Origin of the sequence: Lederbergia wuyishanensis (assembly GCF_022900255.1) — a bacterium.
In the GTDB taxonomy this organism is placed as follows: domain Bacteria; phylum Bacillota; class Bacilli; order Bacillales; family Bacillaceae_C; genus Lederbergia; species Lederbergia wuyishanensis.
In genome coordinates, this window is sequence record NZ_JALIRM010000019.1 from 1 (window position 1) to 57,671 (window position 57,671).

At 36.6% G+C, this 57,671-nt stretch carries 50 protein-coding genes (1 of these 50 running past the window's edge); 38 read left to right on the top strand and 12 right to left on the bottom strand.

Going from position 1 to position 57,671, the window contains the following annotated elements:
- Positions 1-151 precede the first annotated feature (151 nt).
- The 4 genes from MT489_RS20915 to MT489_RS20930 all read right to left on the bottom strand — a co-directional run bounded on the left by MT489_RS20915 (position 152) and on the right by MT489_RS20930 (position 3,308).
- The gene (locus MT489_RS20915) at positions 152-874 is read right to left on the bottom strand and encodes an amino acid ABC transporter ATP-binding protein (protein ID WP_244683503.1); all 723 of its coding nucleotides are present in this window, start codon (positions 872-874) and stop codon (positions 152-154) included.
- A gap of 1 nt (position 875) precedes the next feature.
- Complete coding sequence (locus MT489_RS20920; protein WP_244683504.1) at positions 876-1,538, bottom strand: amino acid ABC transporter permease; 663 nt, start codon at positions 1,536-1,538, stop codon at positions 876-878.
- 34 nt (positions 1,539-1,572) lie between these two features.
- Complete coding sequence (locus tag MT489_RS20925) at positions 1,573-2,358, bottom strand: transporter substrate-binding domain-containing protein (RefSeq protein WP_244683505.1); 786 nt, start codon at positions 2,356-2,358, stop codon at positions 1,573-1,575.
- Positions 2,359-2,561: 203 nt separating this feature from the next.
- The gene (locus MT489_RS20930; RefSeq protein WP_244683506.1) at positions 2,562-3,308 is read right to left on the bottom strand and encodes a GntR family transcriptional regulator; all 747 of its coding nucleotides are present in this window, start codon (positions 3,306-3,308) and stop codon (positions 2,562-2,564) included.
- 270 nt (positions 3,309-3,578) lie between these two features.
- On the opposite strand from MT489_RS20930, the gene MT489_RS20935 reads away from it, so the two are divergent.
- The 12 genes from MT489_RS20935 (at position 3,579) to MT489_RS20990 (ending at position 18,232) form a co-directional block, all read left to right on the top strand.
- Positions 3,579-4,565 (top strand): N-acetylglucosamine kinase, encoded by a 987-nt coding sequence (locus tag MT489_RS20935; protein ID WP_244683507.1) that lies wholly within the window; start codon positions 3,579-3,581, stop codon positions 4,563-4,565.
- On the top strand, positions 4,562-5,875 hold the full coding sequence (locus tag MT489_RS20940; protein ID WP_244683508.1) for a 6-phospho-beta-glucosidase: 1,314 nt from the start codon (positions 4,562-4,564) through the stop codon (positions 5,873-5,875). Before MT489_RS20935 ends, MT489_RS20940 begins: the two co-directional genes overlap by 4 nt.
- Before the next feature lie 417 nt (positions 5,876-6,292).
- Entirely contained in the window at positions 6,293-7,627 is a 1,335-nt protein-coding gene (locus tag MT489_RS20945) for an extracellular solute-binding protein (protein WP_244683509.1), read from the top strand.
- Positions 7,628-8,247: 620 nt separating this feature from the next.
- Positions 8,248-9,576: an ABC transporter substrate-binding protein gene (locus tag MT489_RS20950; protein ID WP_244683510.1), complete on the top strand. Its 1,329-nt coding sequence runs from the start codon at positions 8,248-8,250 to the stop codon at positions 9,574-9,576.
- 396 nt (positions 9,577-9,972) lie between these two features.
- Positions 9,973-11,052 (top strand): Gfo/Idh/MocA family protein, encoded by a 1,080-nt coding sequence (locus MT489_RS20955; RefSeq protein ID WP_244683511.1) that lies wholly within the window; start codon positions 9,973-9,975, stop codon positions 11,050-11,052.
- Between the two features lie 12 nt (positions 11,053-11,064).
- Positions 11,065-12,006 (top strand): ROK family protein, encoded by a 942-nt coding sequence (locus MT489_RS20960; RefSeq protein WP_244683512.1) that lies wholly within the window; start codon positions 11,065-11,067, stop codon positions 12,004-12,006.
- Positions 12,007-12,023: 17 nt separating this feature from the next.
- Positions 12,024-13,202: an N-acetylglucosamine-6-phosphate deacetylase gene (gene nagA / locus MT489_RS20965; protein ID WP_244683513.1), complete on the top strand. Its 1,179-nt coding sequence runs from the start codon at positions 12,024-12,026 to the stop codon at positions 13,200-13,202.
- A complete protein-coding gene (locus MT489_RS20970) occupies positions 13,196-14,158 on the top strand; it encodes a Gfo/Idh/MocA family protein (RefSeq protein WP_244683514.1) in 963 nt (320 codons plus the stop codon). Before nagA ends, MT489_RS20970 begins: the two co-directional genes overlap by 7 nt.
- Positions 14,155-15,138, top strand: a complete 984-nt coding sequence (locus tag MT489_RS20975) for a Gfo/Idh/MocA family protein (RefSeq protein ID WP_244683515.1) — start codon at positions 14,155-14,157, stop codon at positions 15,136-15,138. Before MT489_RS20970 ends, MT489_RS20975 begins: the two co-directional genes overlap by 4 nt.
- A 326-nt stretch (positions 15,139-15,464) precedes the next feature.
- The gene (locus MT489_RS20980) at positions 15,465-16,364 is read left to right on the top strand and encodes a nucleoside hydrolase (RefSeq protein ID WP_244683516.1); all 900 of its coding nucleotides are present in this window, start codon (positions 15,465-15,467) and stop codon (positions 16,362-16,364) included.
- 15 nt (positions 16,365-16,379) lie between these two features.
- On the top strand, positions 16,380-17,219 hold the full coding sequence (locus tag MT489_RS20985; RefSeq protein WP_244683517.1) for a sugar phosphate isomerase/epimerase family protein: 840 nt from the start codon (positions 16,380-16,382) through the stop codon (positions 17,217-17,219).
- Between the two features lie 2 nt (positions 17,220-17,221).
- Positions 17,222-18,232 carry a Gfo/Idh/MocA family protein gene (locus MT489_RS20990; protein ID WP_244683518.1) on the top strand — a complete coding sequence of 337 codons (1,011 nt, stop codon included), beginning with the start codon at positions 17,222-17,224 and terminating at the stop codon, positions 18,230-18,232.
- Positions 18,233-18,597: 365 nt separating this feature from the next.
- On the opposite strand, the gene MT489_RS20995 is transcribed toward MT489_RS20990, so the two are convergent.
- Both MT489_RS20995 and MT489_RS21000 read right to left on the bottom strand, forming a co-directional pair.
- Positions 18,598-19,092, bottom strand: coding sequence for a metalloprotease family protein (locus tag MT489_RS20995; RefSeq protein WP_244683558.1), 495 nt, complete (start codon positions 19,090-19,092; stop codon positions 18,598-18,600).
- Positions 19,093-19,460: 368 nt separating this feature from the next.
- Entirely contained in the window at positions 19,461-21,506 is a 2,046-nt protein-coding gene (locus tag MT489_RS21000; RefSeq protein ID WP_244683519.1) for an alpha-amylase family glycosyl hydrolase, read from the bottom strand.
- A gap of 212 nt (positions 21,507-21,718) precedes the next feature.
- Here MT489_RS21000 and MT489_RS21005 point away from each other — a divergent pair, with 212 nt between their 5' ends.
- The 13 genes from MT489_RS21005 (at position 21,719) to MT489_RS22505 (ending at position 39,049) form a co-directional block, all read left to right on the top strand.
- Entirely contained in the window at positions 21,719-22,732 is a 1,014-nt protein-coding gene (locus tag MT489_RS21005) for a LacI family DNA-binding transcriptional regulator (protein WP_244683520.1), read from the top strand.
- 221 nt (positions 22,733-22,953) lie between these two features.
- Positions 22,954-24,054, top strand: a complete 1,101-nt coding sequence (locus MT489_RS21010) for a Gfo/Idh/MocA family protein (protein ID WP_244683521.1) — start codon at positions 22,954-22,956, stop codon at positions 24,052-24,054.
- A 210-nt stretch (positions 24,055-24,264) separates the two neighbouring features.
- A complete protein-coding gene (locus MT489_RS21015; RefSeq protein WP_244683522.1) occupies positions 24,265-25,203 on the top strand; it encodes an MDR/zinc-dependent alcohol dehydrogenase-like family protein in 939 nt (312 codons plus the stop codon).
- A gap of 431 nt (positions 25,204-25,634) precedes the next feature.
- Positions 25,635-26,969, top strand: a complete 1,335-nt coding sequence (locus MT489_RS21020) for an ABC transporter substrate-binding protein (RefSeq protein ID WP_244683523.1) — start codon at positions 25,635-25,637, stop codon at positions 26,967-26,969.
- 160 nt (positions 26,970-27,129) lie between these two features.
- Complete coding sequence (locus MT489_RS21025; RefSeq protein ID WP_244683524.1) at positions 27,130-30,033, top strand: extracellular solute-binding protein; 2,904 nt, start codon at positions 27,130-27,132, stop codon at positions 30,031-30,033.
- Between the two features lie 66 nt (positions 30,034-30,099).
- On the top strand, positions 30,100-31,026 hold the full coding sequence (locus tag MT489_RS21030) for a carbohydrate ABC transporter permease (protein WP_244683559.1): 927 nt from the start codon (positions 30,100-30,102) through the stop codon (positions 31,024-31,026).
- A gap of 3 nt (positions 31,027-31,029) precedes the next feature.
- The gene (locus MT489_RS21035) at positions 31,030-31,899 is read left to right on the top strand and encodes a carbohydrate ABC transporter permease (protein WP_244683525.1); all 870 of its coding nucleotides are present in this window, start codon (positions 31,030-31,032) and stop codon (positions 31,897-31,899) included.
- A gap of 15 nt (positions 31,900-31,914) precedes the next feature.
- A complete protein-coding gene (locus MT489_RS21040; protein WP_244683526.1) occupies positions 31,915-33,375 on the top strand; it encodes an NHL repeat-containing protein in 1,461 nt (486 codons plus the stop codon).
- Entirely contained in the window at positions 33,359-33,985 is a 627-nt protein-coding gene (locus MT489_RS21045) for a YIP1 family protein (RefSeq protein WP_244683527.1), read from the top strand. The genes MT489_RS21040 and MT489_RS21045 overlap by 17 nt, the downstream gene beginning before the upstream one ends.
- Positions 33,986-34,001: 16 nt before the next feature.
- On the top strand, positions 34,002-36,584 hold the full coding sequence (locus MT489_RS21050; protein ID WP_244683528.1) for a DUF5696 domain-containing protein: 2,583 nt from the start codon (positions 34,002-34,004) through the stop codon (positions 36,582-36,584).
- 3 nt (positions 36,585-36,587) lie between these two features.
- Positions 36,588-37,493, top strand: coding sequence for a carbohydrate ABC transporter permease (locus tag MT489_RS21055; protein WP_244683529.1), 906 nt, complete (start codon positions 36,588-36,590; stop codon positions 37,491-37,493).
- Between the two features lie 16 nt (positions 37,494-37,509).
- A complete protein-coding gene (locus MT489_RS21060; protein WP_244683530.1) occupies positions 37,510-38,520 on the top strand; it encodes a carbohydrate ABC transporter permease in 1,011 nt (336 codons plus the stop codon).
- A gap of 268 nt (positions 38,521-38,788) precedes the next feature.
- Complete coding sequence (locus MT489_RS22505; RefSeq protein ID WP_370876430.1) at positions 38,789-39,049, top strand: cellulase N-terminal Ig-like domain-containing protein; 261 nt, start codon at positions 38,789-38,791, stop codon at positions 39,047-39,049.
- Positions 39,050-39,065: 16 nt separating this feature from the next.
- Here the strand turns inward: MT489_RS22505 and MT489_RS21065 are convergent, their stop codons facing one another.
- Complete coding sequence (locus MT489_RS21065; RefSeq protein ID WP_244683531.1) at positions 39,066-39,665, bottom strand: YesL family protein; 600 nt, start codon at positions 39,663-39,665, stop codon at positions 39,066-39,068.
- Positions 39,666-39,686: 21 nt separating this feature from the next.
- Positions 39,687-40,532, bottom strand: coding sequence for an AraC family transcriptional regulator (locus tag MT489_RS21070; protein ID WP_244683532.1), 846 nt, complete (start codon positions 40,530-40,532; stop codon positions 39,687-39,689).
- A gap of 206 nt (positions 40,533-40,738) precedes the next feature.
- Here MT489_RS21070 and MT489_RS21075 point away from each other — a divergent pair, with 206 nt between their 5' ends.
- From MT489_RS21075 to MT489_RS21110, 8 genes are all read left to right on the top strand, one after another.
- The gene (locus MT489_RS21075; RefSeq protein ID WP_244683533.1) at positions 40,739-41,683 is read left to right on the top strand and encodes an aldo/keto reductase family protein; all 945 of its coding nucleotides are present in this window, start codon (positions 40,739-40,741) and stop codon (positions 41,681-41,683) included.
- A gap of 252 nt (positions 41,684-41,935) precedes the next feature.
- Complete coding sequence (locus MT489_RS21080) at positions 41,936-42,691, top strand: sugar phosphate isomerase/epimerase family protein (protein WP_244683534.1); 756 nt, start codon at positions 41,936-41,938, stop codon at positions 42,689-42,691.
- Positions 42,692-42,705: 14 nt separating this feature from the next.
- The gene (locus MT489_RS21085; protein WP_244683535.1) at positions 42,706-43,866 is read left to right on the top strand and encodes a Gfo/Idh/MocA family protein; all 1,161 of its coding nucleotides are present in this window, start codon (positions 42,706-42,708) and stop codon (positions 43,864-43,866) included.
- A 76-nt stretch (positions 43,867-43,942) separates the two neighbouring features.
- On the top strand, positions 43,943-45,304 hold the full coding sequence (locus MT489_RS21090) for an MATE family efflux transporter (protein ID WP_244683536.1): 1,362 nt from the start codon (positions 43,943-43,945) through the stop codon (positions 45,302-45,304).
- Positions 45,305-45,320: 16 nt separating this feature from the next.
- Positions 45,321-45,920, top strand: a complete 600-nt coding sequence (locus tag MT489_RS21095; protein ID WP_244683537.1) for a VanZ family protein — start codon at positions 45,321-45,323, stop codon at positions 45,918-45,920.
- Positions 45,921-46,016: 96 nt separating this feature from the next.
- Positions 46,017-47,243, top strand: coding sequence for a S1C family serine protease (locus tag MT489_RS21100; RefSeq protein WP_244683538.1), 1,227 nt, complete (start codon positions 46,017-46,019; stop codon positions 47,241-47,243).
- Between the two features lie 90 nt (positions 47,244-47,333).
- Complete coding sequence (locus MT489_RS21105) at positions 47,334-48,035, top strand: response regulator transcription factor (protein ID WP_244683539.1); 702 nt, start codon at positions 47,334-47,336, stop codon at positions 48,033-48,035.
- Complete coding sequence (locus tag MT489_RS21110; RefSeq protein ID WP_244683540.1) at positions 48,032-49,441, top strand: sensor histidine kinase; 1,410 nt, start codon at positions 48,032-48,034, stop codon at positions 49,439-49,441. The genes MT489_RS21105 and MT489_RS21110 overlap by 4 nt, the downstream gene beginning before the upstream one ends.
- Before the next feature lie 57 nt (positions 49,442-49,498).
- Here MT489_RS21110 and MT489_RS22535 read toward each other — a convergent pair whose 3' ends face one another.
- The gene (locus tag MT489_RS22535; RefSeq protein WP_483308114.1) at positions 49,499-49,660 is read right to left on the bottom strand and encodes a DUF6199 family natural product biosynthesis protein; all 162 of its coding nucleotides are present in this window, start codon (positions 49,658-49,660) and stop codon (positions 49,499-49,501) included.
- A gap of 310 nt (positions 49,661-49,970) precedes the next feature.
- Here MT489_RS22535 and MT489_RS21115 point away from each other — a divergent pair, with 310 nt between their 5' ends.
- From MT489_RS21115 to MT489_RS21130, 4 genes are all read left to right on the top strand, one after another.
- A complete protein-coding gene (locus MT489_RS21115; RefSeq protein WP_244683541.1) occupies positions 49,971-50,858 on the top strand; it encodes a peptidylprolyl isomerase in 888 nt (295 codons plus the stop codon).
- A 226-nt stretch (positions 50,859-51,084) separates the two neighbouring features.
- Positions 51,085-51,837: a hypothetical protein gene (locus tag MT489_RS21120; protein WP_244683542.1), complete on the top strand. Its 753-nt coding sequence runs from the start codon at positions 51,085-51,087 to the stop codon at positions 51,835-51,837.
- A 280-nt stretch (positions 51,838-52,117) separates the two neighbouring features.
- Positions 52,118-53,734: a spore germination protein gene (locus tag MT489_RS21125; RefSeq protein WP_244683560.1), complete on the top strand. Its 1,617-nt coding sequence runs from the start codon at positions 52,118-52,120 to the stop codon at positions 53,732-53,734.
- Complete coding sequence (locus tag MT489_RS21130; protein WP_244683543.1) at positions 53,724-54,953, top strand: Ger(x)C family spore germination protein; 1,230 nt, start codon at positions 53,724-53,726, stop codon at positions 54,951-54,953. The genes MT489_RS21125 and MT489_RS21130 overlap by 11 nt, the downstream gene beginning before the upstream one ends.
- Positions 54,954-54,984: 31 nt before the next feature.
- Here MT489_RS21130 and MT489_RS21135 read toward each other — a convergent pair whose 3' ends face one another.
- On the bottom strand, positions 54,985-56,067 hold the full coding sequence (locus tag MT489_RS21135) for a GerAB/ArcD/ProY family transporter (protein WP_244683544.1): 1,083 nt from the start codon (positions 56,065-56,067) through the stop codon (positions 54,985-54,987).
- Positions 56,068-56,186: 119 nt separating this feature from the next.
- On the opposite strand from MT489_RS21135, the gene MT489_RS21140 reads away from it, so the two are divergent.
- A complete protein-coding gene (locus MT489_RS21140) occupies positions 56,187-56,420 on the top strand; it encodes a YczF family membrane protein (protein ID WP_244683545.1) in 234 nt (77 codons plus the stop codon).
- A gap of 15 nt (positions 56,421-56,435) precedes the next feature.
- Here the strand turns inward: MT489_RS21140 and MT489_RS21145 are convergent, their stop codons facing one another.
- Positions 56,436-56,885: a hypothetical protein gene (locus MT489_RS21145; RefSeq protein ID WP_244683546.1), complete on the bottom strand. Its 450-nt coding sequence runs from the start codon at positions 56,883-56,885 to the stop codon at positions 56,436-56,438.
- 6 nt (positions 56,886-56,891) lie between these two features.
- Positions 56,892-57,671, bottom strand: the 3' portion of a protein-coding gene (locus MT489_RS21150) for a DUF3231 family protein (protein WP_244683547.1). 225 nt of this gene lie beyond the right edge of the window; the window shows 780 of its 1,005 coding nt (coding positions 226-1,005); its start codon lies off the right edge, out of view; the stop codon is at positions 56,892-56,894.

The window sequence follows — 57,671 nt, forward strand, 5'->3', positions numbered from 1 at the left end:
CCAAGCGTCCCTCTGAGGTATTCATTCACTACCATCGCCTTAAAGTTATCCGCATATTTAACCATAATAAAACACCCCAAAAGTTAGATTTTGACTCTAACTTCTGGGGTGCACTTCACTCTCTATAGAAAAGGCGGTCACTTTATTCATACTACAATATCTTACTTAAAAACTCTTGCGTTCGAGGGTTCTCTGGCCGATCGAAAATTTGCTCGGGATTGCCTTCTTCCATGACGATGCCTTCGTCCATGAAGATGACGCGATCGCCGACTTCGCGAGCGAATCCCATTTCGTGGGTGACGACGACCATGGTCATTCCTTCTTTGGCTAGGTCTTTCATGACTTGGAGGACGTCACCGACGAGTTCTGGGTCGAGTGCGGATGTCGGTTCGTCGAATAACATGACTTTCGGGTTCATGGCGAGTGATCGGGCTATGGCAACCCGTTGTTTTTGACCGCCGGACAAACTTAGTGGAAAATCATTTGCTTTATCGGCCAACCCGACTTTTTCCAATAGAGGCAAGGCTTCGCGCTTTGCTTCTTTGCTGGACATGCCTTTCACCTTCATTGGTCCCAATGTGATATTTTCCAAAACGGTCATATGTGGAAAGAGATTAAAGTGCTGGAACACCATCCCAACTTGAGAACGCAAACGGTTTATGTCAACACCATCACTTGTAAGATTTTCTCCGTCTATGATAATATCGCCTGAAGTGATATCCTCGAGTAAATTCAAGCAACGGAGGAACGTGCTCTTACCTGAACCGGATGGACCGATAACGCACACGACTTCATTGTCTTCAATTTCAGCGTTAATTCCTTTTAATACTTCTAAGTCATCAAAGTATTTATGCAAATTTTTTACTGTGATCATACTATACATCCATCTTCCTTTCTAGTTTTCTTAAAAAATATGAGGTAGGTATCGTAATAATTAAATAAAGGACGCATACCATTGTTAATGTTTGAAAGGGTGTATAGGTTACGTTGTAATATTGCTTACCCATGTATAGAAGTTCACCGACAGCAATAACGGAGAAGAGGGATGTATCTTTTAAACTAATAATAAATTGATTTCCTAATGGGGGAATCATGCGTTTGAAAGCTTGCGGCCATATGATATAGCGCATCGTTTGTTTCTTTGAAAGTCCGATTGATCTTCCAGCTTCATGCTGTCCTTTTTCAATCGAATCAACTGCCCCTCGAACAATTTCGGCAATATAGGCACCTGCATTTATAGATATAGCAATGATTGCCGCTACTACTTTATCTATATTAATCCCAATCACTTGTTCAGTTAACCCTAAGTAAATGAATAAAACTTGGACAAGAATTGGAGTTCCACGAATGACTTCAACATATACGGTACATATCGCTCGGATCCATTTCTTGCTTGAAAGTCTTCCGAGACCAACGAGTGCCCCGATTATAAATCCAAAAATGAGGCCAATCAACGCAATTAGTATAGTCCACACCAATCCTTTTAAGAGTAAAGGCAGACTTTGTATATAATGGCTATTTATGATAGCATCTATCATCCAATCAATCTCTCCCTTGGCAAAAATGAATATCCTACTTCTCTTTTCCTAGCCACTTTTCAGTAGGCTTTTCTCCAAAGTATTTCTCGTAAAGCTTTGCATACGTACCATCATCAATCATACTTTGCAATGCTTTATTAGCATCATCGACAATTTCAGAACCTTTCGAAAAAGCAATTCCGTATGATTCTCCTTGGAGGACTTCTCCTACTGTTTTTAACTTGTTTTCTCCCTCTGTAGCAATATAATGTTTGACATTAGGTAAGTCATAAAGTGCTCCGTCAAGTCGACCTTCCTTTACGTCCATATAGGCAGTTACTATTTCCGGAAAAGCCTCTACCTTAGCTGAAGTGTTATCTTTTAAATACGTTTGACTTGTTGATCCTTGGCGTGAACCAATTTTCTTCCCGTTCACGTCATCAATAGATTGTATATCACTCTTTTCAGGTACCATTAAGATCAATCCGGAATCATAATACGGAATTGAAAAATCAATAGATTCTTTCCGTTTTTCAGTTATAGACATCCCTGCAATTCCGATTGGATAACGACCAGACTGCATTCCTGCAAGCAAACCGTCAAAATCCATTGTTTCAAATTCAACTTCAAATCCAGCTCTTTGTGCAATTTCTTTAATAATATCAATATCAAACCCTTCCAATTCTCCAGTTTTCGGATTCAGATACTCAAAGGGTTTGAAGTTCGAATCAGTAGCGACGGTATACTTTTTTACATCACCACTCGATTTTGTATTGCTTCCGCATGCTGCAAGTAGGACTAACAGCATTGTAAATACTGATAACATAACGATCTTTTTCATAAAAAAGTAGACCCCTCCCATGTTTTTTCTATAGCTAGACACTCTTCTTTACCCTTCATTCGACAAAATAATCGTAAAAAATAGATATTTTGAAATAGGCTTCCTCTGATTTTGCAAAAAAAAAGAGCCCTTCCCTAATAGGGAGGACTAAGTATTGACAACGTTTTCATCTGGTTGTATTGTATACTTTAATTTTAATACCTTTAAATATCCGAAACAGTATAAAATCTTTCGATTGTAAACTTTGAACGATCCCCTCTAAAAACAGAATCTGAAAACTCAATTGGCTTGAGATCATCATTATAAGTAATAGTTTCTAGAGAAAAAACGGGTGAACCTTCTTGGACACCTAAATACTCACTAATTGTTTCATTGGCAAGGATTGGTTCAATTGTTTCGATTGTTTTATGAATTTCAACATTATATTTTTCTTGTAAAAGTTGAAATAAAGAACTTTTGCATCCTTCTTCATCATTAACCAAGCCGGGTGCGAATTTCCACGGTATATATGAAATGGAATAAAAAAGCGGCTCGTCATTAGCATATCGAATACGAGTTAGTCGTGTAATAGGATCATCTTCATTAATTTGCAAATGCATAGCAAGTGTTTGATCTGCAGGAATGACTCGAAGATCAAGAATGTCAGTTTTTGGTTTATACCCTTGTTCGATTAACTGACTGGCAAATCCTTTTTCCGTAGTGGATAAAGATGTCTGAATTTTCGGTTTGGATACAAATGTTCCTTTTCCTTGAATTCTGTGAATTCGTCCTTCTAAGGCAAGTTGCTGTAGGGCGATTCTTACAGTTGTGCGACTGACGCTATATTCTTCACATAATTCCATTTCTGTTGGAAGCTTATCGCCAACTTTGTATTTGCCTGCTTTGATTTGATCAAGAATTTTATTTTTTACGATATTATAAAGTGCTGGCTGCTCTTTAACAGAATCCATGAATACTCCTCCCATCCTCTATCAATTATGGTCATAACAAATAAAATGTTTGTTGTTATTGGATTAAAATCTATTATAAGCATTTATTTTTACAAAAGATATAGAAATAAAGTAATAAGTTTATGATTGACTATTTGTTATAACAAGTGTAAATTAATGATAGTAACAATTTTTGTGTTTTTAAATTCTCGATATCGTTGTTTCCTGCATGCTTTTTCACAATATAGAAAACGCTATCAAAAAACAAAAAACGGTTTGAGGGGGATGGGAATGCCAATCATTATGGGTGTAGACGGTGGAGGCAGTAAAACATTTACCGTCATTTCCGATGAAAATGGAAATCTGCTAGGGAAAGGGGTATCTGGCGGAGGCGGTGGAAATTATCAAACTGTCGGAATCGATAAGGCAGTTGAAAACATTACAGCATCGATTGAAGCCGCGTTGAAATCAGCAGGACTTGACTATAAGGATATTGATTTTGTTCAATATGGTCTTGCAGGTGCTGATAGACCAAAAGATATTGCCATTATTGAATCTGGTTTAAAAAGAATACCGTTTGAAAATTGGGATCTCGTTTGTGACACGATGGAAGGTTTAAGGATTGGTTCTAAAAACTTTACCGGTGTCGTATTAGTATGTGGGACAGGAACAAATGCAGCGGGTCGAAACAATGAAGGGAAACAAGTCCAAATAGGTGGATTTGGTTACTTTTTTGGTGATTATGCGGGCGGAGCTGCAATGGCTCAAGAGACTTTCAGAGCAGCTGTACGTTCTTGGGAACAACGGGAACAGCATTCCGTATTAACTGAAAAAGTATCAAAATACTTCGGATTTAACAATATGGAAGAGGTATTTAACCATTTCCTCGATAATGACATGTACCATGTCCCAAATGATCTTGCTCTTATTCTCCATGAAGCAGCTGACGAGGGTGATCCATTAGCAATTAGTCTTATGGAAAAGATGGGCAAAGAATTAGGTTTAGCGGCTAGTGCAGTGATTAAGAATCTCGGTGATCTTAATCAACCGATTCCGATAGTATTAACAGGAAGTATTGTACAAAAAGGACAAAATAAATATCTACTTGAAGCTCTACGCAAAATAGTAGAAGCAGAACATCAGAAGCAAATTGAGCTAGTTATTCCGGATATGGAGCCGGTTTATGGATCGGTTTTATTAGGAATGGACCATTTAGGTATCAACGCTACAGATGATATATATGAAAAATTTAATTCGTATGGAGGCTATGAGGAATGAAAAAAGCATTAAAAGTGGCTGTTATCGGAGGAGGTTCCTCCTACACACCAGAAATTGTTGAAGGTTTTATTAAAAGATATGATGAAATGCCAGTCAAAGAACTTTATTTAGTTGACATTGAAGAAGGTAGACACAAACTAGAGATTGTTGGCGCACTTGCTAAAAGAATGGTAGAAAAAGCAGGAGTTCCAATCGATGTAAAACTTACTTTTGACCGAAGAGAAGCAATTAAGGATGCAGACTTTGTTACAACTCAGCTTCGTGTTGGTTTGCTTGACGCACGTAAGCGCGATGAGCATATCCCTCTTAAACATAATGTTATTGGTCAAGAAACAACGGGTGCAGGCGGATTTGCTAAGGCGCTTCGTACAATTCCTGTCATTCTTGGTATTTGTAAAGATATTGAAGAGCTAGCTCCAAATGCATATCTATTTAACTTTACAAATCCAGCTGGTATTGTGACAGAAGCAGTAATTAAGCATACAAAAGTAAAATCAATTGGTCTATGTAACTTGCCAATCGGTACAAGAATGCAAATTGCTAGATTATGTGATGTTGAGCTCGACAAAGTATATATTGAAATGATGGGGATTAACCATCTTAACTGGACTACTAGAATTGTAGTTGATGGCAATGATATCACAAATGAAGTGCTATCAAAAGTGTCTGAAGCTAAAGGTGTGACAATGAAAAATATTCCTGACTTTGGATGGGATAAAGAATTCCTTCAATCATTAGGAGCATTGCCATGTGGCTACCATCGCTACTATTATATGAAAGATGAAATGCTTAAAGAGCAATTAGAATCACTAGAAAAGAATGGTACTCGCGCAGATGTTGTAAAAAGAGTCGAAGCTGAATTGTTCGAACTTTACAAAGATCCTGAGCTTGCTATTAAGCCGCCACAATTACAAGAACGAGGTGGAGCTTACTATTCAGAAGCTGCACTGAATCTTATGAGTTCGATTTATCTAAACAAAGGTGATATTCAAACAGTTAACGTCCGTAACAATGGAGCAATCGCCTGCTTGCCAGACGATGCTTCAATAGAAATTAACTGTGTAATTGACTCTCAAGGTGCACATCCGGTTCAATTACAAGCAGAAATGACTCCACAAATTAGAGGATTGCTGCAAGTTGTTAAAGCATACGAAGAATTAACAGTAGAAGCCGGGGTTCATGGTGATTACGCAAAAGCACTTCAAGCGTTAACGATTCATCCGCTAGTTGGTACTGCTGAGTTAGCAAAGACACTATTGGATGAAATTTTGGAAGCAAACAAAGATTATTTACCACAATTTAATAAGTAATGATGATTGTAACAACCCGAGGATACTTTTCCTACGGGTTGTTTTTTTGTGGAAAAAAAGCTTCGTTATATACTTAACATTTTACTTAGCAAATTAAAAAAGTTAATCGACAATAAGTTACATTTTTCTTTGAAGTAAAAAAGCGATAGTAGTCATATATTACTATAAAATTAAAAATATGCTGTTATTTACTAGCAAAATTACATATTAACTAGCAATATTCCATTTACGTATAAGGGAAGTTTGAATAATATTATGAATAATGAAAGGGCTTACCTAATCTGTGAAATTTAATAGTTAATATTAATTTAAGTGTTTGTTAACTTAATAAATTACTTAATAATATTAAAACATTAATTTTACTTAGGCACTAATCATGGCATTCTAACAATCATATTCTAAATTGGAGGGGTCAATTTGAAAGCAAAGAAACTTTCTTTTCTGCTCATGTTAATATTCGTGCTACTTTTATCGGCTTGTAGCGGAGGTCAGCAAACTACTGGAAATGGTAAAGAACCAGTAAAGGAAGACGAGCAGCCTAAAGAGGAAGAACCTGTGGCCGAGGAAGAAGAACAAACGTATGACTTAGGTGGCCGTGTAATTAAAATCGTCAATCACTGGGATATGACGCCACAAGAAGGTACAGAAACGGGCGACATGGCAGTAGCAAGATGGAAAGAAGTTGAAGAAAAATATAATGTTAAAATTGAATGGTCTGTAGTTCCTTGGGAAGAAAAAATTAACCAACTTACTGCTTCTATCTTAGCTGGTGAGCCGATGGGAGATATTATTGGGATTGATAGTAACCAAACTGCACAACTAGTCCAACAAGATTATCTTTTCGCTTTGGATGATTTAATCGATGTTTCAGCAACGAAAATGAATCAAACTATGAAAGATTTAGGTACTTTTAATGGAAAACTTTATTTGTTTAGAAATGAAGTAAATGAAAGTGGCGGTATGTTCTACAATAAAACGATGTTTGAACAAGCAGGTCTTCCGGATCCATACGAATTACAACAAAAAGGAGAATGGACTTGGGATGCTATGCTGGAAGCAGCCAAAAAGCTAACAACGGGTTCTAACTATGGGATGAGTGGTGACCCTAACTTATTGGCAGAATATTTAATAGCTACAAATGATGCGAAAATCCTTGATACAGAGACCGGTGAATTTGTTATGGATTCTCCAAATGCAATGGAAGCTTTAGAATTTATGGTATCGATGATAAATGAGCATAAAGTTGTTAAACCGAACGAAGGAAGTACGTGGGATGATCCTCGCCAATACTTCTCTGAAGGGTTAGTTGGAATGACTCAAGGATGGGTTTGGGAAGCGGAAGGTCGATTAGAAGCTCCGTTTGATTGGGGTTATGTGTTCTGGCCAAAAGGACCTAAAGCATCTGATTATTCAACAATTGTTTCGAATACGGGCGGTATGGTTATTCCTAAAGGTGTTGAAAATCCAGAAGTTATCTATAAAATTTGGGAAGACATGCAATTATGGGAAATCGGTCAAGATGGCATCATTGAATGGTTCGAAAACGTTCTTCCAAATGAGGAGTCTATCGACACAGCCACACAAATGTTAGAAAATATTAATGTAAACTATTGGTCAGCATATGATCTTTCAGATGCATTCTGGGGAACATTCCACAGCATTGCTACAGCTGAAGAATCTCCAGCACAAGCAGTTGCAAAAGTTAAAGGGGAAGCCCAAGCTCGGGTAGATAAGTTTATGGGGAAAGAATAAAATAAATAATTGAAAGGAATCTTGCATAAAATTATACAGTCAGCAAAGAAAAAGCATTTTAGAAGGCGTCATTACATTCAAATTGTGAATCTAATGTCGTCTTTTTTTATACCCTTTGAATAGCTTAAATAAGGTGTTTCAGTCAAGTATATGAAGATATAGAGACAAGAGAAAACTTCAAGTCAAAGGTGGGAAATAGGAATGTAAAATCGCGGTATTGAGACATAATTTACGCTTTTCATATTTGAAAAAGTTCTTAGAAAACTAAATTACTTAGCAAAGTAAAACTATTAAACTGCTTATTTCCCATAAAAATGAAACTAATTTTTCTAATATAATCTGATATTAACTAGCAAAATGACATATGAAATAGCAATATTCCATTTACGTACTAAGGAAGTTTTAATAATATTATGAATAATGAAAGGGCTTACTTTAATCGAAAAAATAATATTGGTTTTAAAGTTAAAATAACTTAACCAATTACTTAGAATAATAGTCTCATAATTATCAAAATATAAAAATACTTATGTTGTAATACCAATTGAAAGGGGGGATGTTGTAACGTTGCCACCAATAATGTCGTCATTACAATATTATTCTTATTAGGAGGGGTCAATTTGAAAGCAAAGAAACTTTCTTTTCTACTCATGTTAATATTTGTATTGCTTCTTTCCGCATGTAGTGGAGGTAAAGAAACTACCGGTAATGCTAAGGATCCTGAAAAAGAAGATCCGCCAGTTAAAGAGGAAGAACCGGCTGAAGAAGAAGTTACGTATGATTTGGGCGGCCGCGTAATTAAAATTGTTAATCACTGGGACATGACACCGCAGGGTGGAACTGAGCTTGGAGATTTAGCTGTTCAAAAGGTTAAGGATGTAGAGGAAAAGTATAATGTGAAAATTGAATATCATGTTGTACCATGGGAAGAGAAAGTTAATCAGTTAACTGCAAGTGTCTTAGCAAATGAGCCAATAGGAGATCTCGTAGGTTTAGATACTAATATGACAGCGGCAATGGTTCAACAAGACTATTTATATGCATTGGATGATATCATTGATATTTCAAATTCAAAAATAAATGATACGTTAAAGAAAATGGGGACTTTTAACGAAAAAGTGTACTTAATGAAGCATGAAACAAATGAAAGTGGCGGTATGTATTATAATAAAACAATGTTTGAACAAGCTGGTCTTACTGATCCTTATGAACTGCAAGAAGCTGGCGAATGGACTTGGGATGCTATGCTTGATGCAGCTAAAAAACTTACAACTGGTTCAAACTATGGATTAAGCGGTGACGCGAACTTATTAGCTGAGTATTCTATTGTCACGAATGGTGGAAAAGTTCTTGATACTACTACAGGCGAAGTATTATTAGATTCTCCTGAGGCTATGGAAGGTTTGGAATTTATGGCCTCCCTGTTCAATGAACATAAAGTAGTAAAACCTAATGAAGGAGATACTTGGAACAACCCACGTCAATACTTCACTGAAGGATTAGTAGGGATGACACAAGGTTGGGTTTGGGAAGCAGATGGTCGTTCGGAAACTCCATTTGAATGGGGGTATGTATTCTGGCCAAAAGGACCTAAAGGCAGCGATTATCAAACAATAGTTTCGAGTGCTGAAGGAATGACGATACCAAAAGGTGTTGAAAGTCCAGAAATTGTATACCAAATATGGGAAGACCTACAATTATGGGAAGCAAATGGAGAGAACGTAATAGAGTGGTTTGAAGATGTAATGCCGAATGAAGAGTCTGTTGATACAGCTACTCAAATGCTAGAAAAAATTAATGCAAATTATTGGCCGGCTTATGATTTATATGATGCGTTCTGGGGAACATACGGCAGCATTTCAAATGGTGATGAATCTCCATCACAAGCCATTGCAAAAGTTAAAGGGGAAGCCCAGGCTCGTGTAGATAAGTTTATGGGTAAAGAATAAAATATAATTTAAAGGAATTTTGCGTAAAATGATACAGTCATCAAGGAATAAAAATATTTGAAAGCGACATTACATTCAAACTATGAATTTAATGTCGTCTTTTTTTAGTTAAGCATAAATATTATTCAGTAGGCATATTTGAACAAAGACTTAATAAGTCCAGCTCTAAGGGTAATCTGCCCAGAACGCGTTCCTTTGCCATTGAACATTTGCTAGTCACTTAAGGTAGCGCATCTTGCGTTTTCTTACGAGATAAAAACAAATGTAGAAAAATTTTAAAAGTTTTTAATATTACTTGACATGGCTCTTCCCTCATAATAATGTAAAAGTGTAAACGTTTACAGTGGATTGTTTTATTTACTATACATAAGTATATATTTTTAAAAGGAGAGATAAGTGATGGCAATGAAAGTAGGAGTAATAGGGGCTGGCTCGATATCGGAGTTTCATTTAAAAGCATACATGAACAATCCCGATGTTGAGTTGTATGCAATATGTGATCTGAATGAAGAAAGAGCTAAGGAAAAAGCAGCAAAGTATGGTATTAAATTTGTCCATACGAACTATGAGGAAATGCTGCAAGACCCAGAGTTGGAAGCGGTTAGTGTTTGTACATGGAATAATACTCATGCTCCGATTAGTATTGCAGCACTAAATGCGGGGAAACATGTTTTATCTGAAAAGCCTTTATGTAAAACGGTTGATGAAGCACTCCGAGTGGAAGAAGCTGTGAAGAAATCTAATAAAGTATTTCAAATTGGTTATGTACGAAGATATGAGCCAAGTACGAATGTTTTAAAGAGTTTTATAGATTCCGGAGATCTCGGAGAAATTTATTACGCTAAAGCCTCTTATATAAGAAGACTTGGAAATCCAGGTGGGTGGTTTGCTGATAAGGAACGTTCTGGTGGAGGGCCATTAATTGACCTTGGTGTACATATTATTGATATTTGCTGGTATTTAATGGGGAAACCTAAAGTTAAATCTGTGAGCGGTAATGTTTATCAAAAGCTAGGAAATCGATCTAATATACAAAACTTATCGTTTTATAAAGCTGCTGACTATGATCCGAATGTGAACACAGTAGAAGATATGGCAAATGCTTTAGTTCGATTTGAAAATGGTGCTTCGATATTCGTTGATGTTAGCTTTACAGCGCACGCCAAGAAGGATGAAATTAGCTTGAAATTATATGGTGATAAAGGTGGGGCAGAAGTAGATCCTAATCTAGTCATTATGTCTGAAAAGCATGACACCATCTTAAATACTGAACCGCAAGTTGACCCGATATCAGCTGATTATGCGGTACCTTTTCAAAATGAAATCAATCATTTTATTGAATGCTGTAAAACGGGAAATCGCCCTATTAGCCCGATTGAAGATGGAGTAGAAATGATGAAAATATTATGCGGGATTTACGAGTCTAGCGAGAAAAAATCTGAAATCCATTTTAACACAGAACCACAACCTGTATAAGGAATGATGCCAATGGAGCAAATAATTATTGGTATTGATGTAGGAGGAACAAATACGGTTATCGGAATGTTTGACACTGAATTGTCTTTAATCAAAAAAACTTCCATCCCATCAATAGAATTATCTATAAAAAAACCAGAGCAATTTATTAAATCACTTGCATTAGAGATTAATAGATTTGCTGAACATCATACTATCACATCCGTTGGGGTTGCAGTTCCAGGAAAGGTAAATGGAGAGCGAGGGATTGTTGAACTTGCAACGAATCTTTCGTGGGAAAATGTATGGTTGGCGAAAGGATTATCGGACATTCTGCAAGTTCCAGTTAGAATCGAACATGATGTTAGAAGCTATACGATCGGGGAAGCAATGAAAGGCGCGGGTGTTGGATACAACAATATTGTCTGTCTCACAATCGGAACAGGAATGGCAGTTGGCACGATTGTAAATGGGCAATTAATTGCGGGCTCGGATTTTCTAGCTGGCGAGTTAGGTCATGATTCAGTTCAAGGTATCACGAATGAATGTGCATGTGGAAAAATAGGCTGCTTGGAAACCGTTGTTTCGGCTCCTGGTATATCTAGACTCGCCGCTAAAATAGTAGCTTCGAACGAAAATACTTTACTTCAGCATATCGAAGGTGACATTACTGCATTTGACGTTTACGAAGCAAGTGTACAAGGTGATATAGTAGCGAAAGAAATTTTTGATTATGTCGGGAAAACCTTGGCACAAAAGTTAGCTACAGTTGTGTACCTTCTTAATCCTGAGGTGATTATTATTGGCGGAGGGGTTGCGGCCGCCGGTGAATTTTTATTGGAGCCAATCCGTAAAACGTTAGAAATCGAATGTCCTTATTATATAGCCGATCTTCATATAAAAATCGGACAACTTGGTGATAGTGCTGGATTAATCGGTGTAGCGCATCTTGCACATAAAAACATAAAGCAATAGGTAAGGGAAGTGAAAAAATGCATACAGAAGGAAAGACGCTTTATGTAAATGGCAAAATTTACACTGGATTGGACATCTATGAGAATGGCCAAATGTTAGTAGCTGACGATGGAAAAATCATAGATGTTTCGAATGAGCAAATCGATAGCTCTGATGCTAATGTAATAGATTTAAAAAGACAGGTCGTTGTTCCTGGATTTGTAGATGTCCATATTCATGGTGGGAATGGATATGAAGTAATGGGAGGAACAGAAAAGGACCTTGATGAAGTCAGTAAATTTCATGCGTCCTTTGGTACAACCTCTTTTCTTGCATCAACCGCTGCTGCATCGAATGAGGATCTTGTTCAAGTCCTACAAAGCTGTTCCGCTTCATTCAAAAAAGGTGTTTCTTGTGCGGAACTTCTTGGAGTTCATTTAGAAGGTCCTTTTATTAATGAAAAAGCAAGAGGTGCAATGGATATTCAACAAATCCGACTACCTGACCTTACTGAAATGGAGCAGCTTATCGAAGTTTCTGGGGATACAATTCGGATTGTTACGTTGGCGCCGGAAGTCGAAGGTGGACTTGAACTTGTTGCTTATCTCCACGATCGTGGAATCACTGTATCAATCGGACACTCCTATGCTAGTTATGAAGAAATGCTCGAATCGCTGGAACATGGTGTTCGTCATACAACCCATCACTTTAATGGGATGAGAGGATTGCACCATCGCGATCCAGGAGTTGCAGGAACTGGGCTTATGTTGAATGAACTTACATTGGAGCTCATTGCTGATGGAATACATGTTCACCCTGCTGTCGTGAAATTTTTATTTCAAACAAAGGGTGCGAATAAAGTATGCGTCATTACTGATGCAGTGAAAAGTACGGGTCTTGCCGACGGAGAATATGACGATGTTCAAGTAAAGGATGGAAAAATATTTTTAAAAGAACATCCAGAGACTCTTGCGGGCAGCTCATTAACGATGATGATCGGTTTACGTAATGTGCTTCGTTATGCAGGCTTGCCTCTAGAAAAGGTGTTGCCTTCTTTTACAATCGTACCAGCGAAAAAAGCAAAAGTGGCAAACAGAAAAGGATCGCTAGAAAGAGGGAAGGATGCAGATTTTTTAATTTTGAACGAAGATATTAACTTAGTATCGACCTTTGTTAAGGGTAAAAAAGTTTTTGAAAAGAGGTGTCAACCTTGTTAAAAGTAGGCATTGTTGGTCTCGGAACAGTTGGAAGTCGTCGGGTCGACCAATATTCACAAATGAATCAAGTTAAGCTCGTTGGTGTAGTTGACAAACAAGTTGAAAAGCCGATGGAATACACACATATTTTTGGTGTAAAACCCTTTTTCAGTTTAGAAGATCTAGTGATTGCAGAAAATCCAGATGTGATTGATGTTTGCCTTCCACCGCACAAGCGAAAAGCAGCAGTTATTGAAGCCGCCTTGCTTGGTAAGCATGTTATATGTCAAAGTCCGTTGGCCAGTTCTGAAGCTGATGCTGAAGAAATGATTAACGCTTGTGAAAAAGCAGGAGTGCAACTTTCCGTATGCAACCCTCTCCATTTTTCACCTGAATATGGAAAGGTGAGAAGTTTAATTAATCATCATTCCGTTGGAGAAGTTGGTACGGTCCGAATTATTAGAGATAAATATGTAGATAGATTTGATTACGAAAAATCTAACGAATTACTGCTCCAATTATTGGTGAATGAAATAGGGTGGCTCCAATCTATTTTTGGAAATGTGGAACGTATATATGCAAAAGGACTGAAGCAACAGGCAGAGTTGGTTAATGTGCTTTACGTTTCCCTCCGTTTTGAAAATGGTCTCATTGCACATGTAAATGTAAATGTGATAGAAGGTTCAAGCAAAGACCGATTATTTTTAGAAGTAGCTGGTGGCAAAGGCGTACTGTCGTATCGCTCCGAAGATGCTGTACCTATCACTGCTACCTATTATGACAAAACACCTTCAAAGGAACATAAAGCTGTGAATGACCCTTATTTAGAGGGGTTAAAAGATATAATAAATAATTTTCATTCAAATCATCAGGATGGACAAACAGCTTTACTTGCTTTGAAATACGGTTTAGCTGCACTGCAATCTAAGAAAAACAATGAGGTCATCACGCTTTTGGGTCGGGGGGCGAAGGTATGAAAGTTGGAATGATTAGTTTTGCACACATGCATGCTTATTCGTATGCACATGCTATACTCCGCAATCAAGATGCGATTCTGGTTGGAATTGCTGATGAAGTAAAAGAACGCGGGGAACAAATGGCAAATGAATTTCAAACGGCATATTATCCCGACTATCGTGATTTGCTTAAAACAGATATTGATGCAGTTATTATTTGTTCTGAAAATGCAAGACATGCAGAGATGGCGATAGCCGCTGCAAAAGCAGGGAAGCATATTTTATGTGAAAAGCCAATTGCGACCAATATTGAGGATGCGAAGGCAATGATTCAAGCTGCAGAGGAAAATGGAGTTCAATTAATGATTGCCTTTCCTTGCCGTTTTCATGCCGTTGCCCAAGAGATAAAAGAAAGAATTGATAGTGGAGAATTTGGTCAAATTCTTGCTATTAACGGAACGAACCGCGGCTCTAATCCAGGTGGTTGGTTTGTAGACCCAAATCAATCTGGCGGTGGGGCAGTGATGGATCATACCGTTCATGTTGTGGATGTTATGCGCTGGTTCATGCCAGGCGCTGAAGTAGATGAAGTGTATGCGGAAGTAGATAAACGTTTTCACGACATACCGAGTGATGACTGTGGTTTGCTCACTTTCGAATTTGATAATGGCGTCATTGCGTCACTTGATCCATCTTGGTCAAGGTCAAAATCCTTCCCTGTATGGGGAGACTTAACAGTTGAAGTAGTGGGAACAAAAGGTATAGCGCGGGTAGATTTATATAAACAAAATATTACATTGCACAGCGATGAAACAATGAAAACTACTTCGGAGTTTTGGGGTTCGGATTCAGACCAAGCCCTCATTGATAGTTTTATAAGATCCTTGAAAGAAAACACTCCAGTACCAGTCACTGGGGAAGAGGGACTAAGAGCAATGGAAGTAGCTCTAGCAGCCTATCAATCTTCTGAAAAATTACAGCCAGTGAAAATACTAAGCTAAATTGTTTAATTGGAAGTGAAGTTGAATAATCCGTTCTGCATAAGAGCGGATTATTTACTACATAGCTTTAAATTAGATACTGCTATTTGCCAAAATGTACCACTGTATATTTGAAGTACAAAACCAACATTTGAGAAAAAAAATAACCTGTAAAAACTTTTTACAAACTAAAAAAATTTAGAATTTTTCGCATTGACAGTTTAAAATCTATAAAGTAATCTTGAACCATGAGAGCGATTACATTCGTTTTCATTTATTTTATGAAAAATAATAAAACCGTTTACATTGCGAGTGATCATTAATTTTATTAGAAAGAGGGGACAATCTTGGAAAGAATTATTATTGACACGGATATTGGTTCAGATGTTGATGATGCAATGGCTCTGGCGCTTGCGATGCGTTCTCCTGAAATAACGATAGAGGGAGTAACTACAGTATATGGAGATGTTGAAGTCCGAGCACAACTAGCTTCCGAATTACTTAACTTAGGTAATCGATCCGATGTAAAAGTATATAAAGGACTTGAACAAACAATTCTACAAAATCGAGAAGTTTGGTGGGCGGGACACGAAGGAGAGGGAGTCCTAGATCCACAAAAAGAATACAAGATTGAAGACATGCATGCAGTTGATTTCATTATCAAAACAATCATGGAAAATCCAGGGGAAATCACTTTAGTTCCTATTGGACCGCTAACGAATATTGCTGCGGCTATCATTAGAAAACCGCAAGTCGCAAAAAACGTTAAGAAAATCATTATGATGGCCGGCGTTACTAGATTAGGAGATAACGCACTTTCATTGCCATACATAGAACATAATATTAAATGTGATCCTGAAGCAGCGTCGGTTGTTTTTGGAAGTGGGGCTCCGATTACAATGGTAGGGCTAGACGTGACGATGAAGGTGCTTATAAATAATGACGAGAAAAATCTGTTAAAAGATTCAGGAGACCCATTGAATGTGGCATTATCAACGTTAATCGAAAAGTGGTTTGATTTTATTAATATGGACCATTCCGCTATGCATGACCCATTGGCCGTTTCGTTATTACTCGATCCAACTCTAGTAAAAACAGAGAAGGCGAAGGTAATCATTGAATACGACCATCGTCCTGTCACTGGTCAGACGATTGCTGTTTTGGATCCTAATGGAAATGTGGATGTTTGTCTAGATGTCGAAAGTGAAAAGTTTAATCAAATATTGTTAGGAAAATTACTTAAATAAATTTGGAGGTGGACAATGAACTGGGCGCTTATGACGGCAAACTATGTCGCTGAAGAATCAGGATATGCCATTTCGCATGGCTGGTTGCAGGGTGGCGACTGGGGGAAATGCCATAATGTTACGGTTGAAAATTATCAAGGGATTAAATTCGCCGATAAGTTTGAGAGATTAATATATAAGATAAAACAAATGGGCTATAACAATATTGAATTGTGGAGTGCTCACTTAGATCCATCTATTGCTAATATCAAAATGATAGACGAAGCATTAAAAATATTAGAAAAGAACGATGTAAACATTATTTCTTATTATGCTGTAGGATTTGATCGTTCAGACTATACCGAAAATGATATTAGGCGTAATTTTGATGTGGCAAAAGAGCTAGGTGTTTCGATGATAACTCAGACTATTATTAATCAAAATGCCCCTATCGTTCATAAGTTAGCAGAAGAATACTCTATGAAGATAGGTTGGGAAAATCATCCGGAGAAAAATTCAGCTGAAATCATTCATAATATTAAATCTTACTCTCCGATTATTCGTTCAGCTCTCGATACAGGTTGGCTAGGTACATATAATTGCGATGCTGCACAAGTGATTCGTGAATTAAAAGATTCCATTTTGCATGTTCACTTAAAGGATGTAAAGGCTGTAGGTGGGCATGATTCATGTGCGCTTGGGGACGGGATTGTTGATATAAAAGGCGTATTGGAAGCGTTAAAAGATATTAATTACCAAGGAAAGATAACGGTTGAACACGAACCGCATAATTTTGATCCGACAAATGAGTTAATGGAAAGTCTAACTCGTATTAAATCATGGTGGAATGAAATCGAAAGAAGAGCGGAGGTATGAGCATGTTGAAAATTGGAGTTGTTGGAACAGGCTGGATTGCTACTCGCCATATGGATGCACTCATTAAGGAAGAGGGCGTTCAAATAGCGGCAGTATGCGATATCAATGAAAAAAGGGTTCAAGAGATAGCTAGCAAATATGGTGTTGTTCCATTCACGGATTATGTGCAAATGTTTAATGAAAGTAATCTGGACATGGTATTAATCTGTACGCCACCAGGAATTAGGATTGGCCCCATTTCAGAAGCAGCTAAAAGGGGAATTGCATGCTTTATTGAAAAGCCGCCTGCATTTAATGAAGAGGAAGCAGTAGAGATTAATAGAGTAATAGAAGAAACAGGCATCCTTGCAGGTGTTGGCTTTATGTATCGCTATTCAGGAGCAGTCGAAAAGGCAAAGGAATTAATAGGTGATACAGCGGTCCCGATTATTCGAAGCGTGTACGTATGTGGATTAGCTATTAATCCAGACTGGCCAAAATGGTTCTTTAATAAGTCTTTATCAGGAGGTCCTTTATTGGATCAGGCCATCCATGTAATCGATGCATCCAGATACCTTGTTGATCAAACTTCAGGTGATATTGCAGAACTCCAAGCGTTTGGAAGTAATTTATCCATACCAAAAACGGATGAATTTACAATTGAAGATTCACATGTGTTAAATATTCGTTACAAAAATGGGACGATTCAAAATCATACTCAATCGTGGGCAATCAATCCAAATTACGCAAACATAGAACTCATTTCAAATGATTTTCATTTAAAAATCGACTTAAATCCTGAACCGTATGCGTATTATAGAAGTAAGTTGACAGGTGTTTATAAAAATACACCAATTCACTATGACTTTAAAGACGAGGATTTCTATGTCACTGAAATGAAAACATTTTTAGAAGCGGTAAGAACGAATAATAAAGATCTCATCCGTTCACCTTATTATGATGCGTTAAAAACATTGCGTGTCATGCTTCATGCTAACAAGTCTGTAGAAGAAAATAAAGGTGTGCTTGTATAAATGATAAGGCTCTTTTCATAAAATAATAGGAATAAAAATGGGAACTTAAAACTTAGTCATTCCTCTGAGAAAAGAGCAGCATCCTTCATAAGAACCGCTAAATTCACCTTTTAAGGGTAAAAGCCGTTTTCTGGGCTTTTACAAAAACAAGTTTTAGGAAAACAGCCAATGATTAAGAGGCTTTCAAAAAGTCGTAGTAATTGACTTTAGGAAGCCCTTCTTTTTTTATTTAATTGGCCTTGTTAACTGCCTGTTGATTATCGATGCAGGTGTTCGCTTTCCGCGGACGTTACGGGGAGTTCACTACTTCCTTTTAGACTAACGTTCTCTTTATTTTCAAACGTATTTGAGTAAACCTTTTAAAACTATTCCACTCGATAATAGCCTCTGCAAAAAACTGAGTTCTTCGGTTTAATTGCAATTAAAAATGAATTAATAATATCGGAGGAAGAAATTATTGAGTTTATCCAACTTATAAATAATAGGATTGATTTGATATTTCCTGATACATAGAACGACATAATGGCAGGCACTACCGATAAAACAATAAAGGGTAAACTCATAAAGACCCAAAAACTCGTTTTGGATAGGGTTGCATTTGTATGTAGCCAAAAAAATATTCCTCTAAATGTTAAGCTAATATCACCTTTTTTGTTTATGACAACAATGTGAAGATATTCGTGAATGATGAAGACAAAGATACCTATTAGAATAGAAGAGAATATAGTAATATAAGTGAACCAAGTTCCAAAGAAAAAGGGTATCACAAAGATGGTTATCTGAAGTAGATATACAAACTTCATATAGTGTTTTTGAAACCAATTATTCCGTATGAAAGGAGTCCATTCTGACAAATTCATACTTATCTGTGGTAATTGTTTAAACCAAAATATCATAAGCGTTCCCCTCCTCCATATAAAAAAATCCATATCTTATGACATTTTAATCCACTAACACTGAGCCGTTAGTTTAAATTTAACACTTCATTTAGTTTAACATAATATCCCATAAGGTTATTTGGAAAATTCAATCAAATCATTCTGTTAACATAGAAAAAGCACAGTAGACCATTTCCTGTGCTTTTTCTGATGTTGATTTACTTATATTTTGATTACTAAACTAAGGTGAGAAAAGGATATGCCAATTGATGTTTTGTACCCCACAACCGAATTGTTTGTTTTTTCCTCACTTGTTTTATTTAAAGGACTTATTGGAATGCCCTTTGATTCTACAATTCTATTATTGCATAACCGTAACTATCTAACTTAATTTGATTTCCTGCAGATTGCTCTTGCCCGAATAATGTCTTCTTCATTTCATAGTTTACAGTGCACTGTTCTTGATCAGGCGAGAGATTAACTACTACAAGGCGTTTTGCATCACCTCTTGTACGAACAAATGCCATAATTGGTGTTTCTGTAAACAAATATTCTACATCAAATGTATTCCCGAGATACTCTTTCCTAGCAGCAAATAGTTCTGTGAAGAAATCTCGTAAGACTGGTCCGTCCTGTCTGTAAATTGAAGCATCTTCGTCTCCTTGATAAATCATTGGAATACCGTCGATGGTAGCCATTAACACCCAAAGTGCTTTCGCTTTTTCAACCCCATAAATAACCGTTGGGCGAGCCTTTTGCCAAACCCATGTTACGGAATCATGATTTCCTAGAAAACGTAATTTAAGATAGTTTTCAGGTGTCGTTAACATTTGGTGGTTTAGCCATCTTGTTAGGCGACTGGCATATTCATTGGCTTCCAATTTAGATTCTTCTAATTCAAATAACACACGGTAAAGTGGCATATCATAAAAAATATCAGTATATGGAGCGTAAACCGGTACAGGGTTAAAGTTTTCCGGAGTGACAATCGGTTTTTTGTTTCTATTCAAAATCCCATCTCTTATTGCTTTTGAAATACTTACTCCAGCCCCTAAACTTGAGCTGCTAGGACGCTTTCCTTCAACAGGATTCCAATTCGAAAGGCCGCCCATCGCACAATCAATCCTTGCTCCATCGATATCGAAACGGTCAACATGCTCCTCAACTAATTCAGTTGTATACTTTTGATAATCAGGATTGGCCATATCGAATGATAAGCAGTTCCATTCAATTTTTGGCGTGCCATCTCTCCATACAGAAGCCCATTCACGGTGCTCAATGCCTAGTGGATCATCTAACTCTGGTCCGTGTGGAACATAGTCAAAAAGCAACGTCATACCTAGGTCATGTAATTTTTCGCTAAAATATTCTACATCCTCATCCGTTCCGTAACGTGTATCGATGATTCTTTGATCTGTTGGATGATATACGCCTCTATCAAGATGTTCAAATATAGGTAGAATCCAGACGTGATCTATGCCCATTTGCTTCAGGTTTACCATTTCCTCTGCATACTCGCGCATCGTTTTACGATCTTGGAAACCTGAATCCATCGTCCCGTGCGGGTGACAAGAATAAAGGACTCCCTCTGTATGTCCATCAGTAGGTGGATTCCAACCTTTTTTCTTATAGAGCTCTCGAATAGGCAGAAACGAATTATTCTGTTCGACAGGCTGAATATATAATTTCCCGCAATATATTGTCTCTCCTGATTTGATATAACTTTCCAAACAAGCGATATTAACAAAGTGAGCATGTTCACTATCATCTATATAAACGCCACTACTCCACTTTTCTTCTTCGTTGATAAATAAAATATTCAGATTGCCTTTATCAGAAACAGTTCGAATTATCGGATTCACAAGCCCGGTTACAACAGGTTTGTAAGGGGATAGTTCTGATACACGAAATTCATTATGAGGGACATTCCCTGGAAACTCGAAACGTATATCACGTGATGTAATTGATTCACTTATCATGAAAGCCAAACCGTTAATAAGTCTAATATTAGAACGAGTATTTTTAACTTTTGTTCCAATTTCCAACGTATCACCATTGATATGATAAATAACCGTTATTTCCAAATCATCAATTTTATATTCCATATGTAATTCTTGTAAGTGGGTGGAATAACCGGTGAATTCCCACTCAGTGCTAGCTGACTTAAGTGGATCAATAGGCGGCATTTCCCATGTGTGTAAAGGATCGAGAGAGTGATACTTAAGTCTGCCTAGCTTATATTCTTCATCGCAACCAACATTGATCAGTAGTCCACCTGTTATCCATTCCATTGTTTGACTTGTGATACTCAGCAACTGTCCTGTTTGAAGATTAAACTTACATGTAAGACCGCTATTTACTAAAGTTAAAAGCTCCTCTTCACGTGTTACTTTCATTTACATAACCACCTTTTTAAATTTTTATCATAATCTTCTATGAAATTAATAGTGAAAACATTTACATATGCAAAAAAAGACAATATATTTACCGTATTATGTAATATTTTCATATTTTGATATTGAAAAAGTATGATAATTATGATACTTTGATTATACAATAGGTGTAAACGTTTACAACAACTTTTTTACACAATGACAAGGTGATAATGATGACAATAACCATTAAAGACGTAGCAAAAGATGCTGGAGTCTCGATTGCTACGGTATCCAGGGTGTTAAATGGAAAAGATAAAGTAAAACCTTCTACGAAACAGAAGGTGGAACAGTCTATAAAAAAATTAAATTATTTACCGGATTTAACAGCCCAAACGATGGTTTCAAAAAAAACAAAAACAATTGGATTAATTGTCCCTTCCTTGCACGAATACTGGGCTACGCTTGCTGAAAATATCCAAGAGCAGCTATGGGAATATGGTTATACGGTCATGTTTTGCGTAAGTGGGTTAGTAGAATCAGGCAAGCTTTTCACATACATCAATTCATTTATCCAGAGAAAAGTAGACGGGATTATTTATTGTGGTCCAGGTTCTGAACATACATCCTTTATTTTGGAATTATTAGATGGGAAAATTCCAATCGTTGTGTTAGATAGAACTCTCCCTGATGTGAATTCCGTTTATGGAGACCATTTAGAAGGTGGAAAGATTGGTGCCGAGCATTTAATAAAATTAGGACATAAAGACATTGCGTATGTTGGAGGTCCATTTTCTTCTCCTGAAAGAGAGTTAGGATTCAGAAATGGGATGACGCTGCATGGCTTAACCGTTAATGAATCACTGATTAAAAGAGGAGAATTTACATTCGAATGTGGTTTTAACTCGGCGAATGAGTTATTGGATGGAAAATCTAAATTTACTGCCGTCTGTTGCGGAAACGATTTAATCGCATTCGGTGTTATCGATGCATTAAGGAAAAGAGGAAAAAGAGTTCCAGAAGATATTGCTATCGTAGGTTATGATGACATTAAAATGGCATCATTGATAAAACCAGAATTAACGACTGTCCGCCAACCTTTAGAAAAAATAGCTATAGGACTTATCGATTTATTACTTGAGACAATAGATATGCATGACACAAAACAGATAAAAAGCTTAGTGTTTTCAATGGAGCTTATCATTAGAGAGAGTTGTGGAGCAAGGCAAATGATGGAGCTTTCAAGATAAAACCTATTTTTCTTTTGAGGAGGTGATGCTTTATTAAAATACGGAATCACAAAAGTATTAGAAGGGAGGAAGAGAGAAAAAAAGAAGTCTTCCTAGTGATGTAGGTTTGCGGCCTTTCGATCATGCACTAAGAAGCACTCCATATTAAATTATAGTAAAAGAAACGACAATAAACAATGATTCAATACCTGATGGAAACAACAAGGAAGCGAGGATTTGCGATGACAAGATTAAAGGTTGGGATAATCGGATTGGGAGAAGTTGCTCAAACCGTTCACTTACCGATTTTACAGATGCTATCAGATAAATATGAAATAAGTGCTTTATGTGATATTTCCGTTAAATTATTGGAGAAATTAGGCGAGCAATTTCGTGTAGCTAATCTCTATACAGATGCTGTAGAACTGACGAAACAAGAAGATCTTGATGTGGTATTTGTCCTTAATAGCGATGAGTATCATACAGATTGCGTTGTGGCAGCTGCTGAAAATAAGAAGCATATTTTAGTAGAAAAGCCAATGTGCTTAACGATGGCAGATGCTGATAAAATCATTGAAGCTAGGGATAAAAATGGCGTTCAAGTAATGGTCGGATACATGAGACGATTCGCACCAGCATTTTTGGAAGGCGTCAAAGAAATCGAGAAGATGGATAAAATTAAATATGCTAAAGTAAGGGACATTATTGGGCCAAACATTATGATGATTGAACAGTCGCATAATGTGCATCGTTTTAGCGACATCCCTCAATCGGCAATGGAAGACCGATGGAGAAGAGCTGCAAGTATGGTTCAAGAAGCGATTGGTGATGCACCTGATGAAATCAAGAATGCTTATCGATTGTTATGTGGATTAAGCAGTCACGATTTGTCTGCGATGAGAGAACTTATTGGATTTCCGAAACGAGTTGTTTCAGCAGTTCAATGGAATGGCGGCGGTTACATAAATGCCATTTTTGAACATGATGGATTCTATACTGCATTTGAGACGGGTGTAGATCAACAAAGAAGATTCGATGCCCATTTAGAAGTTTTCTCAGATACGAAGCAAGTTAAGATCCAATACAATACACCATATATTCGCCAATTGCCTACTACTCTGTCAGTAAAAGAAACAATTGGAGAAGCATTCGAAGAAAGAGAATTACGTCCTACATTTAAAGACGCGTATGTAGCGGAATTAGAATATTTCTATGATGTAGTGACACAGGGGAAAACACCAAAAACAACTCCAGAAGATTTTAAAGAAGATCTTAAGTTGTTTAATATGATCGTTGAAAAAATGCTCGAATCTCATAACCTTGTTAAAGAAGAATCTATTTAAACAAGGTCTAGCATTGCTGCTATTCTTAAACTTTAAATTATGAAAAAGTGATTTCATCGTCAGCCATCAATTGTTCAGATGAGAAAAGAGCTTCGACTCTATAAGAATCGCTAGACGCGGATATTAATTATAAAAGAGAGATTTGGGCTTTTACAAAAACAACAGACTTTACGAAAACAGCCTTAATCAATCAGGTAAAAGGAGAATGACATGAAAGCTTTTGCTCTAGCCTCTCCAGGGCAATTTAAAATGTTTGAGAAAGATATACCTCTACCAGGGGACAACGAGATTCAAGTAAAAGTAAAGGTATGTGGAGTATGCTCTTCAGAAGTGGCTGTTTGGAAGGATATGGATCCGTCTGAACCACTCTTCCTTGGCCACGAAGTAAGTGGAGAGGTATCGGAAATTGGCAAAAATGTAAAACGGTTTAAAATTGGTGATCGCGTTACTGTTTTAGCCGAGCAAGGCTTTGCAGAGTACGTATGTGTACATGAGGAACGTGCAGTTCCCCTTTCAGATGATACAACTTACGAATTAGGGTTAGGTGAACCATTAGCATGTGCAATGAACGCCACTAAAAGGACAAACGTTCAAATCGGTGATACCGTCGCGATTATTGGTTTAGGATTTATGGGACAACTTATTTTGCAAGGTGTAAAACTAAAAGGTGCAGCTAAGATTATTGCAATCGATACTCGTGAGGAAGCCCTTGAGTTAGCGACAGAACTTGGTGCAACACATATAATCAATGCAAAAGAGGATGTCCGTCAAACAATAATGGAAATGACGAATCATCAAGGTGTGGATGTTGTCATAGAGGCTACTGGGACCCAACCAGCATTGGACTTGGCAACAGATATAATAAAAATTCGCGGTAGCTTAATAATATATGGTTATCATCAAGGACCGCCGAGAACAATTAACATGCAACAATGGAATTGGAAAGGATTAGATGTGGTAAATGCACATGAGCGCGATCCTAATGTATATATGGAAGGTATGAAATTAGGAATTAAATTGCTGGAAGAGGGACTCATTAACATGTCGTCGCTTGTGACCCATATTTATCCATTGGAAGAAGTTAATAAAGCTTTTGAATCCAATGTATCAAAGCCAAGAGGATTCTTTAAAGCAGTAGTTTCCTTATGATTTACACACGGAATAGATGTTTATAAGGGTCTGAAATTAAGGTCGAATAATTAGATTAGTAGAGAACGGCTAAAAAGGTGAGGGACTTTTCTACTAGAAAAAAAGGTAACTTTTAAAAATGAAACTAGCTTTATGACATATAAACTAGCTATTTTCCATTTACTAAGTTAAGTTTTTTAACTATTATTACTTTACAATTAATTTACAAATATTAAGTACATAAAAAGTAATTTCGGTTAATCGGCTTAAGATTATTAAATTTTTAATAGGTACCGACTAGTTGTAAGGGTTTCCAATCTCTACCCTTATACGAATGGTTTTAAACCCTATAAGGAGATAGTTATTTAATATTTTTGTAGGGTGATACATTGTTTAGGGGTTTTTGTATTTATTACGGCTCTACTATTCCAAAAACTTTTGGGAGGGTCAAAATGAAAAAGTTTTATCTTTCTTTTCTTATTATGACAATATTTGTGTTATTCCTCGCAGCTTGTAGCAGCGGGCAGCAATCATCCGGAACTAATAACGATCAAGAAAAAGAAAGTGAGCCAAAAGAAGAAGAAGTTGTACAAGAGGAAGAACCAGAAGAAACGTATGATCTAGGCGGCCGAGTAATTAAAATTGTCGATCATTACGACAGAAATCCATTAATTGGTACAGAGTTTGGTGATATTAGACAAGAGTTACTAGAAGCGGCTGAAAAGAAATACAACGTCAAAATTGAATACGTAGTTGTTCCTTTTGATGAAAAAGTTAACCAATTAACAACTTCTATATTAGCAGGCGATCCTTACGCAGACATTATTGGACTCAGTGCTACACAAGCAGGACCACTTATTCAACAAGACTTTTTCTACGCATTGGATGACATTGTTGATTTATCTAAATCGAAAATGACCCAAGGAATGAAAGACATTGGAAAGGTCAATGAAAAAGCATACATGATGAAATTCCAAGTGAACGAAAGTGGGGGTATGTACTACAACAAAACGATGTTTGAAGAAGCGGGACTTCAAGATCCATATGAATTACAAAAGAATGGAGAATGGACTTGGGAAGCGATGCTTGACGCAGCTAAAAAGCTGACAAAAGACGGGGTATATGGATTAAGCGCAGACCCAAGTATTATTTCTGAGTACTCTATTTTTTCAAATGATGCACAGTTTCTTGACACAAATACTGGGGAAATTGTTTTAGATTCGCCAAATTCTATTGAAGCATTAGATTTCGTTGTATCGCTTTATAACGAACATAAAGTAATCAAGCCTAATGAAGGAAATGACTGGGAGGATCCTCGCAGATATTTCACTGAAGGATTAGTAGGTATGACACAAGGATGGATTTGGGAAGCTTATGACCGTGTGGAAGCTCCGTTTGAATGGGGCTATGTAATGTGGCCAAAAGGACCTAAAGCGTCTTCAAACGTAGTTCCTCTATCCGACGTATCTGGTGACTTCATTCCTAAAGGGGTTAAAGATCCAGAAGTGGTATACAAAATCTGGGAAGATTTGCAGATTTGGGATGGTTGGGAAGACGATGTAGTTGATTGGTTTGAAAGCGTTTTACCAAGTGAAGAAGCAATTGATACTGCTGTCACAATGTTAGACAACATCAAGCCAAACTATTGGAAAGTTTATAATCTCAACGATGCATTTTACGAAACATTCTCCAACATTGCACACGGAGAAGAGTCGCCAACTCAAGCAATCGCTAAAATCAAAGGCGAAGCACAAGCTCGAGTCGATGAGTTTTTAGGTAAAAAATAGGATTCTCTAAATCTATTAGGTTTTTAAAATGGAAATTCCCGTCTATGTAAATATGCGTAAACGGGAATTTCTAAAAAAAGAATTCTAAAGCCTGGAAAGAAAAGATTATTAAATAACAAAGTTAAATAATAAAGCAAAAAAATGGCAGGAGGTGGTTTTAATGTTCAATCGCCAAACAAGAAAATGTATTACCTTTTTAACAGTATTTATGATGTTTTATTCTGGATTGTATCTACCTACCTTTAATCAAAAAACCTATGCCGAGTCTGAAACAGACATGCCTGCATCAGACGAAAGTTTCATTAGAAAAGATTTATATTCCCAGTATATAAATGAATATAAAAATGCACCTAAACCCCAATCAGAAATCCTTATCGAAGGAGAAGAATTTGCTGCCTCCAACGACATGAACCCTGAAATCCTAACAAATTTTGAAGGTATGAATGGCAAGGCTGTTAAAACAGAAGAAACAGGATCGATTACGTGGGAATTTGATGTCAAAGAAGAAGGACTATATAACATACAGTTAAAATATTTTCCGATTGAAGGGAAAAGCTCCTCTGCCGAAAGAGAACTTCTTATTAATGGGAAAGTACCTTTCCAAGGTGCTGCGACTTTAACCTTCTCTCGCTCTTGGAAAAATGAGTTGCCTGAAATTGAACGTGATAATCGTGGGAATGATTTGAGGCCAAGACAGGTTGAGGATCCAATTTGGATGGAAGTCGATCTCCAAGATAGTGAAGGTTATTATACTGAACCGTATTTATTTTATTTTAATAAAGGTAAAAATTCAATTTCCTTAGTTTCTTCTAGAGAACCGCTACTCATAGATTACATAAAGTTGTACCAGGTGAAAGACATTCCAACTTACGAAGAGGTTAAAGCTGAATACGAGAAAATGGGATATAAGGAAACAGATGGCGTTCAATTAAAGATTCAAGGTGAAGATGCCACATTAAAATCGGCACCAACTTTATATTCAATAAATGATCGCACGAGTCCTTCGACTGAACCGTATGATATATCCAAAATCCGTATGAATACGATTGGTGGCTATAACTGGAGATGGCCGGGCCAGTGGATTACATGGAAAGTGGATGTACCTGAAGATGGATTATATAAGCTTGGATTAAAATATAAGCAAAATATGCTGAGAGGTCTTTTTTCAGCAAGGAAGCTGCTTATAAACGATGAAGTGCCATTTAAAGAAGTGGAAAATATTCCTTTTTACTTTCATAACAGTTGGGAATTGGATGTACTCGGCGGGGAAGATCCATATTTATTTTATTTACCGAAAGGCACAAACGAAATTAAGCTTGAAGTTACACTCGGAGATGTTGCTCCACTTCTTCGCACAGTTGAATCTAGTGTTCTAGAATTGAACTATATTTATCGGAAAATTCTGATGGTTACTGGTGCAGTGCCAGATCCATATAGAGACTATCAACTTGAAAAGCACATTCCTGAAATGACGGAAATCTTTAGTAGACAAAGCAAAATTTTATATAAAGTTTCCGAAGAACTGGAAAGGGTGACTGGAGAAAAAAGTGATCAAACAGCAATTCTTAATACAATGGCATACCAGTTAGAGGACTTTGTGAAACGTCCAGAAACCATTCAAAGACGACTTGATACGTATAAAATCAATGTTGGTGGACTTGGTACATGGATATTAACGGTTAGAGAACAACCTTTAGAAATAGATTATTTTGTAGTTGCCTCACCAAAAGAAAAGATGCCAAAGCCAGACGCAACAGTCATAAGTAAAGCGATCCATGAAGTAGGCAGTTTTTTCTATTCATTCATTGAGGACTATAACAGTATTGGAAACGTTTCCGATGAAGAAGATGACAACACGATTACGGTTTGGATCGGGACTGGTCGTGACCAAGCACAAGTATTGAAATCGATGATTGATGATACTTTTACTCCACAAACGAATATTAATGTCAATTTGAAGCTTGTACAAATGAACGTATTGCTTCCTGCAACATTAGCTGGACAAGGTCCTGATGTGGCAATGCAGATTCAGAACGATATACCGGTTAACTATGCGATGCGTAATGCTGTCGCGGACTTAACTCAGTTCGATGATTTTGAAACAGTTCAAACGAGATTTAGGGATAGTGCTGTATTGCCATTCCGATTTAATGATGGAGTATATGCCCTTCCAGAGCAGCAAGTGTTCAGTATGATGTTTTACCGGAAAGATATTTTTGAGGAATATGGTTTAAAGGTTCCAGAAACTTGGGATGAGCTATATGAAATATTGCCCGCTTTACAGAAAAATCACATGGAAATGGCATTACCGCTAGATCCTCCTGCACAAATGGTGAACTTAATTCCGAATCAAACATTCACAATGATGCTCTTCCAAAATGATGGAAAACTGTACAAGGAAAAAGATATAGGCAGTGCTTTAGACTCGGAAATGTCAATGGAAGCTTTTAAAAATTGGACAAGTCTTTATACGAACTATAAATTGCCGCTGCAATTTGATTTCCCGAACCGTTTCAGAACAGGGGAAATGCCAATTGGTATTGCAGATTATACGTTCTATAACCATCTATCCGTTTCTGCTCCTGAAATAAGAGGCTTATGGGAATTTGTTCAAATTCCAGGAACTCCGCAAAATGACGGAACGATAAGACGAGAGGTTAGCAGCTCGGGAACATCTGCCATTTTGATGGAGCAATCAAAAAATAAAGAGGCTTCATGGGAGTTTTTAAAATGGTGGACAAGTAAAGAAGTACAGGTTCGTTTTGGAAGGGAAATGGAAGGATTGATGGGTGCGGCTGCTCGATATCCGACTGCGAATATAGAAGCATTGAAAGAGCTCCCTTGGCCTGTAAAAGATTATGAACAGTTAGAAAAACAGTGGCAATGGGTACGTGGAGTGCCTGAGGTTCCAGGGGGATATTTTACTGGAAGGCATTTAGACAACGCATTTAGGGAAGTTGTCAACAATGGTACAAATCCTCGAGAAGCTTTAAATGATTTCATTATTTATATAGATGATGAAATCCGGGTTAAGAGGAAAGAATTTAATTTGCCACTGGAATAGGAGGGGGACACCATTTTATCAGAGACAAAGCAAACGGAAGCTACTGTCGCAAGACCCGTTGCTGAGATAGTAAAGCTTCCTTCAGGAAAGCCGACATTCTTTCAAAAAGTAAAACGGAATATCAGTATCCATAAACATTCATACATTTTAATGGCGCCTTACTTTACACTGTTCTTTCTCTTTACGGTTCTTCCTGTACTAATTTCAATTGGGATTAGCTTTACGTATTTTAACATGTTGGAAGCGCCGCGCTGGGTAGGATGGGATAACTACGCGAGATTATTTTTAGAAGATGATGTATTTTTAATATCTTTAAAAAATACAATTGTTTTCGCTGCAGTAACAGGACCTGTAAGTTATATAGCATGTTTTGTGTTCGCATGGGTTATTAATGAATTTCCACCTAAATTTAGAGCGTTTATGACATTAATATTCTTTGCACCTTCAATTTCGGGAAATATTTACTTTATATGGCTTGTTGTTTTCTCAGGTGACACTTACGGCTATGCAAATGGATTTTTAATGAAGATTGGATTAATTTATGAGCCGATTCAATGGCTGCAAGATCCAAAATATATGCTTGCAATCGTTATGTTAGTTCAGTTATGGCTAAGTTTAGGAACAAGTTTCCTTGCATTTATCGCTGGGTTGCAAACAATTGATCGGACACTGTTTGAAGCAGGGGCAATTGATGGAATACGAAATAGATGGCAGGAGTTATGGTATATTACATTGCCATCGATGAAGCCACAATTATTGTTTGGAGCGGTAATTCAAATTACAACCTCCTTTGCTGTGGCTGATGTATCGATGGCGCTCGCAGGATTTCCGAGTGTTCAATACGCAGCTCATACGATTGTCACACACTTAATTGATTATGGAACAATTCGTTTTGAAATGGGATATGCATCGTCTATTGCAACAATTCTGTTCATTATTATGATGGCGACAAACTTGATTACACAAAAGTTACTGCGGAAGGTGGGTGAATAACTGATGGAATTAGCACTTCCGAGGAGAAGAAAAAAGAAGCTTAATCGCTCTTGGTACGGAACATTTTTTCTCTTCATTTTCCTAGGTTTATTCGGATCATTTATGGCTCTGCCGTTAGTCTATACAATCAATAATGCTTTCAAGCCATTAGATGAAATCTTTCTTTTCCCACCTAGGTTTTTTGTTAGAAATCCGACCATTAATAACTTCATAGATTTATTTAATTTAATGGCAGATTCTTGGGTTCCATTTACGAGATATGCGTTTAATACATTCTTTATCACAATAGTGGGTACAGCGGGTCACATTATATTTGCGGCCGCAGCAGCGTATCCACTTGCAAAGCACAAATTTCCTGGATCGAATATTCTTTTTAATATTGTTATTTTGTCCTTAATGTTTTCGCCTCACGTTACGGCGATTCCTAACTATATTACGATGGCTACTCTTGGATGGGTAGATACATATTGGTCCATCATTGTTCCATCGTTCGCCTTTTCACTAGGCCTCTATTTAATGAAGCAGTTTATGGAACAGATCCCTGATACACTGCTCGAGGCCGCAAGAATTGATGGTGCAAGTGAGTATCGAATATTTTGGACAATCGTTATGCCGATGGTGAAGCCGGCTTGGCTTACGTTGATGATTTTATTATTCCAACAATTATGGGGAACAGATGGTGGAAACTTTATTTATAGCGAAGAATTGAAAACAATGCACTATGCGATGGGGCAGATTATTCAAGGGGGAATTGCTCGTGCAGGTGCAGCAGCGGCAGTTGCATTACTCCTCATGTCCGTCCCTATTACAGTCTTTTTGTTCTCGCAAGCTAGCATTATACAGACAATGTCTTCTTCTGGGATGAAGGATTAGGGGGGAGGAAGAGAAATGAAACTTTTTATCAAAAGTGTTTGTCTATTAGCAGCAATCATGATTTTTACTACAATCATGGCGCCGTTTACCTCCGCGGCATCTCCATATGAGGGATACAATTATTCTTATTGGAAGAAGTCTGTTCCATCTGCTATTCCATATTTACCTGACATTGTTGTTGATGGAAGACATACAGAATACGGTTTGCTCAATGCTCCAGATGATATGTATGTAAGAAATGACAAGATTTATATTTTAGATACAGGAAACGATCGAATCGTTATTCTTAATCAAAAATATGAGTTTTTAAAAGAGATTAAAGATTTTCAACATAACGCAAAAAAAGATCAATTCAGTAAGCCGCAGGGGATTTTTGTCACTGAAGAGGAACACATATATGTGGCGGATACCGGGAATCGGCGAATAGTACAGTTGACAGGAACAGGGGATTTTATAAGAGAAATAGGTCCTCCTGAATCTGATGTTATTCGTAAGGGATTTGAATACCACCCTGTTAAAATTGCCGTTGATAAAGCACAGCGAATTTATGTGATTGGTAGAGGTATTTACGACGGTATCATTGAGTTTGACCCTGACGGTATGTTCACAGGATATACGGGAGCTAATAAAGTTAAATTTAAGCCGATTGACTATTTTTGGAGATTGATAGCCACAAAAGAGCAAAGAGCTAAAATGGCATTGTTTTTACCGATTGAATTTAACAATCTGGATCTTGATGAGGATGGCTTTATTTATACTACAAACTCAGAAAGAAATACAACTACTCCCTTGCAACGACTGAATCCAACAGGAACGGATGTCATCCGTAAAGAAGGTTATCATCCGATAATAGGTGATATTCAGTTTACATATAGAGGGGAAAACGCAGGTGGAACGACATTCATTGATGTAAATGTCAATGAATACGGTATGTACAGTGGTCTCGATTTAAAGAAGGGAAGAGTCTTCACATATGACGAGGACGGGAATTTATTATACATTTTCGGAAAAATCGGTGATCAAGTAGGTACATTTAAGACGCCTTCTGCGATTGAAAGAGTAGGTGAAGATATCCTTGTACTTGATAAAGGCTACAACAATCTAATTGTTTTTAAACCGACAGAATTTGGCCGAAATGTAAATGAAGCTGTAAGACATTATCATCTAGGCGAAGACAAGGAATCAGCTGCTTATTGGGAAAAGGTATTGAGACTGGACGCAAACTTTGAAGTTGCTTATGTAGGTATAGGAAAAGCACGCCTGATGGAAGGCAAGAACAAAGAAGCAATGACCTATTTCAAAAACGGAAACAGTAAAAAGTATTACTCAAAAGCCTTTAAACGATATAGACAGGAAATTCTTAGAGAGAATTTCGGAGTAATGATGACGACGATCGTACTTATTCCTTTGTTATATATCGGATTTAGAGTGTATCGAAGCGTTAGAAGAAGGAGGGCGAGTGCAGTTGTGGAATGAGCTAATTAAATATCCTTTTTATGTCATTGTTCATCCATTTAAAGGGTTCTGGGATGTTAAATATGAAGGAAAAGGAAAACCACAAATTGCTTTATCCATCCTATTACTATTAACCCTTGTTATTACGTTAAAACGCCAGTTTACAGGGTTTATTGTAAATTTTAGCAATCCTAACACATTAAACAGTATTGATGAATTAATTTTCATTGTCTTGCCATTCTTTCTTTTCTGTATTGCTAACTGGGCAATCACAACGTTGATGGATGGAGAAGGAAAATTTATTGAAATCATTACGGTAACAGCTTATGCACTATTGCCAATGGTCATTATTTACGCTGCTACTACCATCATCAGTAATTTTATAACGTTTGAAGAGGCTCCACTCTTCTTTTTACTAGAATCAATTGCAATGTTTTGGTTCCTTGGATTGTTATTTGTAGGAATCATGACAGTCCATCAATATTCAGTCAGTAAGACAATTGCTACGTTTATTATTACAGCAATGGTTATGGGTGTAATGATCTTTTTAGGTTTGCTGTTTTTCAGTTTAATTCAACAATTAGTGACGTTTGTAGAAACGGTCTATAAAGAAATCATATACCGGCTTTAGAAGGGAGGTTAGCGATATGTCCCGGAATACAAAAATAATAAGCATTATGTGTATATTGCTTATGCTATTAGGAATGAATGCTACTGTTCCAAAAGGTTATGCGAATACAGAGGAATCTGGAAGCGCAGATTCATCAGAAGAAGCAACTGAAAATAGCTCTGAAGAAAAAGCGGATGAACCTGCACCTGTAGTAGACATTAAAGGATCCACTATTGAAGAGATGAAAATGGTCGCGTCTACTGAAACACTAGAACTTTATTTCAATGAAGAAACTGCTGATTTTGCAATAAAAGAAAAGCGAAATGGGAAGGTTTGGTATTCCAATCCTGCTGATCGGGAAAAAGATACTTTTGCTGCTGCTGAAAATAAAGGTTTACTGAGTTCTCAAGTAGTGTTGAATTATTTTAACCCGAATGGACAAACATCGAGAATGGATAGTTATAGAGATAGTGTAATGAAGGAACAATTTGTATTCGAAAAAGTGGATAATGGAATCAAAATTGTCTATACAATTGGGAATGCGGAAAAAGGTATAGAACAAATTCCAGTAAAGATGAGTAAGGAAAGATTCCACACATTGATTCTCGATAAAATTAAGGATGAAAAGACAAAAAAGGATTTCCAAAAACGGTTTAAATATATTAAGGAAGAGGACGTTTATGAACGAAGAGACGGAGCCTTCTCTAAAGTAGCGATAAACCGTGCTGTACAATTGTTTGCTGAAGTCGGCTATACGGAAGAAGACTTGGCACAAGATAATGTGGAGCATGGGGGAGAGGTAGGAGAAACCCAAAACTTTCCGATGTTCGTCATTCCAATCATTGTACAGCTTGACGGAGATAGTGTGACCGTAAATATTAAAGGCAGTGAAATTGATTATAATGAACAATTTCCAATTAATACAATTCAAATTCTTCCGTTTTTCGGAGCAGCTGGTAAAGATGAAACGGGTTATATGCTTGTACCCGACGGATCTGGTGCTTTAATAGAACTTAATAACGGAAAAAATCACTATCAACCGTATTCAGCTCGTGTATACGGAAAAGACGAGGCAGTATTAGAAAAAACGGATCAATTAACGAGTGAAGATATTAAACTCCCTATCTTTGGTATGAAACAAGGAGACTATGCCTTTTTTAGCATTATTGAAGAAGGAGACGGTATTGCTTCAATTGAAGCGGATGTCTCAGGACGTTTGAATTCGTATAATTCAGTATATAGCACTTTCGTTTTGAAGAACTCAGGTGAGATTACTCTATCTGGGGGAAACCGATCTAATACAACGTTTGTCTTTCAAAAAGGTGAGTATAAAGAAAACATTACAATCCGATATGCTTTTCTAAATGGTGATCAAGCAAATTACACGGGGATGGCAAACTACTACCAAAAATATTTGATTGACAAATATCAGCTTGAGCCATTGGAGCAGGAAGACAATATCCCTTTTTATCTTGATTTGACTGGTTCCATATGGAAAAGAAAAACGATATTAGGAATTCCTTACAAATCATTGGAACCACTTACAACTTTTGAAGAAGGGAAAAAAATCGTTAACGAATTAATGGACGAGGATATAAAAAATTTAAAAGTGCGTTATACCGGTTGGTTTAATGAAGGAGTCAACCATAAAATTCCAACTAGCGTCAATGTAGATAGTAAAATCGGTGGTAAAAAAGGGCTTGAAGGCTTTGCACAGTTTCTTTCAGAAAATAATGTAGATTTTTATCCGGATGTGGCTTTTACGAATGTTTATCGTAATACAATTGGGTTCAGCCCTTCAAGGGATGCATCTAGGTATATTACTAAAAAAATCGCACAAATTTATCCGACGAATTTGGCGACTTATCGTCAAGATATTCAGAATCGTACACCTTATTATTTATTGTCACCAGCCAAACTACCAAATTACGTAGATGAATTTATAAAAGACTATGAAAAGTTTAATATTAACGGCCTATCACTCCGAGATATAGGTAGTATGCATTCTGATTACAGAGAGAAAAAGGTAATAAATCGAGAGCAATCGAAAAAAGCTATGGAAGAACAAATGAATAAGTTAAAAGGAAAGTTTACTAATTTGTTGACTATTGGTGGGAATGCACCAGAGCTGCCATATGCCAAATCAATTCTCGAAGTACCTCTTTCCAGCAGTAATTTTAATATTACAGATAAAAGTATTCCGTTTTATCAAATGGTCATCCATGGATATATCGATTATGCTGGTAAGCCCGTAAATTTAAATGATGATCAATATATTCGAAATCAAATATTGAAAGCATTGGAGACAGGATCAAACGTTTACTTTAGCTGGTTTTATAAAGATCCTTCCGTTATTAAAGAAACAGAATTTAATCATTTAATATCGTCGAATTATCATTTATGGCTAGATGAATCAATCAATATGTATAACGAAGTGAACTCGGTGCTAAAAGACGTAAGGAATAAGGCGATTACTTCGCATAAAGAGCTTGCAGAAGGTGTCTATGAAACTACTTATGGAAATGACTACTCAATCATCGTTAACTATAACGGAGAGGCTGTAACCGTAGATAATAGAATCATTGAGCCTGAAAGCTATATTATTGGACGGGGGGAATAAACGATGCTTCCTAAACTGAAAAAATTGTCCCTTGAACAAAGAAAAGGTTTATGGGGCTGGGCTTTTATCTCGCCATGGCTAATCGGTTTTACACTACTGTTTGCTGTTCCCTTGTTACAATCTCTTCGTTATAGCTTTAGCAAATTATCACTATCGCCAACTGGGATACATTTGGAGTATTTAGGTTTCGCCAATTATGAGGAAGCTTTAACGAAAAATGTTGATTTTAACAAGACACTTATCGAAGTGGTCGTAAATATGGTTGTAAATGTCCCGTTGATAGTTATTTTTAGCCTATTTATTGCTACCATACTGAATCAAAGATTTCGGGGGCGAATGGTAGCAAGGGCCATTTTCTTTTTACCGGTTATCCTCGCATCAGGTGTCATTGCAAGTATAGAGAGTGGGGATTTTTTACAAAGTGCGATGATGGGTTCTGGAGGAGAAGAAGAACAGGCGGGGACAGGACTAAGAAGTTTTGAGCTGCAAAAGCTCCTTCTTGAAGCGGGTTTAAATGAATTTATAGTCAATTATTTAACGGGTGCGGTTAATAGGATTTATGAAATTGTAAGTGCATCGGGCGTTCAAATTATCATCTTTCTTGCTGGGCTGCAATCCATTTCCCCGCAGCTTTACGAAGTTGCGAAAATTGAAGGTGCGACAAGCTATGAATCTTTTTGGAAGATTACACTTCCAATGATTAGCCCACTTATATTAACAAATGTTATTTACAGTGTAATTGACTCGTTTACGGATAACAAAATGACAACATTGCTAAGATCAACTGCATTTGGAAAAACTTTTGATTATGGATTAAGCGGTGCCATGGCGTGGATTTATTTCCTTGTCATCTCAGTCATTTTATTAATCAGTACCTTCTTTATTTCGAAAAAAGTATTCTACCAATAGTGTGAGGAGGGAAAAAATGGAGAGAACGGTGCTTGAGGAAAAGTCGATTGCCATTAAAAAAGTCAATGCGAGGAAAGAAAGGCATTTTTCCATTCCTTTTGAAAAGATTAAAAGCATGGCATGGACTTTAGTCAGGTCAGTGTTGATAATCGGATTGTCCTTTGTCATTCTTTATCCGATCATTTTAAAGGTTTCCATCGCCTTTAAACACAAATCAGATTTATATGATCCAAATGTGATGTACATCCCTCGTCATTTTACCTTGGAGAATTTTAAATACGTAATGGAATCGATGAATTATTTTAAGGTAGTGTGGAATTCGTTTTTGCTTTCGGGAAGTACAATGCTATTGACTACAATTTCATGTGCACTTGTAGGATACGGATTTGCACGCTTTAAATTTCGAGGGAATAATATTCTTTTTGCGCTAGTAATCTTGACGATTCTCGTTCCACCACAAACAATCATGGTACCAACGTATTTACAATATCGAAATTTCGATGTGTTTGGTATTATCGGATTATTTAATGGTGGAGAAGGAATTAAACTACTTGGGACATTTTGGCCATTCATTATTTCTTCTGCAACAGCAATGGGATTAAAAGCTGGTCTGTTTATCTTTATTTTTAGACAGTTTTTCAAAGGAGTTCCGAGGGAAATTGAGGAAGCAGCACTTGTGGACGGAGCGGGCGTTTTCAAGATATTTTTCCGTATTATGCTTCCTAACGCCATCCCCGCCATTATTACGGTTATGCTATTTTCATTTGTATGGCAATGGAATGACACGTACTTTACAACAATGTTCCTTGAGAGTGCTAGTGTTATATCTTCCCAGGTGCAAATCGCCGGTGCTACAATTGCTTCAAAGTTAACGGCTGCGTCGGGTTCAGGACAGATTGATCCATTTTATCTATCGATGCTCGTAAATACTAGCGTTTTACTAGCCATAACACCACTCATCGTTTTGTACATGTTCGTCCAAAGGCATTTTGTTGAAAGTGTTGAGAGAACAGGGATTGTCGGGTGATGATTTTAAAAAGACATCCATATACTCCTTTTTGATGATGCCACTTCTTGCTACTTGCTGAAATGCTCACCTGGACCCATGAACTTACAAGGTTAATAGAGTAATAACATGAAAGAGGCTTTCGAATGGAATGCCTCTTTCATATGGAATATTGGTTCTTTCACTTAAAAATTTTTGTTAAGACGAATACCGTTGACCTAAGAAAATAGAAGCGTGATATTAATGGGTAATGCTAAAGCCAATGTGATATTAATCAACCAAGTGGGATATCTATCATAAGAACTCTGAAAAGATTGCGCAATTTATAAAAGCAGGAACGTTTCAAATAGTGGATGAGAGTAAAAGTCAATTTGTATTTTCAAGTGAGGTCACTCAATCAATGTATTCTGATTTCATCAATGCAGATTTGTATTATGGTGATTTCTCAGAGCTTATTGAACCGGGAAATTACCTATTGGAATTCACCTGCATTATTTGCCATTTCACATTTTGTAAAATGAATAAAAGCGAGAAGCCTGTCTTTATATGACAGTCTCTCGCTCTAATTAATTTACAATAGATCTTGCTTTTAAGAAGCAACGATGACAAAGAATATAAACAATATATGCTGCCACACTGAAAGCAATGATAGATAAAACGGGAATTAGATACACAATAAGTGCAGTAGAAATTAGAAGTAAAACTAATAATATCGTTATTGGAAAATACATTATGGAATACATAAATGAGAGCTTAATTGTTTTCTTAAATGGTAATTTATGCTGAACCATAACAGGAAAAAAATATATGCCCGTGAACAATATAACGATACTAATTAATAAAATGGTTGAAAAAACGATAATCCGCATGAAGGTAGATAGCTCTTGAATAAACAAATAATCTAAATATAATAAACAGAAGCCACCAAAGAATAATAAGCCGGTTAAAAAGCTTTGTGTGAAGTATTTTTTAAAATAAGATAAAAAGGAGGAAAGGATAGGAATGTGTTTATCTTCCTTCCAATCTTTCAATATAGCGAACATAGCAGAGGTAGCCGGAAAAACAGTAATGATTGGGAGAGAGAACAATATCCAAAGTAAATTTAGAAGAAAGAAATTTGATATGGTTTCCATCATCCCATGAAAATGCGTATTTAATAGCTTCATGATATTCCCCCGATGCAATATTTATATAATAGAATTTCGCGAATAGTTATTTTCAATGCGATACTGTTTAGGGGAGATACCTATATATTTCTTAAACATTTTAGAGAATAATAATTGGTCTTCATAACCTACTAAACGGGCTACGTCCCCAATCGATAAGTCTTTTGCATTTAAAATAGAGCAAGCTTTATTTAGCCTAAATCGAATTAAATATTCCTGAACACCTAAATTTAGATATTCTTTGAACAAAGATGAGAGATAACTTCGATCTAGTCCGATATATTCAGCAATACTTGAAACAGTTATCTTCTTCGCAAAATTTGCTTCTATATAATCAATAACTTTATTAATGTACTCTTCTTTTTTTATTTGTCTATTAATCACTTTTTGCTTTGGATATTCTTCTACAAGAGAGGATAGAAGTAAATATAATAGTCCCTGAATTTTTAAATCATCTTCTATTGTATGTTCTTTATCAATGGAAGATAAAAATTGTCGAAACCATATATCATCCTCATCAAATAAAAAAACAGGCAAGTCCGTTGTAAGTTTTGTTTTATTAATAATATTCTTTGCTTGAATGCCATTAAAACCAATCCAGCAATAGGTCCAAGGATTAATACTATCCGACTTATAATAGGTTTCTACATCAGGTTTGATTAAAAAGGCTTGTCCTTTTTTGATATAATGCAATTCGTTTCCAACCTTAAAGATGCCCTTTCCTTCAATTACAAAATGAATTAAATAATAATCTCTAGACGTTGGACCAAAAAATTGATTTGGATAACACTTCTCAATACCGTAATTATGAATAAATAAATCTTTATATAAAAAGTTATTCGGTACATAAATTAGGGTTTGAGTCAAATTCACCCCTCCCTTTTGGAAGCGCTTTTATTAAGTATAACATAATTTTAACAATCATGTTACATAAAATTACAAAAATTTTAATATTTGGATTTTACAATTTTTATATTTTAATTCAGGACGGAACTCTTGACACATACCATTAAATATCTGATGATAATAGTGTAATTTTATAGGAATTAATTGTTAAGAAAGGGAGAGGCAGGATGAATTATCGTCGACTTGGTAGATCTGGTTTGAAGGTCAGTGAAATTAGTTTGGGGAGCTGGCTGACATATGGTAAGTCAGTGGAAGATGATACAGCAACAAAGACAATACATAGAGCTTACGAATTAGGTATCAATTTTTTTGATTCTGCAAACGTTTACGAGCAAGGACAAGGCGAAACTGTTATGGCTAAAGCGTTGAAGGAATTTCCTCGTGAATCATATGTCCTTACAACAAAAGCTTTTTGGCCAATGGGTGATGGTCCAAATGACAGAGGTTTATCCCGTAAGCATGTATTCGAGCAGCTGCACAATAGCTTAAAACGTATGGAATTAGATTACGTTGATATTTTTTATTGTCATCGCTATGATCCTGAAACACCAGTGGATGAGACATTGCGTGTCATCGATGATTTAATTCGTCAAGGAAAGATTCTATATGCAGGAGTTAGTGAATGGACTGCAGCTCAAATTGAAGAGGCAGTTGGAATTGCTGATAAATATTTATTAGATAGAATAGTTGTGAACCAACCTCAATATAATATGTTGCATCGTTATATTGAAGATGAGGTCATACCAGTATCTAGTAAATACGGAATCTCTCAAGTTGTTTTCTCTCCGCTTGCACAAGGTGTATTAACTGGAAAATACTTAAGTGGTAATGTTCCAGAAAATAGTCGTGCTGCAAACGATAATATTAACATGTTCGTAAAAGGTTTCTTGAATGAAGATGTGCAAAGAAAAGTAACACAATTGGATACATTAGCAAAAGAGATAGATACAACATTGCCTGCATTGGCACTTGCGTGGGTGCTGCGTCAACCAAATGTAGCGAGTGCATTAGTAGGAGCAAGCCGTCCTGAACAGATTGAAGCAAATGTTAAAGGAGCAAGCTTGCAATTAACAGGTGAAGTAATTGACAAAATTGAAGAAATCCTAACTTAAAAAATGGAGGATGTTCCAAAGTGAGTTGGTTGGTCCTCTCCACACCATGAGTAAATATGGGAGGAGACGGTTTTTTCCCACCTTTCTTTGGAACGCCTCTTTTTTGATAGAAAAGCGGAAGAGACCTGCAGCTGGATTTGCAAGGCTAATTCCACAAAAGAGAAGGACCGAAAGTTTGTTAGTCGATGGTTGCTTGAGGTAGACATCTTGAATAAAATTAATAATTTTACTTTTATGGAGGGAGAGGTTCAAGTGGAGCACAAATTTGCAGCGCAATTATATACTGTGCGCGAGGAATTGGCAAAAGGAATCAGGCCTGTTTTTCAGGAATTGAAAGAAATGGGATGGGCAGGTGTCCAGATCTCTGCACTTCCAGCAGATCATGACCCACAAGAAATTTCAGCTATTCTAAAAGAAACGGGTTTAGGAACCGCGGGAATGCATATTTCATTAGATCGCCTTGAAAATGATCTCGAAAATGTCCTTAAAGAGGCAGATCTTTATGACACAAAAGACATTGTTTGCCCATACCTCCCACAGGAATATTGGAATCAAGAAGGATATACAAAAGTAAAAGAAAACTTGAATGCTATTGCTAGAAAAGCTCCAGATTATCGAATCAGCTATCATAACCATGCGTTTGAATTAGAGACGGAAATCAATGGAGTTTCTGCTCTTGAATTCTTATTAGAACCTTCAGAAGATAACTTGATTTTAGCTGAAGTTGACGTGTACTGGGTGAAAAAAGGTGGGCGTGATCCACTCTCCTTTATCCAACCATACGCCAATCGAATGCCAATTATCCATTTAAAAGATATGACTAATGATGAAAAAGAACTCTTTGCAGAAGTCGGTACAGGACAAATTGATTTTGTTCCAATTTTACAATGGGGCGAAAAATCAGGTGTTGAATGGTATGCGGTTGAGCAAGATGTCTGCCCAGGAAACCCTATGGATAGTTTGAAGATCAGCTTGGAAAATTTAATGAAATTAAAAGAACGAGTATAAGTGGGGGTGTGTTCATGGATCAAGTAAGAATAGGTATTATCGGAATGGGAAATATGGGATCGAGTCATGCTAAAAATATTTTTGATGGACATATAAAGGATGCCGTACTAACTGCAATTTGTGATGAGAGACCTGATCGAATCCAATGGTCAGAGGACGCGTTTGGAAATGAGGTTCAGAAATTCAGTTCGTATGATGATTTTTTCTCCAATGCTGATATTGATGGAGTCATCATTGCTACTCCGCATTATGATCATCCTTCACTAGCGATTAAAGCTTTTAAACGTGGATTGCATGTTTTGTGTGAAAAACCGGCTGGGGTTTATACTAAAAACGTAAGAGAAATGAATGAGGCAGCTGAAAGAAGCGGAAAAGTATTTAGTATGATGTTTAACCAACGGACAAATCCTCTCTATCAAAAAGTAAGAGAGATAATTACTTCCGGAGAACTTGGTGAGATTAAACGGACAAATTGGATTATTACGGATTGGTACCGCTCACAAAGTTACTATGATTCAGGCGGCTGGCGTGCCACGTGGGCTGGTGAAGGTGGCGGCGTTATGCTCAACCAATCGCCGCATCAGCTTGATCTGTGGCAGTGGACAACTGGCTTAATGCCTAAGCGTGTTCGAGCATTTAGTGGTTTTGGAAAGTATCATGACATTGAAGTGGAAGACGATGTTACCGCTTATGTTGAATATGAAAATGGTGCGACCGGAGTATTCATAACTTCTACAGGAGAGGCACCTGGAACGAATCGCTTTGAAATTGCAGGAGACCGTGGAAAGCTTGTCGTGGAAGATAACAAACTAACTTTTTCACGACTAACACAGTCAGAACGTGAATTCAACCGTACGTATAAAGGTGGTTTTGGTGAGCCGGAATGTTGGAAGATAGATATTCCAATTCGTGGAAGGGCGACAGATCATATTGGTATTATGAATAACTGGGTAGACGCTATTTTAAATGGTGCAGAACTGCTAGCACCTGGTGCAGAAGGTATTAACAGTCTAGCGATATCAAATGCAGTCTATTTATCTAGCTGGACGGATGACTGGGTAGAAATGCCGATTGATGAAGATCTTTACTATGAAAAGCTGCAAGAAAAAATTCAACAGTCTACCTTTAAAAAGGAAGCAAAGGATCTTACTTTAGATGTAAGTGGAACCCATTGATGATATGATAAGTAAAATCCGGATGAGACGTAATGTCTCTCCGGATTTTAAGTATGGTTATAGGGAGCTGTTTTGATTGAAACAACAGAATTTTACAAGCGGATCTATATGGAGGCAGCTCATTACCTTTTCAGCCCCAATCATGGTAACAAACCTTCTACAAATCTCGTATCAATTCATTGATAGTTTATGGGTTGGTAATTTACTTGGTGCTGATGCCCTTGGAGCTGTTGCGGTTTCAAGCACGGTTATTTTTACGGTACTATCATTTATTATTGGTATAAATAATGCTACTTTAACGATATTGTCCCAACTAAAAGGGAAGGAAGATCCATCGGCTCTACGTAGTTATGTAAATGCCTTTACCGTCATTCTAGGAACAATGGCAATTATTCTTGGAGCGGTTGGGTTTATATTCACGGAAAATATTTTAAGAATCCTCGGGACTCCTGATGCCATGCTTGCGGATGCATCGAACTATTTAAAAATTAACTTTTTAGGTATTCTTTTTTTATTTGGCTATAATTTTATTGCTACGGTATTCCGTGCCCTTGGTAATAGTAAAACGCCATTGCGATTTGTTATGATTGCGGTTGTTTTAAATGCAGTTTTAGATCCTTTATTTATTTACGTTTTTAAGTGGGGGATTCAAGGAGCGGCATATGCTACGATTTTTGCACAAGGAACAGCATTTATATATGGACTGTTCATCAGTCTTCATCATAAATTAATCCCCTTTTCTGTACCTTCGATTCCTAGAAAAGAGGAAGTTACTCTTATATTAGGTCAAGGGATTCCATCAGGTTTACAAATGATGGTGATTTCCGCTGGTTCAGCAGCCATTATGAGTGTTGTTACAGCATTTGGAAGTGGTACAGTAGCTGGTTTTGGTGCTGCACAGCGTCTTGAGAGCATCATTATGCTTCCGGCGTCTGCACTTGGAACTGCTGTGAATAGTATGGCTGGGCAAAATATCGCTGCAGGTAAGTGGGATCGTGTCCATAAAATTACATTATACGCAACCTTATTAAACCTTGGCGCGATGCTTGTTGCTTCTACATCTATCTTCTTTTTAGCAGCTTTAGGCATTCAATTATTTATTTCGGAAGCTGAAGCTGTAAAATTTGGGACCGAATATATTAAACTAGTTGCTTTTTTCTTCCCGTTTTTAGGATTTAATTTCGTATGGAATGGGGTCGTAAGGGCTTCGGGCGCAGCTGTTCAAGTACTTGTGTTGAACATCATTTCCTTTTGGTTGCTGCGCTATCCATTAACATATTTGTTTTCTAATATTCTAGGAGAAAAAGGAATTGCACTTGGAATGGGAGTCAGCTTTTTTATAAGCAGTTTCTTTGCCTTTGGATATTACCAGTTTGGGAAGTGGAGGAAGAAGGATTTGTTTGACGGGAAAGAAAATGAAAAAAGTGCAAACGCATGAAATGAGTGGATGAAATATGAGTCTAATAAAAATGTACATTATAAAAATGCTAGGATATATGATTGTGGCTTTGCCATTCTATATTATTGGTCGAGTAATTTTTTTGAAAAAGAAGAAAAAGCGAGTAGAACCTACACGTGAATTGATACTTGCTCTATTCGTTTTATACATAATTGGACTGTCTTCACAAACCATTATTCCGATGTGGAATGCTGGAATCTTAGGGGAAACTGGTGAATTCTATTTTGATGTTTATCTGTTTAATGATGCTGCCCACGTAAATCTGTTACCCTTCAGCACGATTAGTCAATATTTTTTCACCACAAATGCAAATGTAGATAACTGGGGCGGATTATCGCTAATAAATATCGTAGGAAACATATTTGTGTTTTCCCCGATTGGAATTTTTGTACCTATCCTTTGGAGGAGGCTGCAAACTTTTCCGAAAATATTATTATTGGGCTTAAGTGTGACTTGTTTTATTGAATTAGTCCAATTATTCATAGGACGCAGCACGGATATTGATGATGTGATTTTAAATACAATGGGTGTTGTAATTGGCTATGGAATTTACGTTTTGTTAAAATTTCCTTACCAAAAAATAGCATTTCGTTAATTTATTGTTTATCTTCCTTTAAACAATCGTTCATAATTTGTTAATAACTCCTGGATATGATGAGAACAAGTAATCAAGCGTTAGGAGGAAAAAACGATGACAGATATGAATGATCAAAATCAAGAAGTTATAGATTCTACAGAAAGAGCAAAACCGTATTTGAAACCGAAAAAAACAGGATTAAAAAGATTTTTTTCAACTGTGGGGGCTGGTGTAATTGGGTCGGCATTAACATTAACAGCTGTAACGTATACTCCATTATTGAAAGATGCGAATGCAATAAATAATAATAGTGCCCCAGAATCTACCGTGCAAACAGCAAATGATAGTTCCTATTCAGTACAGAAGGTGTCAGCTAATACAAAATCACTTGCAGATATGGTGGAAAGTACTTCTAAAGCTATTGTAGGTGTTGTTAATTTCCAAAATAAGAGGAGCCAATTTTCACCGATAGAAGAAAGCGTTGAAGTCGGTTCCGGATCTGGTGTAGTCTTCAAAAAAGATGGAAACGAAGCTTATATTGTAACGAATAACCATGTAATTGAAGGCGCTCAGAAAATTGAAGTTTCATTCTATAATGGTGAAAAGGCGAAAGCTGAACTTGTTGGTTCGGACGCATTAACGGATCTAGCAGTCCTAAAAGTGGATGGAAAATATGCTGATACTGTATTAAAGTTCGGTAATTCCGATGCGTTACGCGCTGGTGATCAAGTCGTTGCAATTGGTAATCCTCTAGGACTTGATTTTTCACGAACAGTTACACAAGGAATTGTCAGTGCTGTTAACCGAACTGTAAATGTAAATACTTCTGCTGGCGAGTGGGACTTGAATGCAATCCAAACAGATGCAGCGATTAACCCTGGAAATAGCGGAGGGGCGCTGATAAATTCAAATGGTGAACTCGTAGGTATTAATAGTTTGAAAATCTCAGAAAGTGGAGTGGAAGGACTTGGTTTTGCGATTCCTATAAATGATGCTATACCCATTATCGATGAAATCATTAAAAGTGGAAAAATTGAACGTCCATACATGGGAGTGAGTTTGGCAGATTTAGATCAAATTCCGCCACAATATTTGCGAGGTGTACCAGTAACTGTTGAAGATGGTGTGATGGTCGCTGCTATTGAGCCGAAGTCAGCAGCTGAAAAGGCAGGTCTTGAAGTAAAAGATTTGATTGTCTCCGTTAATAAAAATAAAGTTAAGAATTCAGGTGAATTGCGGAGATATTTATATACAAAGCTAAAAGCAGGAGACAAATTATCCTTAGAAGTTTATCGAGATGGAAAATTAAAAACAATCAACCTTACTCTTGCTAGTAAATAATTTAGAACTAAACCTCTTGCTATAAGTAAGAGGTTTTCTTGCTAAATTTTACATTTCGTTTTAAGTTAAAAGAAAGGTGGTGTAGCTGGGATGAAAATTTTAGTAGTTGAAGATAATGAAAGCGTCGCATCAATGATAGAAATGTTTTTTGCGAAAGAAAACATTGAAGGAACTTTTGTAACGGATGGTTTGGAGGGCTATCATCGGGCCATCCATGAAGAGTGGGATTGTTTAATTATTGATTGGATGCTTCCTAATATGGACGGTGTAACCATTTGCCGTAAGATCAGGCAGGAAAATAAATCGGTTCCGATTATTATGCTAACAGCAAAAGATAGTGAATCTGATCAAGTGCTTGGACTCGAAATGGGAGCCGACGACTATGTAACAAAACCGTTTAGTCCCTTGGCACTCATGGCAAGAATTAAGGCAGTGACAAGAAGATATCATCCTATCAGGGATCAGAAAACAGAAACCGACATTATTGAAACGGCACACTTTAAGATCAATAAAAATACGAGAGAAGTCTTTCTTGATGATGCTCCTATTACAAATTTGACACCAAAGGAATTTGATCTTCTATTTCATTTCGTTCAGCATCCACGTCAGGTCTTTTCGCGTGAACAGTTACTTGAAAAAGTATGGGGTTATCAATTTTACGGAGATGACCGAACGGTTGATGTCCATATTAAGCGATTGCGTAATAAAATTGACAACGAGGAACAATCTTTCTTCCAAACAGTATGGGGTGTAGGTTACAAATTCGAAGAAGGAAGTAATGCTCAAACATGAGAGTTAAATATTTGTACCAGCAGCTAGCAAGTCACGTAAGTGTTATCATCATTGCTTTCTTAATATTAAGCTTGCTGTTTGCCCATTTTATGAAAAATTTTGTGTACGAAAATAAAATAGATGAGCTAACTTCTTACGGTGAAAATATATTGAAAGATTTGGAAAGAAACCGAGGAAATTCTCAGCAAATCCTTTCCGAGTATGGACGTGTACTTGCGGGACGCGATATACAATATAGTCTGTTTGATCAAAGCTCTACTATTATTTATTCAATCGGAAGAACCCCAATTGTAGAACTTAAAGATGAAGAATGGAACAAGATCAAACAAGGTTATACGGTTGTCGTGAAACAAGATTTTAAACGATTGGAAGAAGGAGTTACGTTCGTATTGCTTCCGTATATTCATAATAACCAATTTGTTGGAGGCATTTTATTGGCTTCTCCCATCAAAGGGTCTAGGCAAGTTATATCTCAAATCACCGAGTATTTATTATATACCGTAATGATCGCAGCAGTCGTAGCCTTTATGCTTAGCTGGATTTTATCTGCTTTCCATGTAAAGAGAATCAAAAGGCTTAGAGAAGCAACCTCACTTGTTGCGGGTGGGGATTATTCCGTCAGGATCCCTTCCTCGGATTTTGATGAAATTGGTGAACTTTCAAGAGATTTTAATAAAATGGTAGAAAAATTAAATATATCAATGGAAGAGATTGAAAGTCTTGAGAATCGCAGGCGTCAGTTTATGGCTGACGTGTCACATGAATTAAGGACTCCACTTACAACAATCAGCGGTGTGATTGAAGGTATTCGAAACGACATGATTCCTGAATCAGAGAAAGAGAAAGGGATGTTGCTAGCAAGCAATGAAACAAAAAGGTTAATCCGTCTTGTAAACGAAAACCTCGATTATGAAAAAATTCGTTCTAACCAAATCAAGCTTTATAAACAAGATATACAATTAAAAGAAATGCTAGAAATCATTAAAGATCAATTAGATGTTTTAGCTGAAGAAAAACATAATGAAATAATCGTTGAAGTTGATGAGGACGCAGTTATTTATGCAGATTATGATAGGTTAACTCAGATCTTAATTAATATAACAAAAAACAGCATCCAATTTACTGATAATGGATTCATCATTTTAAGAGGTAGTATCGAAGCGGATGATACGATTATAGAAATAGAAGATAATGGGATTGGTATTGACCCCGAAGAAATAGAGAAAATCTGGGGACGGTTTTACAAGGCGATGCTATCAAGAACAACCAATCCGTACGGAGAATTTGGACTAGGCTTATCCATTGTGAAACAATTAGTGAATATGCATAATGGTCAAATAGAAGTGTCCAGTGAAAAAGGAAAAGGAACAAAATTTATATTGAAATTCCCTTTTGGACAAAAGTAAAATATACTGCAACATCGACTAAAAAAGCTTAGAACTTATTATTGCTCTAAGCTTTTTTCAATGCAAAATAATTAGGATAGTAAGAAAAACAATACCGATTATAGAAGTAATTTTCGTGTAAAGAATAGCCGCTTCAGACGGTTCTGGGTCATCTTCATACATCCATCTTGTTCCCAATAATAAACTTTCACTTGGGTAAAAATAAGCCCATATCAACACTCCTTATACTGGAATTAGTAAAATGGGCGCCGTTATTTTATCAGCCATAATATCTCCCTCTTTAAAATGTTTTAATGGGAATTTGCTAATAATATATACGTTTAAAAATTTGTTAAGTTTCAATAGTAGAAATTTTCAATTGTTTCCCTATTTATCAACAAATGATGATATAATATGACTTATCAATTTTCTTTTTTTTGAGTTCTTCAGTTAGTTACTTGTTTCTTCACACACATTTAAAATCTTGTTAATAATTTGTTCATACTTTCTAGATATCCTAATTTTATTCACGTCCTAAGGGGGAAAAATAATGGAGAAAAAATCAAGTAAAAAATTCACGATAAGTGTGATTATAATAATAGTAGTAGGATTAGCTGCTATTTTTACAGCTGCTTTTTCAAAAAGAGAAATCGCCGCGAATGTTGGCGGTGAAAAAATAACTCAAGCTGAATTGAATGATGTCCTTGTGAAACGTTATGGACAAGATACTCTTGATTCATTAATTGAGAAGAAAGTTATTGAATTGGAAGCTAAAAAAGAAAAAGTAAAGATTTCCGATAAGGAAAAAGAAGAAGAAATGAATCAATATATTGAGCAATATGGCGGAAAAGATGCATTTGACGCAGCTCTAAAGCAAAGTGGACTATCGAAAAAAGATATTGAACAAGACGTTATTCAATATTTATCGATTAAAAAAATGTTAGAACCTAAAATTAAAATCACTGAAGATGATATGAAAAAGTATTTTGAAGAAAATAAGGATTCTTTTGATGAAAAGGAACAAGTACAAGCTAGCCATATCTTAGTAGATGATGAAAAGACAGCTGAAGAAGTAGAGAAGAAGATTAAAGAAGGAAAAGATTTTGCTGAACTAGCGAAAGAATATTCTAAAGATCCTGGAAGTGCTCAAAACGGTGGGGATTTGGGATACTTCGGCAAAGGCAAAATGGTTAAAGAATTTGAGGACAAAGCCTTTTCTATGAAAATCGGGGAAATTAGTGAACCGGTTAAAACAGAACATGGCTATCATATCATTAAGTTAACAGGCAAAAAGGCAGCAAAAGACGCCAAATATGAAGATCATAAAGATGAAATTAAAGATACATTGTTTAACAAAGAACTTCAGAGTCAATATCAACCTTGGCTTGAAGGAATTAAAGCAAAATACGATATTAAAAATAATTTAAAGGTTTCTTAAAAGCATAATTAATTGAACGGCCTGATACGTTTGTCGCGTATCAGGCCGTTTTTATTTTACGAAAAAGCTAGCGAAAATCGAGAAAACGAGGTGTAAAACATCTCTAAAATCATTCTTTAACCTCAAGTCCATCAATTCTACAAATTTTCCATTTCCAAACATTTTTGTTAAGAATATCGGGCATGATAACAGATGTGACATTGATAAATAAAGGAGGAATGGAAAGATGAATATGAAAGGATTGGCATATGTATTTGCGGTTGCCCTGTTTCTAGGAGTGTTATCAACAGGGAGCTTATACACAGAAGCTGTAGGCGGAGAACACAAGAATATTGCGAATTATCATCATAAAGGTGAATTCACCCATGATCTTGAGATGTTAAAACAAAAAGCAAAAGAAATGGGAATTTCAACAGAAGGTAAAGATGCCCAAACGATTCATAAGGAATTGAAAGAGGCTTATATTAAAAAACATGCGGAAGCTCTTGGAATTTCAACCGAAGGCAAGGATATTGAAACGCTTAAAAAAGAAATTCGACATGTATGGACAAAACAAATCGCAAAAGAGTGGGGCATCAGTACAGAAGGCAAAGATGATAAAACCATTATGAAGGAAGTAAAAGAAGCTAAGCTTAAAAAAGAAGCGCTGGAGTTTGGTATATCCACCAAAGGAAAAGACTTTAAACAAGTCAAACGAGAAATATATGAAGCTAAGGTTTTAAAATATGCAAACGAAATGGGAATCTCGACCGAAGGTAAAAATATTAACGAGTTGGGAAAAGAAGTCCATGATAAGATGATTTACAATGCTGCTGAAAAATTAGGTGTTAGTACAGAAGGAAAAACACCTAAAGAAATTTTTCATGAAATCATGATCAACCATGGTGAAAAAGCAAGGGAAATGAAACTATTCCCTTTTAAAGAAGAAAAAATCTATTTCTTCAAAGAGCATCGTGAAGACCATCATCAGGGTGAATAACAGGAAAGGAGCTTTCTAATATGAGAGCTCCTTCTTTTTGGATAAATCGAAAAGTATAAGCCCTCATTGCGTAGTTCTAGGTTCATAGGCTCGAGGTCTAATAACCTGAACCACTAAAAGACAAAGTGCAGAATTTTTTCAGAACTTTGTTTGTAGCATAAAGCTGCGCCTTGTTCATTTCTTAATAAAGAAGAGTAATTATCAAACATTGAATGGATTGTATATAAACGTATGTATATGGATAAAACGAAGAATAAAAGCGAAGAAAGGTCCAATATCGATGCCCTCATTTTTTAGGACAAATAAGCGACAGCAACAAGAGCAGCCAAAACCGAATATGCATATGAAACAGGGGCTATATACATCGCTAAATGAAAATTTAGATACGATTAAACAAAAGACCGGAAATAGTCCAGATATTACAATAAGGACTTTGAATATTGATGTAGAACGAAAAACAAAAATTGCTATTATTTATGTTGAAGGAATTGTAGATGAAAATAATATAAACGAATTTATTGTTGAACCGATTATGGAAAATCAAGATCGTTATGACGGTACTCCACAACAATTATTTGATCTTTTAGCTGGACATGGAGTGAGTCTCGGTGGCATAAAAATAGCGAGTAATTGGGAAGACTTTTTCCAGTCTTTAATGGATGGTGATACGCTCCTTGTTATTGATGGTGATAATAAAGCCTTAATTGCAAGTACAAGAGGTGGGGAACAACGATCTATCGAGGAGCCTGAAAGCCAAGTGTCAGTACGTGGTCCTCGAGATGGATTTACAGAATCTATTCTAACGAATTTGGCTTTGGTGAGACGCAGAATTAAAAATCCGGATTTATGGGTTGAATCAATGAAAATTGGAAAAAAGACCAAAACGGACGTTTCCATTATGTATTTGAATGGGGTTGTTAACCCAAGAATTGTAGAGGAAGTTAGGAGCCGGTTAACTAAAATAAATATTGATAGTATTTTGGAGTCAGGATATATTGAGCAGTTAATTGAGGATCAAACACTGACAACTTTTCCAACTTTATATCATACGGAAAGGCCGGATGTCATCGCAGGTAATGTTCTTGAAGGCAGGGTTGCCATCTTTATTGATGGTACACCTTTTGTACTTCTTGCCCCTGCAGTATTTATTCAATTTTTTCAGTCTGTTGAAGATTATTACGCTCGTTTCGATATAGCGAGTGCTCTACGTTTTTTACGATCATTAAATTTCTTAATATCGATTATTGCTCCGGCTGTTTATATTGGGGCAACAACTTTTCACCAAGAAATGATCCCGACAGAGTTACTAATCATTATTGCTGCACAGAGGGAATCAGTTCCTTTTCCAGCTTTTGTAGAGGCAGTGATGATGGAAATTACATTTGAGATATTGCGAGAAGCAGGAATTCGAATGCCACGAGCAGTCGGGTCAGCTATATCAATCGTGGGAGCACTCGTTATTGGGCAAGCAGCTGTCCAAGCAGGTATTGTATCACCTGCAATGGTAATAATTGTTTCAATAACAGCGATTGCTAACTTTGCTACTCCGTCTTTTGCAATGGCTATTTCTGCACGTTTAATTCGCTTTCTATTTATGGGAGTTGCTGCAATATTTGGATTTTATGGAGTAATTCTTGGTATTATTTTCCTTGCCGTTCATTTGTGCAGTTTACGCTCCTTTGGTGTACCATATATGACTCCTTTTGCACCACTTTCACCAGGTAATCTAGGTGATACGCTTATACGTACACCGTTATGGGCAACAAGAGAAAAAGCTAATTTGATTATGAATGATGAAGAAAATTTACATGGAGAGCATATGCCAAGTCCGAAACCTCCAATTAATCGAGGAATGGTTACACGAAGAAATAAAAAAGGTGAAAAAGATGAAAAATAAATGGATTCTTTTATTCAGCCACTTCGTAATTATCACTTTCTTAACGGGGTGTGGAAGTCAGAAAGAATTGACGGATATTGCAATCGTAACAGCACTTGGCATCGATAAAGATGAAAATGGCATGTATGTAGGAACCTTTCAAATTGTAAATCCAACTAATGTGGCCGGCGGCTTGCAGGGTGGCTCAGCAGGTGAGGGAACGGCCGTAACGGTTTATACCGCAACTGGCAAAAATATTGTAGATGTAAGTAGACGGGCGTCTATAAAAGTATCAAGACTACTATATTACGCCCATACTAATTTAGTTGTTGTGAGTGAAGATATCGCAAGGGAGGATGGCATTTCGAACATTTTAGATGCATTAGATCGGGATGTACAGTTCCGTACTACTACAAACTTTGCAATTGCTCGTAATGCGAAAGCTGCCGACATACTATCAATCGTCACTCCTATTGATAAAATTCCTGCAAAGAAGGCGATTGAAAATCTAAAGTTTTCTGAGAAAAAATGGGGTGGAAATATTATTGTTAATGTTCGAGAAATTATTGAAGATTTAACAACTACTGGAAAGGAGCCTGTCATCCCGGGATATGCGGCAGAAGGAAATTTAGAAGCAGGTAAACAGCTTGAAAATCTACATTATACATCTCCGAAGGCGACTATTCATGCTGCTGGACTTGGCGTTTTTAAAGGTGACAAACTAATTAATTGGGTTGATGAATATGATGGAATAGGTATTGTTTGGATTTTAGACAAAGTTAAAGAAGCCAATATAACGGTAGACTGGAAAGAGTCAAAAGATGCAATCTCATACCAAGTCATGCGAGATAATATCAAGGTATCATATGAACTTGATGATTCAATACCTAATTTTTCGATATATATTCGTGTAAAAGGGGATTTAGGAGAAGTAGATGCACCTATCAACATTAATGATAGGAAGATACAAGCAGAAATTGAAAAAAAGTTAGAAAAAAAAATCAAAGAAAAAATACAATTTGCAATAAAACTAGCCCAACAAAATAAAACCGACATATTTGGATTTGGTGAGAAAATATATCGTTCAAATCCGGACACATGGAAGACGCTAAACCAAGACTGGAACGACGAGAGATTTCCGGAAATAAAAGTAAAAATTACAGTTGATGCTTCTATATTACGAACAGGTTTAAAGACGAATCCATTTTTATTTCAGATGGATCAAAAACAAAAAAAATAATGCCAAGAGCCTATAAAAAGAGCTTTTGGCATTATCTATTTTTTAAAAAAGCGATGATCAATATGATAGATGGAAAAATAATCTGAAAAGGGAGCTGGAAATAAAGGGGGAAGACATATAATCCTTCTTGGAAATGTTCGGTCACATTGCTTGCAACGGCCAAGGAAAAAAACCAAGCGACAAACCCAAAAGGAAAAGCGAGCTTGGAAGGTTGCTTTATATTGAAAAGATCTGCTGTACCAATAAGAGCAACATATACATAAATGCTTATTTTAAAGAAACCTAAAATGATTAAGGCAAGCATAAAAAAAATATCAAGTCTTTCTAAAAAACCCAATTCAATGGCTTGGATTGTAGTAAGAAGAGGAAACAATGAACGTGAAACGGTGGCTGCACCGAGAACGCTAACATTAACTGCTGTTACGATGGCTAAGTTAATTCCGCTTAACCCGAGGGCAAGGAACACTGTGAGTTTTACTTTTTTCGGATTGTTAATATAAGGAAATAACATTGAAAACACAAATATCTCTCCGAAAGGAAAGAAGATTACTTGAGTAAAGGCAACTTTTAAAACAGGCATAAGACCATGTTCTAATATTGGTCGTAATTTATTTAAATCGATTAAGCTTGAAAAAGCAATTAAGGCAAATCCCATTATTGCAAGGAAATAAATAAAAATAGAAAACAACTCTCCAGTTCTAGCTAACACTTCTATACCTTTTCGAACAGAATAAGAAACTATAAGAATGAGTAATAGATTATTAATAGAAAGAGGGGTTTCACGATAACCGACAGCAGCTAACATTTCACCAAAATCACGCAACACTCTTGCAGCTAAGTATAATAAGTAAACAATATACGTAAAAGCGATAATCCGTCCTAGAAATTTTCCAATTATTTTTTGTAAATAAGTGGTTGGCAATATATCGGGATAATATTTATAAAGCTGGTAAAAGATTAAAAAAACAAAAAAGCCGTTGATCATCGCAATTAATATAGAAAGCCAGGCATCTTGTTTCGCATCTATGGCTAGAGGTACAAGCAAAGCACTGCCAAGTTCAAATAATAATATAAGAATGAATAATTGCAGTGAGCTAATTTTTGCTTTTTCCACGAATGGATCACTTCCTTTATGTAAACTCTATAATGAGTTCACTCTCCGTTTTGCCCAAATCATCCCTTTTTTATAACTAAAGCAGAATAAATCAGTTAAACATTGGAAGTGATTACAAATTGAAAGTAATAGGAATTGTATTGTTGATTTCTGCTCTTTTAATGTTTTTTAGTTTAAGTATTGATTTCTTTTTTCTGGGATTTAGCATACGAGAGGCAATTCGAGATTGGTTTCGACCTTTTAGTCCGTTGATTATATCTGAAAAAATAATCTTAATTGGGTATCCACTATCGATTATTATTTTTCTTTTTCTAAAACAAAAAGGAACAGGAAAACCGACAAAACGGCATTGATAAAATGCCGTTTTGTCATGTTCCTTTAGTCATCCATTTTTTTATCAAAAAACCTACAACAAGTCCTGGAATAACGCTTAATATAGGTAACCAAATAGGCCCTAGTAATACACCAAACAGTCTAAGCTTTGTGGAAAAAATGGTTCCAACTGTTACAAAATAAGCCGAAAATGCAAAAGGGAGGAAGGAATACTTTTCTTTTCCGCCTCCGGCATCCTTATATGCATCCCACATAGCGAAAAAATAAAGACAGGGGTAAAACATGAGCCACTGAAAATTCGCTTGAGAAATAGCTGTTTCAATATCGCCATGAAAACTGGACATAATGACAGTGTTGAAATTCGATTGTACGTTAACGAGAAATTCCAACAAAATAAGCACGATTCCTTTTACATATCTACCGTTTAATAGTTGTCCGAAGCCCGGGAGAGCAATACTCCAAAATAACTTTTCTTTAGCATCCACATCGTTTTAACCCTTCGCTAATTCTTCACGGTTTGGTGCAGATGGAGGCTTTTCCAACCATCCGTTGTCAATCATCATTTGTGTCCCATCTGATACAAACTCCCCGATTTCCACCATTAAACGACTATATGCAGTTGTTAAATCCCTACGTGGGCTACCTGCTAGACTTTGCCCATAGAAGCTCATTCCAACATTATTTAAGGCATTTGTATGAAACATTAGTAATTTATCTGAAAACACAGGTTCTTGGGATCTTGTTACAGTGAGACTCCATGAAACCGGAGTAGTGATATTGCTTTCCGATAAAAATTTCCAAAAAACAGCTTCATGGTGTTTCGCAATTTCAGCTCCTCTTACCATGAATTTACGTACTGCCTTTGACTCGGCAACTTGTGAAAAACCTGTCAAAAATGCTCCTCCGAGTGAGTTTCGAAATAAGTTTAAATATAAAAAGGAGATTTCCATACTTGTTAATGGTCTTTGGTCTCCCCACCATCCTGCTAGAAAATGCTTTTTTTCAACGAATTCGGATATGCTTGGATATGGGATATAAGGGGAGCGGATGAATAATCCTTTTTCTAGTAATAAATCTGTTGAACGATTAAATAATTCAGCTGCTTGATGTAAACAGATTGTATAATGATCACGTATATCGTGTCTTGCTGATACAGAAATCATTGAACTATATGCACCCATTGCTGTTATCGCTAAATTAGTAACATATTGAAGCATCATTTCATCACTATAGAGCCTTGGAGCTTTTACGTTGACATCTTGTTCGGAAAA

Bases quoted from the DNA above. Each gene is read 5' to 3' on its own strand.
- MT489_RS20915 (WP_244683503.1), bottom strand. From the start codon at position 874: ATGATCACAGTAAAAAATTTGCATAAATACTTTGATGACTTAGAAGTA.
- MT489_RS20920 (WP_244683504.1), bottom strand. From the start codon at position 1,538: ATGATAGATGCTATCATAAATAGCCATTATATACAAAGTCTGCCTTTA.
- MT489_RS20925 (WP_244683505.1), bottom strand. From the start codon at position 2,358: ATGAAAAAGATCGTTATGTTATCAGTATTTACAATGCTGTTAGTCCTA.
- MT489_RS20930 (WP_244683506.1), bottom strand. From the start codon at position 3,308: ATGGATTCTGTTAAAGAGCAGCCAGCACTTTATAATATCGTAAAAAAT.
- MT489_RS20935 (WP_244683507.1), top strand. From the start codon at position 3,579: ATGCCAATCATTATGGGTGTAGACGGTGGAGGCAGTAAAACATTTACC.
- MT489_RS20940 (WP_244683508.1), top strand. From the start codon at position 4,562: ATGAAAAAAGCATTAAAAGTGGCTGTTATCGGAGGAGGTTCCTCCTAC.
- MT489_RS20960 (WP_244683512.1), top strand. From the start codon at position 11,065: ATGGAGCAAATAATTATTGGTATTGATGTAGGAGGAACAAATACGGTT.
- nagA (WP_244683513.1), top strand. From the start codon at position 12,024: ATGCATACAGAAGGAAAGACGCTTTATGTAAATGGCAAAATTTACACT.
- MT489_RS20975 (WP_244683515.1), top strand. From the start codon at position 14,155: ATGAAAGTTGGAATGATTAGTTTTGCACACATGCATGCTTATTCGTAT.
- MT489_RS20985 (WP_244683517.1), top strand. From the start codon at position 16,380: ATGAACTGGGCGCTTATGACGGCAAACTATGTCGCTGAAGAATCAGGA.
- MT489_RS20990 (WP_244683518.1), top strand. From the start codon at position 17,222: ATGTTGAAAATTGGAGTTGTTGGAACAGGCTGGATTGCTACTCGCCAT.
- MT489_RS20995 (WP_244683558.1), bottom strand. From the start codon at position 19,092: ATGAATTTGTCAGAATGGACTCCTTTCATACGGAATAATTGGTTTCAA.
- MT489_RS21000 (WP_244683519.1), bottom strand. From the start codon at position 21,506: ATGAAAGTAACACGTGAAGAGGAGCTTTTAACTTTAGTAAATAGCGGT.
- MT489_RS21005 (WP_244683520.1), top strand. From the start codon at position 21,719: ATGACAATAACCATTAAAGACGTAGCAAAAGATGCTGGAGTCTCGATT.
- MT489_RS21010 (WP_244683521.1), top strand. From the start codon at position 22,954: ATGACAAGATTAAAGGTTGGGATAATCGGATTGGGAGAAGTTGCTCAA.
- MT489_RS21015 (WP_244683522.1), top strand. From the start codon at position 24,265: ATGAAAGCTTTTGCTCTAGCCTCTCCAGGGCAATTTAAAATGTTTGAG.
- MT489_RS21020 (WP_244683523.1), top strand. From the start codon at position 25,635: ATGAAAAAGTTTTATCTTTCTTTTCTTATTATGACAATATTTGTGTTA.
- MT489_RS21025 (WP_244683524.1), top strand. From the start codon at position 27,130: ATGTTCAATCGCCAAACAAGAAAATGTATTACCTTTTTAACAGTATTT.
- MT489_RS21035 (WP_244683525.1), top strand. From the start codon at position 31,030: ATGGAATTAGCACTTCCGAGGAGAAGAAAAAAGAAGCTTAATCGCTCT.
- MT489_RS21040 (WP_244683526.1), top strand. From the start codon at position 31,915: ATGAAACTTTTTATCAAAAGTGTTTGTCTATTAGCAGCAATCATGATT.
- MT489_RS21050 (WP_244683528.1), top strand. From the start codon at position 34,002: ATGTCCCGGAATACAAAAATAATAAGCATTATGTGTATATTGCTTATG.
- MT489_RS21055 (WP_244683529.1), top strand. From the start codon at position 36,588: ATGCTTCCTAAACTGAAAAAATTGTCCCTTGAACAAAGAAAAGGTTTA.
- MT489_RS21060 (WP_244683530.1), top strand. From the start codon at position 37,510: ATGGAGAGAACGGTGCTTGAGGAAAAGTCGATTGCCATTAAAAAAGTC.
- MT489_RS21065 (WP_244683531.1), bottom strand. From the start codon at position 39,665: ATGAAGCTATTAAATACGCATTTTCATGGGATGATGGAAACCATATCA.
- MT489_RS21075 (WP_244683533.1), top strand. From the start codon at position 40,739: ATGAATTATCGTCGACTTGGTAGATCTGGTTTGAAGGTCAGTGAAATT.
- MT489_RS21085 (WP_244683535.1), top strand. From the start codon at position 42,706: ATGGATCAAGTAAGAATAGGTATTATCGGAATGGGAAATATGGGATCG.
- MT489_RS21095 (WP_244683537.1), top strand. From the start codon at position 45,321: ATGAGTCTAATAAAAATGTACATTATAAAAATGCTAGGATATATGATT.
- MT489_RS21100 (WP_244683538.1), top strand. From the start codon at position 46,017: ATGACAGATATGAATGATCAAAATCAAGAAGTTATAGATTCTACAGAA.
- MT489_RS21105 (WP_244683539.1), top strand. From the start codon at position 47,334: ATGAAAATTTTAGTAGTTGAAGATAATGAAAGCGTCGCATCAATGATA.
- MT489_RS21110 (WP_244683540.1), top strand. From the start codon at position 48,032: ATGAGAGTTAAATATTTGTACCAGCAGCTAGCAAGTCACGTAAGTGTT.
- MT489_RS21115 (WP_244683541.1), top strand. From the start codon at position 49,971: ATGGAGAAAAAATCAAGTAAAAAATTCACGATAAGTGTGATTATAATA.
- MT489_RS21120 (WP_244683542.1), top strand. From the start codon at position 51,085: ATGAATATGAAAGGATTGGCATATGTATTTGCGGTTGCCCTGTTTCTA.
- MT489_RS21125 (WP_244683560.1), top strand. From the start codon at position 52,118: ATGCCCTCATTTTTTAGGACAAATAAGCGACAGCAACAAGAGCAGCCA.
- MT489_RS21130 (WP_244683543.1), top strand. From the start codon at position 53,724: ATGAAAAATAAATGGATTCTTTTATTCAGCCACTTCGTAATTATCACT.